The sequence below is a fragment of the Mycobacterium sp. 1164966.3 genome, from assembly GCF_001665395.1.
Lineage (GTDB): Bacteria > Actinomycetota > Actinomycetes > Mycobacteriales > Mycobacteriaceae > Mycobacterium.
In genome coordinates this window covers 1-57,671 of the sequence record NZ_LZSG01000047.1, presented here as the reverse complement: position 1 = coordinate 57,671, position 57,671 = coordinate 1, and the positions used below count along the sequence as shown (strand labels likewise).

General features: G+C 65.4%; 44 protein-coding genes, 1 tRNA gene and 2 pseudogenes (1 of these 47 running past the window's edge). 20 read left to right on the top strand and 27 right to left on the bottom strand.

Annotated features, from left to right (window positions below; all coding sequences use genetic code 11):
• Positions 1 to 41: transfer RNA gene (locus A9W99_RS18460), tRNA-Asn, on the bottom strand; it reaches 32 nt to the left of the window's first position.
• A 160-nt stretch (positions 42 to 201) separates the two neighbouring features.
• Between A9W99_RS18460 and A9W99_RS18455 the strand changes: the two genes are divergently transcribed.
• A complete protein-coding gene (locus A9W99_RS18455; protein ID WP_067381247.1) occupies positions 202 to 480 on the top strand; it encodes a hypothetical protein in 279 nt (92 codons plus the stop codon).
• Here the strand turns inward: A9W99_RS18455 and dnaG are convergent.
• The 3 genes from dnaG to A9W99_RS18440 are packed head-to-tail and all read right to left on the bottom strand — an operon-like array spanning position 470 to position 4,309.
• Positions 470 to 2,401: a DNA primase gene (dnaG, locus tag A9W99_RS18450; protein WP_067381244.1), complete on the bottom strand. Its 1,932-nt coding sequence runs from the start codon at positions 2,399 to 2,401 to the stop codon at positions 470 to 472. The two genes, A9W99_RS18455 and dnaG, sit on opposite strands and share 11 nt — an antisense overlap.
• A gap of 27 nt (positions 2,402 to 2,428) precedes the next feature.
• Positions 2,429 to 3,001 (bottom strand): superoxide dismutase family protein, encoded by a 573-nt coding sequence (locus A9W99_RS18445; protein ID WP_082930085.1) that lies wholly within the window; start codon positions 2,999 to 3,001, stop codon positions 2,429 to 2,431.
• A 39-nt stretch (positions 3,002 to 3,040) separates the two neighbouring features.
• The gene (locus A9W99_RS18440) at positions 3,041 to 4,309 is read right to left on the bottom strand and encodes a deoxyguanosinetriphosphate triphosphohydrolase (RefSeq protein WP_067381348.1); all 1,269 of its coding nucleotides are present in this window, start codon (positions 4,307 to 4,309) and stop codon (positions 3,041 to 3,043) included.
• Between the two features lie 84 nt (positions 4,310 to 4,393).
• On the opposite strand from A9W99_RS18440, the gene A9W99_RS18435 reads away from it, so the two are divergent.
• Positions 4,394 to 6,373, top strand: coding sequence for a TPM domain-containing protein (locus A9W99_RS18435; RefSeq protein ID WP_067381242.1), 1,980 nt, complete (start codon positions 4,394 to 4,396; stop codon positions 6,371 to 6,373).
• Between the two features lie 70 nt (positions 6,374 to 6,443).
• Here A9W99_RS18435 and A9W99_RS18430 read toward each other — a convergent pair whose 3' ends face one another.
• From A9W99_RS18430 to A9W99_RS18420, 3 genes are all read right to left on the bottom strand, one after another.
• The gene (locus A9W99_RS18430) at positions 6,444 to 6,755 is read right to left on the bottom strand and encodes a hypothetical protein (protein WP_371514971.1); all 312 of its coding nucleotides are present in this window, start codon (positions 6,753 to 6,755) and stop codon (positions 6,444 to 6,446) included.
• A 21-nt stretch (positions 6,756 to 6,776) separates the two neighbouring features.
• On the bottom strand, positions 6,777 to 8,018 hold the full coding sequence (locus A9W99_RS18425) for a PPE family protein (protein WP_067381237.1): 1,242 nt from the start codon (positions 8,016 to 8,018) through the stop codon (positions 6,777 to 6,779).
• Positions 8,019 to 8,123: 105 nt separating this feature from the next.
• Entirely contained in the window at positions 8,124 to 9,509 is a 1,386-nt protein-coding gene (locus A9W99_RS18420) for a glycine--tRNA ligase (protein WP_067381234.1), read from the bottom strand.
• Positions 9,510 to 9,703: 194 nt separating this feature from the next.
• On the opposite strand from A9W99_RS18420, the gene A9W99_RS18415 reads away from it, so the two are divergent.
• Positions 9,704 to 10,093 carry a metalloregulator ArsR/SmtB family transcription factor gene (locus tag A9W99_RS18415; protein ID WP_067381230.1) on the top strand — a complete coding sequence of 130 codons (390 nt, stop codon included), beginning with the start codon at positions 9,704 to 9,706 and terminating at the stop codon, positions 10,091 to 10,093.
• Between the two features lie 100 nt (positions 10,094 to 10,193).
• Positions 10,194 to 10,583, top strand: a complete 390-nt coding sequence (locus tag A9W99_RS18410) for a Fur family transcriptional regulator (protein WP_067381227.1) — start codon at positions 10,194 to 10,196, stop codon at positions 10,581 to 10,583.
• An 11-nt stretch (positions 10,584 to 10,594) separates the two neighbouring features.
• Here the strand turns inward: A9W99_RS18410 and A9W99_RS18405 are convergent, their stop codons facing one another.
• From A9W99_RS18405 to recO, 5 genes are all read right to left on the bottom strand, one after another.
• Positions 10,595 to 10,975, bottom strand: a complete 381-nt coding sequence (locus A9W99_RS18405; RefSeq protein ID WP_067381224.1) for a type II toxin-antitoxin system VapC family toxin — start codon at positions 10,973 to 10,975, stop codon at positions 10,595 to 10,597.
• Positions 10,972 to 11,220 (bottom strand): type II toxin-antitoxin system Phd/YefM family antitoxin, encoded by a 249-nt coding sequence (locus A9W99_RS18400; RefSeq protein ID WP_067381346.1) that lies wholly within the window; start codon positions 11,218 to 11,220, stop codon positions 10,972 to 10,974. Before A9W99_RS18400 ends, A9W99_RS18405 begins: the two co-directional genes overlap by 4 nt.
• 148 nt (positions 11,221 to 11,368) lie before the next feature.
• Positions 11,369 to 11,794: a hypothetical protein gene (locus A9W99_RS18395; RefSeq protein WP_067381221.1), complete on the bottom strand. Its 426-nt coding sequence runs from the start codon at positions 11,792 to 11,794 to the stop codon at positions 11,369 to 11,371.
• Positions 11,794 to 12,684 (bottom strand): decaprenyl diphosphate synthase, encoded by an 891-nt coding sequence (locus tag A9W99_RS18390; RefSeq protein WP_067381218.1) that lies wholly within the window; start codon positions 12,682 to 12,684, stop codon positions 11,794 to 11,796. Before A9W99_RS18390 ends, A9W99_RS18395 begins: the two co-directional genes overlap by 1 nt.
• A complete protein-coding gene (gene recO / locus A9W99_RS18385; RefSeq protein ID WP_067381214.1) occupies positions 12,677 to 13,474 on the bottom strand; it encodes a DNA repair protein RecO in 798 nt (265 codons plus the stop codon). The genes A9W99_RS18390 and recO overlap by 8 nt, the downstream gene beginning before the upstream one ends.
• A gap of 61 nt (positions 13,475 to 13,535) precedes the next feature.
• On the opposite strand from recO, the gene A9W99_RS18380 reads away from it, so the two are divergent.
• Complete coding sequence (locus A9W99_RS18380; RefSeq protein WP_067381211.1) at positions 13,536 to 15,035, top strand: amidase; 1,500 nt, start codon at positions 13,536 to 13,538, stop codon at positions 15,033 to 15,035.
• Positions 15,036 to 15,183: 148 nt separating this feature from the next.
• Positions 15,184 to 16,080 carry a manganese catalase family protein gene (locus A9W99_RS18375; protein ID WP_067381208.1) on the top strand — a complete coding sequence of 299 codons (897 nt, stop codon included), beginning with the start codon at positions 15,184 to 15,186 and terminating at the stop codon, positions 16,078 to 16,080.
• A 55-nt stretch (positions 16,081 to 16,135) separates the two neighbouring features.
• On the opposite strand, the gene A9W99_RS18370 is transcribed toward A9W99_RS18375, so the two are convergent.
• The 10 genes and pseudogenes from A9W99_RS18370 to hrcA form a co-directional block, all read right to left on the bottom strand.
• Entirely contained in the window at positions 16,136 to 16,720 is a 585-nt protein-coding gene (locus tag A9W99_RS18370) for a hemerythrin domain-containing protein (protein ID WP_067381204.1), read from the bottom strand.
• Positions 16,721 to 16,842: 122 nt separating this feature from the next.
• Positions 16,843 to 17,754, bottom strand: coding sequence for a GTPase Era (gene era / locus A9W99_RS18365; protein WP_067381342.1), 912 nt, complete (start codon positions 17,752 to 17,754; stop codon positions 16,843 to 16,845).
• An 11-nt stretch (positions 17,755 to 17,765) separates the two neighbouring features.
• Positions 17,766 to 18,086, bottom strand: coding sequence for a cytidine deaminase (locus tag A9W99_RS18360; protein WP_067381201.1), 321 nt, complete (start codon positions 18,084 to 18,086; stop codon positions 17,766 to 17,768).
• A complete protein-coding gene (locus A9W99_RS18355; RefSeq protein WP_067381198.1) occupies positions 18,079 to 19,371 on the bottom strand; it encodes a hemolysin family protein in 1,293 nt (430 codons plus the stop codon). The genes A9W99_RS18360 and A9W99_RS18355 overlap by 8 nt, the downstream gene beginning before the upstream one ends.
• Positions 19,368 to 19,901, bottom strand: coding sequence for an rRNA maturation RNase YbeY (gene ybeY / locus A9W99_RS18350; protein ID WP_067381195.1), 534 nt, complete (start codon positions 19,899 to 19,901; stop codon positions 19,368 to 19,370). The genes A9W99_RS18355 and ybeY overlap by 4 nt, the downstream gene beginning before the upstream one ends.
• A 10-nt stretch (positions 19,902 to 19,911) precedes the next feature.
• Positions 19,912 to 20,250: pseudogene (locus tag A9W99_RS27375) on the bottom strand (PhoH family protein); the annotation flags it as partial.
• Between the two features lie 1,077 nt (positions 20,251 to 21,327).
• Positions 21,328 to 22,047, bottom strand: a pseudogene (locus tag A9W99_RS27370) (PhoH family protein); the annotation flags it as partial.
• Positions 22,048 to 22,156: 109 nt separating this feature from the next.
• Positions 22,157 to 22,954, bottom strand: a complete 798-nt coding sequence (locus A9W99_RS18340; RefSeq protein WP_067381189.1) for a 16S rRNA (uracil(1498)-N(3))-methyltransferase — start codon at positions 22,952 to 22,954, stop codon at positions 22,157 to 22,159.
• Positions 22,955 to 22,976: 22 nt separating this feature from the next.
• Positions 22,977 to 24,125 carry a molecular chaperone DnaJ gene (dnaJ, locus tag A9W99_RS18335; RefSeq protein WP_067381186.1) on the bottom strand — a complete coding sequence of 383 codons (1,149 nt, stop codon included), beginning with the start codon at positions 24,123 to 24,125 and terminating at the stop codon, positions 22,977 to 22,979.
• A gap of 73 nt (positions 24,126 to 24,198) precedes the next feature.
• Positions 24,199 to 25,230, bottom strand: a complete 1,032-nt coding sequence (gene hrcA / locus A9W99_RS18330) for a heat-inducible transcriptional repressor HrcA (protein WP_067381183.1) — start codon at positions 25,228 to 25,230, stop codon at positions 24,199 to 24,201.
• 182 nt (positions 25,231 to 25,412) lie between these two features.
• Between hrcA and A9W99_RS18325 the strand changes: the two genes are divergently transcribed.
• From A9W99_RS18325 to A9W99_RS18315, 3 genes are all read left to right on the top strand, one after another.
• Complete coding sequence (locus A9W99_RS18325) at positions 25,413 to 25,727, top strand: type II toxin-antitoxin system VapB family antitoxin (protein ID WP_067240651.1); 315 nt, start codon at positions 25,413 to 25,415, stop codon at positions 25,725 to 25,727.
• A gap of 78 nt (positions 25,728 to 25,805) precedes the next feature.
• Complete coding sequence (locus A9W99_RS18320) at positions 25,806 to 26,411, top strand: carboxymuconolactone decarboxylase family protein (RefSeq protein ID WP_067381180.1); 606 nt, start codon at positions 25,806 to 25,808, stop codon at positions 26,409 to 26,411.
• The gene (locus A9W99_RS18315; RefSeq protein ID WP_067381339.1) at positions 26,408 to 27,310 is read left to right on the top strand and encodes a sigma-70 family RNA polymerase sigma factor; all 903 of its coding nucleotides are present in this window, start codon (positions 26,408 to 26,410) and stop codon (positions 27,308 to 27,310) included. Before A9W99_RS18320 ends, A9W99_RS18315 begins: the two co-directional genes overlap by 4 nt.
• Here A9W99_RS18315 and A9W99_RS18310 read toward each other — a convergent pair.
• Positions 27,307 to 27,816 (bottom strand): hypothetical protein, encoded by a 510-nt coding sequence (locus A9W99_RS18310; protein WP_067381177.1) that lies wholly within the window; start codon positions 27,814 to 27,816, stop codon positions 27,307 to 27,309. The two genes, A9W99_RS18315 and A9W99_RS18310, sit on opposite strands and share 4 nt — an antisense overlap.
• A gap of 217 nt (positions 27,817 to 28,033) precedes the next feature.
• Here A9W99_RS18310 and A9W99_RS18305 point away from each other — a divergent pair, with 217 nt between their 5' ends.
• Positions 28,034 to 29,401, top strand: coding sequence for a SagB family peptide dehydrogenase (locus A9W99_RS18305; protein WP_067381336.1), 1,368 nt, complete (start codon positions 28,034 to 28,036; stop codon positions 29,399 to 29,401).
• On the opposite strand, the gene A9W99_RS18300 is transcribed toward A9W99_RS18305, so the two are convergent.
• Genes A9W99_RS18300 through A9W99_RS18290 form a run of 3 tightly spaced genes read right to left on the bottom strand, consistent with a single transcriptional unit; the run spans position 29,402 to position 42,602 of the window.
• Entirely contained in the window at positions 29,402 to 32,929 is a 3,528-nt protein-coding gene (locus A9W99_RS18300) for a non-ribosomal peptide synthetase (RefSeq protein ID WP_067381174.1), read from the bottom strand.
• Entirely contained in the window at positions 32,917 to 37,503 is a 4,587-nt protein-coding gene (locus A9W99_RS18295; protein WP_067381171.1) for a non-ribosomal peptide synthetase, read from the bottom strand. Before A9W99_RS18295 ends, A9W99_RS18300 begins: the two co-directional genes overlap by 13 nt.
• Positions 37,500 to 42,602 (bottom strand): non-ribosomal peptide synthetase, encoded by a 5,103-nt coding sequence (locus tag A9W99_RS18290; RefSeq protein ID WP_067381168.1) that lies wholly within the window; start codon positions 42,600 to 42,602, stop codon positions 37,500 to 37,502. Before A9W99_RS18290 ends, A9W99_RS18295 begins: the two co-directional genes overlap by 4 nt.
• A gap of 168 nt (positions 42,603 to 42,770) precedes the next feature.
• Between A9W99_RS18290 and A9W99_RS18285 the strand changes: the two genes are divergently transcribed.
• From A9W99_RS18285 to nbtC, 4 genes are read left to right on the top strand one after another with little or no spacing between them, the layout of a single operon-like run.
• A complete protein-coding gene (locus tag A9W99_RS18285; protein WP_067381165.1) occupies positions 42,771 to 43,337 on the top strand; it encodes a GNAT family N-acetyltransferase in 567 nt (188 codons plus the stop codon).
• A 30-nt stretch (positions 43,338 to 43,367) separates the two neighbouring features.
• A complete protein-coding gene (locus A9W99_RS18280; RefSeq protein WP_067381162.1) occupies positions 43,368 to 44,126 on the top strand; it encodes a thioesterase II family protein in 759 nt (252 codons plus the stop codon).
• A complete protein-coding gene (locus tag A9W99_RS18275) occupies positions 44,123 to 45,448 on the top strand; it encodes a polyketide synthase (RefSeq protein ID WP_082930083.1) in 1,326 nt (441 codons plus the stop codon). The genes A9W99_RS18280 and A9W99_RS18275 overlap by 4 nt, the downstream gene beginning before the upstream one ends.
• Positions 45,449 to 45,452: 4 nt before the next feature.
• A complete protein-coding gene (nbtC, locus tag A9W99_RS18270) occupies positions 45,453 to 48,482 on the top strand; it encodes a nocobactin polyketide synthase NbtC (protein WP_253870033.1) in 3,030 nt (1,009 codons plus the stop codon).
• 128 nt (positions 48,483 to 48,610) lie between these two features.
• On the opposite strand, the gene mbtG is transcribed toward nbtC, so the two are convergent.
• Positions 48,611 to 49,897 carry an NADPH-dependent L-lysine N(6)-monooxygenase MbtG gene (mbtG, locus tag A9W99_RS18265; protein ID WP_067381159.1) on the bottom strand — a complete coding sequence of 429 codons (1,287 nt, stop codon included), beginning with the start codon at positions 49,895 to 49,897 and terminating at the stop codon, positions 48,611 to 48,613.
• A 202-nt stretch (positions 49,898 to 50,099) separates the two neighbouring features.
• Between mbtG and A9W99_RS18260 the strand changes: the two genes are divergently transcribed.
• From A9W99_RS18260 to A9W99_RS18235, 6 genes are all read left to right on the top strand, one after another.
• Positions 50,100 to 51,698 (top strand): (2,3-dihydroxybenzoyl)adenylate synthase, encoded by a 1,599-nt coding sequence (locus A9W99_RS18260; RefSeq protein ID WP_253870045.1) that lies wholly within the window; start codon positions 50,100 to 50,102, stop codon positions 51,696 to 51,698.
• A gap of 65 nt (positions 51,699 to 51,763) precedes the next feature.
• The gene (locus A9W99_RS18255; RefSeq protein ID WP_067381157.1) at positions 51,764 to 52,189 is read left to right on the top strand and encodes a hypothetical protein; all 426 of its coding nucleotides are present in this window, start codon (positions 51,764 to 51,766) and stop codon (positions 52,187 to 52,189) included.
• Between the two features lie 195 nt (positions 52,190 to 52,384).
• On the top strand, positions 52,385 to 52,828 hold the full coding sequence (locus A9W99_RS18250; RefSeq protein ID WP_082930080.1) for an MmpS family transport accessory protein: 444 nt from the start codon (positions 52,385 to 52,387) through the stop codon (positions 52,826 to 52,828).
• A gap of 35 nt (positions 52,829 to 52,863) precedes the next feature.
• Positions 52,864 to 55,644: an RND family transporter gene (locus A9W99_RS18245; protein ID WP_067381151.1), complete on the top strand. Its 2,781-nt coding sequence runs from the start codon at positions 52,864 to 52,866 to the stop codon at positions 55,642 to 55,644.
• A gap of 11 nt (positions 55,645 to 55,655) precedes the next feature.
• On the top strand, positions 55,656 to 56,510 hold the full coding sequence (locus A9W99_RS18240) for a lipase family protein (RefSeq protein WP_156623175.1): 855 nt from the start codon (positions 55,656 to 55,658) through the stop codon (positions 56,508 to 56,510).
• Between the two features lie 242 nt (positions 56,511 to 56,752).
• A partial coding sequence (locus tag A9W99_RS18235) for an alpha/beta hydrolase (protein WP_082930079.1) occupies positions 56,753 to 57,671 on the top strand: 919 nt, incomplete at its 3' end.

Below are 57,671 nucleotides of genomic sequence, written 5' to 3'. Positions count from 1 at the left end.
CGGTTAACAGCCGAACGCTCTGCCAATTGAGCTACGGAGGACCGCCCGATCCACCCGAATGCTGGCGTGGATCGCGGGACGACTCTAGCGTACTGGCCTGGCTTGACCAACTAGCAAGTCCAACATCGGGCACGGCAAGCGCGCACCCCGGTGCGTAAGGCAGTATGGAGCAATCCGCGCATTTGTCCGGGAGGGACCGTTTTGATCGGGTATGTCGTCGTGCTTGGGGTCGGTTACGTGCTGGGCAGCAAGGCCGGTCGTCGCCGATATGAGCAGATCGTCGGCACTTATCGGGCGGTCACCGGCAGTCCCGTGGCCAAGTCGGTGATCGAGGGGGGCCGTCGCAAAATCGCCAATCGGATCTCACCCGACGCGGGGTTCGTCACGCTGGCCGAGATCGACAACCAGACGTCTGTGGTCGAGCGGGTCGACGGGCAGACCAACGGTGCCGATTATCGCGACCAGCACGTCACGCGGTGAGATCGTCGCCACTGGCCTGCTCCAACAGGCTGCGCCGGTAGGCCTCCATCGCAACCAGGTCGCCGAACAGGGCGTGATATTCGTCGCCTTGCTCGATCGGTGACATACGTTGCAGCTTTGACTTGACTTCGGCGATCTGGCGGCCCATCCACACCTCCTGCAGACGGGCCAGCACTCCGCCGATGTAGCGCGGCAGTTTATCGTCGTCGACCTGGATGGCCTCGACTCCCAGCTCGCTGATCAGGCCCGCGGTCAGTGCCGTCGTGGTATGCCGACGCACCGCATCGATCCACTGCGCGCCGGTGATGCCGGCTGATGTGCCGCCCGCCGCTTCGATTGCCGCCCGCACTGCCGCGTAACCGGGGTGGGTGAAGCTTTCCACGGTCAGCGTGTCGAACACCGGGCCGGCCAGCGCCGGGTACTGCAGCGCCGATTTGAGCGCTTCGCGCTGTGGCCACAGGGTCGGCTCACGTGGGTCCGGACGAGCAGCCGCCGTTTCGGTGGGTGCTGCGGGCGGCACCTCGGACTGCTCCCGGGTGACCCGGCGGGGTGATTTCGATCCGGCGCCGGCCCGCCCGGGCCGCATGGATTTCTTGGCCTCATCGCGCACCCGGCCGATGACCTGGGCGACGTCGGCCCATCCGACCCAGCCGGCGAGTTGCCGGGCGTACTCGTCGCGCAACGTGGGGTCCTTGATCTGGCCGACGATGGGTACGCAGCGGCGCAGCGCGGCCACCCTGCCTTCGGCGCTGTCAAGGTCTATCTCGGCCAGCGCGGTGCGAATGGCGAACTCGAACAACGGCGTCCGGCGCGCCACCAGGTCGCGCAGCGCACCGTCGCCGGACTTCAACCGCAAATCGCAAGGGTCCATGCCGTCGGGGGCTACCGCCACGAAAGACTGGCCAGCCAGGTTCTGTTCACCGTCGAGCGCCTTGAGTGCGGCGGCACGGCCGGCCTCGTCGCCGTCGAAGACGTAGATCAGCTCCCCCCGGAAGAAGCTGTCGTCCATCATCAGCCTGCGCAACATCGCCAGGTGATCGTCGCCGAACGCCGTGCCGCACGACGCGACCGCGGTGGTGACACCGGCCAGGTGCATCGCCATCACATCGGTGTAGCCCTCGACCACAACCGCCTGATGCCCTTTAGCTATGTCGCGTTTGGCCAAGTCGATACCGAACATCACCGAGGACTTCTTGTAGAGCAGCGTCTCGGGAGTGTTGACGTACTTGGCCTCCATCGGGTCGTCGTCGAACAGCCTGCGTGCGCCGAACCCGATCACTTCGCCGGCCGCGGTACGGATGGGCCACAGCAAGCGGCGGTGAAAACGGTCGATCGGGCCGCGGCGACCTTGTCGGGACAGACCGGCTGCTTCCAGCTCTTTGAACTCAAAACCCTTGCGCTGCAGCTGCTTTGTCAGCGAATCCCAGCCGGAAGGCGCGAATCCGCACCCGAAACGGCGTGCGGCGTCGGCATCGAAGTTCCGCTCCTTCAGGTACTGACGGGCCGGGGCGGCTTCGTCGGACTCCAGCGCCGCCGCATAGAACTCCGCCGCCGCCGCGTTGGCCGCGACCAGGCGGCTGCGGCTGCCGCGGTCGCGCTGCACGCTGGTGGCCGCGCCGGTGTAGCTGATGGTGTGGCCGACGCGGTCGGCGAGCAGTTCGACTGCCTCGACGAAGCTGACGTGCTCGATCTTCTGGACGAACGCATACACGTCGCCGCCTTCACCGCAGCCAAAGCAATGGAAATGGCCGTGATTTGGGCGGACATGGAACGACGGCGACTTTTCGTTGTGGAATGGGCACAGTCCCTTCAGGGAGTCGGCCCCGGCCCTTCGGAGTTGCACATAGTCACCGACGACGTCCTCGATGCGGATCCGCTCGCGGATGGCGGCGATATCGCGATCGGAGATCCGGCCAGCCATCGGCCTAGTGTAGAGCGCCGGTCACGGTCAGCTGGTACCGATTACACCGCATGCGACACGTTCCATCGCCATGTCACCGACGCCGTGGATCATCAACGCAGTCCCCTTTCCAGCCAGTAGCTGGTCCTTGGTGAACGCATCGGTAGTGGTCTGCAGGGAACCGGAGCCGTCCGGGCGCACCTCCAGGGGCGGCAGGTCGCCACTTGCCAGCTGTCCGGTATGCCCCGGCGCCTGGTAATGCCCACCCGCGGACAGGAAGTTGCCGGGCGGGCCGCCCTCCGGGGCAACGGAGTTGGGCTCGCATTTTCCTATCTCGTGGATATGCACCGCATGACTACCGGGCGCGAGAATGCCGGTGGCGACCGTCTGTATACGCACGCTGGCAAGCCCGTTGCTGAAGTCGAACGTCGCATCGGCAACGGGTGTGCCTTCAGCCGTTTTCAGGTGCGCCGAAAGCGTGCCAGCCGGCTTCGTCGAACTGCTCTGGACTGCAGGCGCGCTGCTTGCCGGGCTGCTCGGCTTTTGAGCAGAACTGCAGGCCGTCATGGCCACGACGGGAAGCGACAGCAGAAGGGCGGCGACCGCCTGGTTCCTGATCATGCTTGGCAGCCTAACGCCTGCGCTTTCATCCGGTCTTCGCTACAGGTCTGCGCGGCGCGCGTCGACACGCTCCAGCCGGCCCTCGGTGTAGGACGCGATCTGGTCGACGATCACCCGCCACCGAGCGCCGTCGTCCGGTGCGACGTTGAACGCCGCGGCAAAGATCGGGTCGAGCGTCTGGGGGGCCCCGGCGTACAGCCAGTCAGCTACCCGATGGATGCGTTCACGCTGACGCGACTGAGCCTCCAGGTGCCGCGGGTCCGACATAATGAATTGCAGCGCAAGGGTTTTCAGTACAGCGACCTCGGCACGCACCAAATCGGGGACGTGCAGGTCGGCCTGGTAGCGCACCAGCGGCCCCGCGCCGGCGGCCGCGCGGGTACTGGCGATCGAGGCGGAGACGAACCGGCCGACCAACTCACTGGTCAACCGCTTGAGTGCGACCGATGCCGCCAGCGTGGCGTCGTACTTGCCGACGGCAGCCACCACCGGAAGCTCCGAGAGCCGACGAGCGGCGGCCGTCAATTCGTCGGAACCCATCCACGAGTACTCCCGCTCCCCCAGCTTGGCCAACACGACCGCCTCGTCGTCGTCGGCGAGCACCCGCAGATCGATACGTTCCGAGACGACGCCGTCCTCGACGTCGTGCACCGAATAGGCGACATCGTCCGCCCAGTCCATCACCTGCGCCTCCAGGCAGGTGCGATCCGGCGGAGCCTGCTGTCGCATCCACACCGCCGCATCGCGGTCGTCGTCGTAGAACCCGAACTTGCGGTGCCCCTGGCCGCGTAGCCAGGGGTATTTGGTGACCGCATCCAGCGCTGCACGAGTCAGGTTCAGTCCCGCGCTATTACCCTGTGCATCAAACACTTTCGGCTCAAGGCTGGTGAGGATGCGGAAGTTCTGCGCATTGCCCTCGAAGCCGCCGCACTGGGCAGCGACCTCGTCGAGCGCCGCCTCGCCGTTATGCCCGTACGGGGGATGGCCGATGTCGTGGGCCAGCCCGGCCAGTTCGACGAGGTCGAGGTCGCAGCCCAGTGCGACCGCCATACCCCGTCCGATCTGGGCCACCTCCAGCGAATGGGTCAGCCTGGTGCGCGGAGTATCACCCTCACGGGGCCCGACCACCTGGGTCTTGTCGGCCAACCGGCGCAGGGCCGCGCTGTGCAGCACCCGGGCGCGGTCACGGGCGAAGTCGGTGCGGTGCTGCTGGCCTTGGGTACCCGGCAGACCCGCGGTCTTCGGCGCTTCGGCTACCCGCCGCTGTCGGTCGAAGTCGTCGTAGGGGTCGTGCTCATTTGTGGTCACCGACTCACAGTCTGCCAGGGCGGTCGGCGAGCGGAACACCCTTCAGCCGCTGAGGGCCTGAACGTTGCCGAGCTACATTGACCTATGCGCATTGCTCGCCTGCTCGGCGTGATCCTGACGACGCTGACCGTGAGTCTCACTGCGACTTTGCTGCTGGCATCACCCGCCGGCGCGCAACCACCATTCCGGTTGCCGGGCTACATCACCGACAATGCGGGCGCGCTGCGGGAATCCGGCCGCGCCGAGGTGAAATCCGCCGTCGACAAGCTCTACACCAATCACCACATCCGGCTCTGGGTGGTCTACGTCGACAATTTCTCCGAGCTGACGGGCGAGGACTGGGCCGCGCGCACGTATCGCACCAGCGACTTAGCCGGTTACGACGCACTTCTTGCCGTCGCCACCACCGACCGGGCGTATGCATTTCTGGTGCCCAGGGCGGTACACAACGTCACTACAGATCAGGTAAACGAGCTGCGGCACACTCAGATCGAACCCGCACTGCGAGAAGGCAATTGGAGTGGCGCGGCGGTCGCGGCAGCCAACGGGCTCAACCAATCACCGAGTTCGTCGGGCCGGGTGCTGGCCCTGATTGCGCTGGGCGTCATCGCCGTCGCAGTGGTGGTGTTGCTGATCGTGATGCGTTATCGCAAGCGGCGCCGGCGCGCTGCGGCGCTGGCCGCGGCCCGACGGGTAGACCCCACCGACGCAGACGCGCTGGCCGCCGTGCCGCTCGAAGCCTTGGACGACTTGTCCCGGTTGATGGTGGTGGACGTCGACAACGCGGTGCGCACCAGCTCCAACGAGCTCGCACTGGCGATCGACGAATTCGGCGAGCAGCGCACCGTACCTTTCACCGACGCGGTCGGCAATGCCAAAGCCGCACTGGCCCAAGCGTTCACGGTGCGCCAACAACTCGACGACGACACGCCGGAGACGCCGGCGCAGCGCCGCGAGTTGCTCACCCGGGTGGTCGTGTCTGCAGCTCGCGCCGACCGAGAACTGGAGTCGCAGACCGAAGCGTTCGAGCAGCTGCGGGATTTGGTGATCAATGCCCCCTCACGACTCGATGGGCTGACCCAGCAGTACGTCGAGCTGACAGCCCGCATCACTCCGACCCAACAGCGGCTTGCCGAGCTGCACAACGAATTCGACGCCGCCGCACTGACTTCGGTCGACGGCAATGTCTCCACCGCCAAGGAACGACTTGCGTTCGCCGACAAGAACATCGGCGCGGCACGCGATCTGACCGCGCATGTGCAGAGCGGACGACAGAGTGACTTGGTCGATGCCGTTCGCGCGGCCGAATCGGCACTCGGACAAGCCCGTTCGCTGTTCGATGCCGTGGACAGCGCGGCCACCGACATTCGCCACGCCGTAGCTTCGCTGCCGTCGCTGATGACCGAAATCCGGACGGCGGTGGCTCACGCCAACGAGCAACTGCGGGAAAACCCGCAGTTGGCGTCTGCGCACACCGCGGAATTGATCGCCGCACGTGATGCGGCGACCAGGGCTGTCGACTCCGCCCGCGGCACCGGCTCCGCGGATCCGTTGGGTACCTTCGTCCGGCTGACCAAGGCTGACGCGGAGCTCAACCGAATACTGGCGACGCTGGCCGAGGAGAAGGCCGCCGCCGATCGCCTGAACCGCTCCTTCGAGCAGGCGTTGTTCACCGCGGAGTCGCGGGTGCGCGGGGTGTCGGAGTACATCGACACCCGCCGCGGCAGCATCGGGCCCGAGGCACGCACCCGACTAGCCGAAGCGAAACGGCACCTGCAAGCCGCGCACGACATGCGAACGACCAATGTGACCGAGGCGATCGCCCACGCCAACGCGGCGTCCACTCTGGCCGCTCATGTGCAGGCGCTGGCGAATGCCGACGTGCAGTCGGCCGAACGCGCCTATAACCGCCGCGGCGGCGATGACACCGGCGCGCTGATCGGCGGGATCATCATCAGCGACCTGCTCAACGCAGGCGGCTTCGGCTGGAGCCCGACATCGTTCGGCGGCTCGTCACGGAATTCTTCCGGAGGTGGCTTCATGGGCGGCGGCGGCCGGTTCTAGGTGGCGCGAGCAGACGCAAAATCGCCTAATTCCTATGCGAATTGGGCGATTTTGTGTCTGCTCGGCACTCTCAGCCGCCCGGTGGAGAATGCGGTATCACACTGGTGGTGCGTGGCAATTCGAAGCGAGGTTCGGCACTTTCTTGCCATTCGCTCCACTGTGCCCACTCATCCCACTCGTCACCGGCCGCGGGGCGTGACGTCGAGTCGGCACCAACGCCATTGGCAGCGGTCTCGGGTTCCTTAGCCCAATGGTCGTAGTCGTCGGGCGGCACGGCGACACCCCAGCTGAGCGGGACCGACAGCCCGCCAAGCATGCCCGACTCACCCCGGACTGCCGCGACGGCATCATCCGGTAAAGGCGACCCAAGTGATAGCAGCACGCTGCCCCCTTCCTCGCAGCTTTATCCGACGCCGGTTCGCGGCACCACGGTCGGCCGATTCTGCACCACATGCGGACTCGCGCCACCACGCCCGAGCGGTCCGTTGGGCATTCCGCCACCAGGACCGCCCATCGGCATCGGCATCATCGGCATGCCGGCGGCGGCATTGGCTCCGGCGGCGGCTGCCGCTTCCGCGGCGCTGGGCATACCGCCCAATCCCGACATCGCCGAGGTCACCATCCGAGCGGGCATCGACCCCTGCCATGTCGGTGGTACCGACATGGCTCCCACCAAGCGCGCTCTGCCCAACTCCGCGGCCATCCCCGGTCCGCCCACCGGTTTCACGTCAGGAGCGCTCACCAACGTAGGCATATTGGCCAGCCCAGTCGTCGCCGTGGCATCGGTCAAGCCCGCCGTGCCGACATTCGCACCCTGCGCCACGCCCATCATCGGCGACATCAACATGCTCGCCGGATACATCCCGACCTGCATCAACTGCGCACCGCCCGACGTCAACGGCGACGCGGGCAGTTGAGCCGCCATCGACTGCGCCGCCGATAGCATCCCCGGGGCGGCCGATGCGATCGCCTGTGCCTGGGTCGCCACCTGCACGCCTATCGCCTGCGCTTGTGTGGCCATCGTCGCGCCCGCCGTGGCAACCGACGAGGAAAGCTGGCCACCGGCCTGGGACAGGAACGTGCCAGCCTGCGAAACCAGGGTCGACAGGCCCGCCAAGTCCAGCGGCGGTGCGCTGAACGGCGTCAACGTAGAAGCAACCGCTGTCGCTCCCGCGTGATATCCGAACATCGCGGCCACATCCTGAGCCCACATCTCCATGTAGTGGAACTCGGTTTCGAAGATCGCCGGAGTGTTCTGGCCCAAAATGTTTGTGGCCACCAGCGCCAACAACGTCGTCCGATTCGACGTCACCGCCGCCGGGTGCACGGTCGCCGACTGCGCCGTCTCGAACGCCGTCGCTGCCGCCTTTGCCTGCGCACCCGCCGAGGCCGCCTGGGCTGCGGCCGCGGTCAACCACGCCACATAGGGCGCCGCCGCAGCCGCCATCGACAACGACGAGGGCCCGGTCCACAGGCCGTCCGCCAGGGCGCTGATCACGGAGTCAAACGAGGCTGCCGAGGCCTGCAAATCCGCGGCCAGGCCATCCCAAGCCGTGGCCGCCGAAAACAGCGGCCCGGAACCGGCGCCGGCAAAGATTCGCGCCGAATTGATCTCGGGCGGCAACCAGGAAAAATCCAGAAGCACTACAACCTCAGCTCAACTAGGCGCTATGTGCGCCTATCACCACCGGCGGATCATAAGGCAAACGACCACCTGAGATCCGGCCTTTAGCCAAAGAGGTGCGAGGTCTCAGCTGCCCTTGAGGCGCACCGCGAGGTAGTCGGCGACGTTGCTCATCGGGATGCGCTCCTGCGTCATTCCGTCGCGCTCGCGCACCGTGACGGAATCGTCCTCGAGCGAGTCGAAATCCACTGTCACGCAGAACGGGGTACCGATCTCGTCCTGACGGCGGTAGCGCCGGCCGATCGCGCCCGCGTCGTCGAAATCGATGTTCCAGCATTTCCGCAATTCAGCACCCAGGTCGCGGGCCTTGGGACTCAGGTCGGCGTGCCGCGACAGAGGCAGGACGGCGGCCTTGACCGGCGCAAGTCGCGGATCCAGCCGGAGCACCGAACGCTTGTCCATTCCCCCCTTGGCGTTCGGGGCCTCGTCCTCGGTGTAGGCGTCGATCAAGAACGCCATGAACGACCGGGTCAGACCGGCTGCGGGTTCGATGACGTACGGCGTGTATCGAGCGTCGGCGACCTGGTCGTAGAACGACAGGTCGACGCCGGAATGCTTGCTGTGCGTTGACAAATCGAAATCCGTCCGATTCGCGACGCCTTCCAGCTCGCCCCATGGGTTGCCGGCGAAGCCGAACTTGTACTCGATGTCCACGGTGCGGTCGGAGTAGTGCGACAGCTTGTCCTCGGGGTGTTCGAACAGCCGCAAGTTCTCCGGGTCGATACCGAGATCGACATACCACTGCAATCGGGTGTCGATCCAATACTGATGCCATTCCGGGGCGGTCGCCGGCTCCACGAAGAATTCCATTTCCATTTGCTCGAACTCGCGGGTCCGGAAAATGAAGTTGCCCGGGGTGATTTCGTTGCGGAAGCTCTTGCCGATCTGCCCGATGCCGAACGGTGGTTTTTTGCGGGCGGTCGTGACCACGTTGGCGAAGTTCACGAAGATGCCCTGGGCGGTCTCGGGGCGCAGGTAGTGCAGCCCCTCCTCGCTTTCGATGGGCCCGAGGTAGGTCTTGAGCATCATGTTGAATTCGCGTGGCTCGGTCCACTGGCCCTTGGTGCCGCAATCAGGGCAGACGATCTCGGTCATTGCCACCGAATCGGGATCCGCGATCCCTTTCTTCGCCGCGTAGGCCTCCTGCATGTGGTCCTGGCGATGCCGGTGGTGACAATTCAGGCACTCGACGAGGGGGTCGTGGAACACCTCGACGTGGCCGGAGGCCACCCAGACCTGACGCGGCAGGATGATCGACGAATCGATTCCCACGACGTCGTCGCGGCCGGTGACCACCGAGCGCCACCATTGCCGCTTGATGTTCTCCTTGAGTTCCACGCCCAGCGGGCCGTAGTCCCACGCCGACTTCGTGCCGCCGTAGATTTCGCCCGCGGGAAAGACGAAACCGCGCCGTTTGGCCAGGTTGACTACGGTGTCGATGACGGACGCCACGGGGTAGTCACTCCTCTCTGGTCCCTGTTGGGATTCGGGAAGGCGGGTGCCGCAGCGAACCGCCGCCGCGCGAAGCCTGAGCAATGGTAGCGATCCGCGGCCGGGTCTTTGACATGCGTTGTCATGCATGTGACAGTGGATGTCAGCCGCAGGCTAATGCAAATCCTGGCACTTCCCGAGGTGATGAATCCGATATGGTGACGTCTTCCTCAACGCCGACCGCGGAAGAGGCGGCTGATCTGGTGGGTGCCCACGAGCACGTCGGCGGCAAATTCACGGCATATCCCGCGCCGCCGCCGCGAGACATTCTCGACGCGGCCGGCGAGCTGCTGCGCGCATTGGCCGCACCCGTGCGGATCGCCATCGTGCTGCAGCTGCGCGAATCTCAACGCTGCGTGCACGAGCTGGTCGACGCGCTGGGCGTGCCGCAGCCGCTGGTCAGCCAGCATCTCAAGATCCTCAAAGCGGCTGGCGTGGTCGCCGGTGAGCGGTCCGGACGCGAAGTCCTCTACCGGCTGGCCGACCACCACCTTGCGCACATCGTCGTCGACGCGGTCGCCCACGCCGGCGAAGACGCGACATGACCGCGCCGGCGACGATGCAGAACGAAGTGATGAGGAGGAGCGGCGCACTCGGCCCCGCCGGCGACGATGCAGAACGAAGTGATGAGGAGGAGCGGCGCAAATGACGGCTAGCGCCCGCTCCACCCGTCAGCGAGCGGCGGTGTCGACACTTCTGGAGACCCTCGAAGACTTCCGCTCGGCTCAGGAAATACACGACGAGCTACGCCGTCGCGGTGAGAACATCGGCCTGACCACCGTCTACCGGACGCTGCAGTCGATGGCGACAGCGGGAATGGTCGATACCTTGCGCACCGACACCGGCGAATCCGTCTATCGCAGGTGCTCCGAACACCATCATCACCACCTGGTCTGTCGCCACTGCGGTTCGACGATCGAGGTGGGCGACCACGAGGTCGAGGCGTGGGCGGCCGAGGTGGCCAGCAAACACGGATTCTCCGACGTCAGCCACACCATCGAGATCTTCGGTACCTGCTCGGAATGCATGGCCTGACGCGCTTACGGTTAGACTGCCACGACGTCGACTAAGCCCTCGAGGCCGTCGAAATCGACGGCGTTGCGGGTATACAGCGAGGCTGAGTGGGCGTGTGCGGTGGCTGCTATCAACAGGTCCATTGCGCGGGCTCGCGGCTGTCGTCCGGCGTCGACGACCGCCGCCGCCACCTGGCCGTAGCTCATCGCCACCGCGTCGTCCAGGGGCAGCGCGTCGAACTTGCGCTGGACAATCAGCAGACGTCGCAGCCGCTCGGAACGAATGTTCTGCTGCTTGGCGACGAGGACTCCAAAGTGGAGTTCCGCCAAGGTAATTGCGCTGATGGCCAGCTCACCTTCAAGGTGTCCGAGGTCCGTCGCGATGACCACACTGGTGTCAAGGATCGCTCTCATTCCTTCGTCCAGGGGTCGCGGATATCGTCGGCGAGTGCTTGACGGTCGGCCTCCCATGCAAGATCCTCCGGCCCGGCGAACAGTTCGACCACCTCCTCCCATCGCCTCCAGGTCCGCGGGGCTGCTGGAACCAGGCGGGCCCCTGGGCGGCCGGCCACGGTAATGGTGATCTCCTCGCCTTCCTCGGCGCGTCGCACGAGGTCGGACGCATTCTGCCGAAGTTCGCGCAATCCAACTGTCTGCATGATCGTCATGATAGCACAAGTGCTACTTGTGCTACAGGCGCGCCACCGATGACTGCGTCGAGCGTGCGATGAGGGTTGAAAAGCTACCGGAAAGCCGCCCTGTGAGCACGTTCGGCGAAGGATCGGCTGGGACTGCAGCACCGGTGTCTTAGGTCAGAGATCGGCGCACCTGAGCACCGGTGTCCAGTACCAGCAGAATGAGCGTGCGCAGGGCTTCGTCGGTCAAGCCGGCGCCGGGAAAGTTGTATCGCAGCATGACGTCGGCGACCTTGGCGGCACTCTTACCCGAATTGCGTTGCACGGCTTTCTCGTTGACCTTCTCGATCAGGGTCACGGTGCCAAGGTTGGTGTCGCGCGCCTGCCTGGCCACTTGCTCGCTGAGCTTCTTCGTCAGCGGCAGGCCCCACGCCAATACCTGCGTCAACGACACCAGATCAAGGTCCTCGGCGATGTTGACCACTCGCAACGACGCAAAGGTGGCGTCATGACGGACCGTCAATCCGCCGTCAGGCTCTTCCTCGACGGCCAAGACGTCGCGGAGGATCGATGCCAGGCGTTCCTGCAATGACGGCACTAGGCACTCCCGAACCGTCGGCTGCGAGATGCGTACTCCTCGCAGGCCGCCCACAGATCGCGGCGGTCGTAGTCGGGCCACAGCTTGTCCTGAAATATGTATTCAGCGTAGGCCGCCTGCCACAGCATGAAATTGCTGGACCGCTGCTCGCCCGAGGTTCGCAGCAGTAGATCCACATCGGGGATGTCGGGCCACTGCAGGTGACGAGCGATCGTCGATTCGGTGATCCGCTCTGCGTTCAGCTTGCCCGCCTCGGCTAGACGGGCGATGTCCTTGGCCGCCTCCGCGATTTCGGTGCGACCGCCGTAGTTCACGCAGTAGTTGACGGTGATGACGTCGTTGTTTCTCGTCATGTCCTGCGCGATCGCCAATTCGTTGATCACACTGCGCCACAGGCGTGGCCGCGACCCCACCCACCGAATCCGGACCCCGAGCGTGTTGAGGTTCACCCGGCGCAGCCGCACGACGTCGCGGTTGAAGCCCATCAAAAAGCGGACTTCCTCGGGCGAGCGTTTCCAGTTCTCGGTGGAGAAGGCGTACAGGCTGAGCCATCTGACCCCGAGTTCGATTGCGCCGCAGACAACGTCGATGACTACCGCCTCGCCCGCCTTATGGCCTTCGGTGCGCGCCATGCCGCGCTGGGTGGCCCACCGCCCGTTGCCGTCCATCACGATGGCGACATGGGCCGGTAGCCGCTCGCGCGGAATCCGGGGGGCGGCGGCTTTCGACGGATGTTGCGGCGGCCGGCTTGGACGACCGTCCGGAGACGGTGGTAAGACAGGGAACACCACTGGCCAGGTCGACTTGTCGGGAAAGGTCGGATAGTCGTCGGGGGCCGGGGGCAGCTGCGGGAATTCGCCGGAGGTCAGCTTGCGCTCGGTCCTAGCCACAGGCGATATCCTGCCCGTCCCGGGCCGCGCGCCGATCGGCGATGGTGCGATCCACCTGATACGTCCGTTCCACCAGCGGCAGTGTTTTGAGCTGCCGTTCCAGATGCCATTGCAGGTGCGCGGCCACCAACCCGCTGACCTGGCCGCGGTGGGATTGCGGTATCTCTCGGGCGGCCTCCCAATCGCCGTCGTACAACGCGGACATCAGCTCCAGCACGCCCGGCGGCGGTGTCGTCGAACCGGCCGGGCGGCAGTGTGCGCAGACGCTGCCCCCGGCCGCGATGTGAAACGCCCGATGCGGACCCGGTGTGGCACAGCGGGCGCACTCGGTCAGCGCCGGCGCCCATCCGGCGATGCCCATGGCCCGCAGCAGGTAGGCGTCCAGCAACAGCTCGCGGGGCCGGCTTCCGTCGGCCACCGCCCGCAGTGCGCTCACCGTGAGCCGGTGCAGGGCCGGGGCAGGCGCCCGCTCCTCACCGGCCAGGCGTTCGGCAGTTTCCAGCATCGCGCACCCGCAGGTGTACCGGGCATAGTCGCTGACGATGTCGGTGGCGAACGCGTCAATCGAGACGACCTGGGTGACGATGTCGAGGTTGCGGCCGGGATGCAGTTGCGCGTCGATATGCGCAAACGGTTCCAGCCGCGCGCCGAATTTGCTGCGGGTGCGACGAACCCCTTTGGCAACCGCCCGAACCAGCCCGTGATCGCGGGTCAACAAGGTGACGATCCGGTCGGCTTCGCCAAGCTTGTGCTGGCGCAGCACAACAGCCCGGTCTCGATACAGCCGCATCCCGACATTTTCGCACCACCCCGCGACATCACGGGTATCCGCGCCGATAGTCTCGTACCCCGTGATTGGCGCTTCCGGCTCCGTTTCTGGGTCCGCTTCCGGATCCGGCTACCAGCGCCTGCCCACCTTGACCGACCTCCTCTACCAGCTGGCCAGTCGTTCCGTGACCTCCCAAGAGCTGGTGCGCCGGTCGCTGCATGCCATCAACATGAGCCAGCACACGTTGAACGCCTTTCGCGTCGTTCTGACCGAATCGGCGCTGGCCGACGCGGCCGAGGCGGACCGGCGACGGGCCGCCGGTGACACCGCGCCACTACTGGGCATCCCGATCGCGGTCAAAGACGACGTGGACGTTGCTGGCGTGCCGACCGCATTCGGTACCGAAGGCTACGTCCGGCCCGCTACCGAGGACTCCGAGGTGGTTCGCCGGCTGAAGGTCGCCGGCGCCGTAATCGTCGGCAAGACGAACACCTGCGAACTAGGCCAGTGGCCGTTCACCAGCGGACCCGGATTCGGACATACCCGCAATCCGTGGTCGCGTCGGCACACCCCGGGCGGATCGTCGGGCGGTAGCGCCGCGGCGGTGGCCGCGGGCTTGGTAACTGCAGCCATCGGCTCCGACGGTGCGGGCAGCGTGCGCATTCCCGCCGCCTGGACCCACCTGGTTGGCATCAAGCCGCAGCGTGGCCGAATCTCGACCTGGCCGTTGCCCGAGGCGTTCAACGGCATCACCGTCAACGGCGTGCTGGCCCGCACGGTGGCCGATGCGGCGCTGGTGCTGGACGCGGCCTCGGGCAACGTCGAAGGCGATCGGCACAAGCCGCCTCCGCTGACCGCGTCGGACTACGTCGGCAATGCGCCCGGCCCGCTGAACATCGCGTTGTCAACCCGATTCCCCTACACCGCGTTTCGGGCCAAGTTGCATCCGGACATCCTGGCGGCGACCCGACGGGTGGCCAAACAGCTCGAGTTGCTCGGCCACTCGGTGGTGTCCGGCAACCCGGACTATGGCCTGCGGTTGTCGTGGGACTTTCTTGCCCGGTCCACCGCCGGCCTCGTCGAATGGGAGGAGCGGCTGGGCGACCAAGTCAACTGGGATCCCCGCACCCTGGCGAATCTGCGTACCGGTCGCGTGCTGGGACAAGCGATCCTGCGCAGCGCACGGCGGAACGAAGCCGCCGAACAGCGCCGGGTGGGTTCGATCTTCGACATCGTCGACGTGGTGCTGGCACCAACCACCGCGCAACCGCCGCCGCTGGCCCGCTCCTTCGACCGGCTGACTGGCTTCGGCACCGATCGCGCCATGATCGCCGCGTGCCCGCTGACGTGGCCATGGAACGTGTTGGGCTGGCCATCCATCAACGTGCCGGCCGGCTTCACCGGCGACGGACTGCCGATCGGCGTCCAGCTAATGGGTCCGGCCAACAGCGAGGGCCTATTGATATCGCTGGCCGCCGAGCTGGAGGCGGTGTGCGGCTGGGCGAACAAGCAGCCAAAAGCCTGGTGGGACACGCGCATCGACACACCGCCGATCAACGGCGCACCGCCGGTCAGACCTTAGCGACTCCGTTCACCGACACAGCGCCGCCGAACCGGTTGTCGCCGAACGCTTCTCTTGTTCAGTTGGCTGCGCAGGCCGACGTTTAGCGCCGAAAGTGCCGGGTACACGACGGCGATCTCGATCAAGCCAACAGCCCTAGGAGCAGCCAATGTTCATTCACAACAAGGACCTTCAGTTCGAAGTGCGAGTCCAAAAACCGGATCCTCGGTTCGCCACCCTGCTGCAGGAGCAGTTCGGTGGCGCCAACGGCGAGCTCAAGGCCGCGATGCAGTACTTCACCCAGGCGTTCATCCTGCGCGGCAAGAACCCCAAGATGTACGACCTCTTCATGGACATCGCGACCGAGGAACTCAGCCACCTGGAGATGGTGGGCTCGTTGATCACGATGCTGCTGGACGGACTGAACGACGACCTCAAGAACGCCAATGAGATCTGCAACTGGATGCCGCTAGTCGCTGGAAACACTGGGCGTGACGACCTCATCCACCAGGTGGCGCAGGTGAACCCGCTTTACCTCGCCCTCACCGGCGGCGGCCCCGATGTCAGCAATGCGCAGGGCGTGCCGTGGTCGGGCGCCTACGTCAACTCCAACGGTGACCCGTCGGTTGACCTGCGGAGCAACCTGGCTGCCGAGTCGCGGGCCAAGATCGTCTACGAGTATCTCAAGCAGTTCACCGACGACCCCGGTGTCCAGGACACCCTGACGTTCTTGATGACCCGCGAGGTCGCGCACTATCAGCAGTTCACCGCGGCGCTCAACGACCTGCCGGTCAACTTCCCGCCCGGGGTGCTCTCCGGCGACGAGCGGTTCCAGAACGTCGCTTTCAACATGTCCGACGGCGCCGAGTCAGTGCGCGGGCCGTGGAACGAGGGACAAGGACCGTGGCCCGAGGGCACGGAATGGCGCTATGTCGAAACGCCTACCACGCAGTGGCTCGGCAGCGACATACGGCAGAACAAGGGAGCGCAGAGCGATGCCGTCGGCACACCCGCGGTGCCCGAAGCCAAGCCGTTCACCCACGAACACCACGTTCCCGCCACCTGATCGGAGCGCAATCGAAATGGGCCGGCACGCACGCCGGCCCATTTCTTGCCTCGGGTCAGTGGATCTGCGGGTCGGGAGGATTTTTTCCGGACCGGCCGGTGACCGCGTCGCGAACATGGTCGACGAAAGCCGCACCGGCGCCCATCGTCTTTTGTACCGTCGCGCTGGGCGGGGTGTTGGGATGTGGCCGAGTGGGCGCCGTCTTTTTGGCGCTCTCCAGCTTCTCGCCGAGCTTTCGCCGTTCGGCGAGGCTCACCGCCGCAGCGAACCTGGGCCACACCACCTCCTGCTCGTAGCGGATGTGCTCGCGACCGGCCTTGACGAACTCCTGCAGCGCTTCGTGGTACTCGCCCTCGCCGGGTTGGCCGTCTGCGAGCCGCTGCAGCAACTGCTTTCCTTCCTGCTCCTGCTCGACGGCTCGGTCGGCCAATTCGTCGCCGTCATCGAGCGCCTGCCGTACCGCCGGCCAGAACAACTGCTCCTCGATCGCCTCGTGCTGCGACTCGGCGATAACCAGGTTCTCCACCATCGTCCGCAGGCCACTCATCACCGCACCCGTTCCCTTCGGCGCACCATCGAGAACCTGCAACATCCCCAACACGCTCTGGTGGTCCTGACGCAGAAAATCCAACGCTTCCATACTTTCTCCCTTCGGCAACGCTTCTTGTGCCGGTACCCGGCCACCACGCAGTGAAACGCCGCAATTCAACGTCATCCGTTCGAACCACAACGGATCTGCCGACGGGAGCTACTCAGAACGGATCAAAAGCCAAGCCGTCCAAGCTGTTTGGGATCCTGTTGCCAATTCTTGGCGACCTTGACCCGCAGGTCGAGATAGATCTTGGTGCCCAGCAGCTTCTCGATTTGTTGACGGGCGGCGGTACCCACTTCACGCAGCCGCGCTCCCCCCTTGCCGATGACGATCCCCTTCTGGCTGGGCCGTTCGACGTAGAGCACCGCGTACACGTCGGTCAGGTCGTCACGCCCCTCGCGTGGGCTGACCTCGTCGATCACCACTGCCAGCGAGTGCGGCAGCTCGTCACGCACGCCTTCGAGCGCGGCCTCGCGGATGAGCTCGGCCATCAGAATCTCCTCCGGTTCGTCGGTCAGCTCACCGTCGGGGTAATACGCCGGCCCGGGGGGCAGCGCCGCCGCCAGCACGTCGATCAGCACGTCGATCTGTTCACCGGTCACTGCCGACACCGGGACGACTTCGGCGGGGTGGGCGGAGCTACGTACCAGCTCGCTGGCCGCGACCAACTGCGCGGCCACCCGGTCCTTGGACACTTTGTCGATCTTGGTGACGATGACGACAAGCTTTGTGTTCGGTGCTATCGAGCGGATCTGCTCGACGATCCACCGGTCTCCGGGACCGATCGCCTCGTCGGCCGGGATGCACAACCCGATGACGTCAACCTCGGCGTAGGTGTCGCGGACCAAGTCGTTGAGGCGTTTGCCGAGCAGGGTCCGCGGCCGGTGCAGGCCCGGAGTATCGACCAGGATGATCTGGAAATCCCCGCTCCTGTGCACGATTCCGCGGATGGTGTGCCGAGTGGTCTGTGGCTTGGTCGAGGTGATCGCGACCTTGACGCCCACCAGTGCGTTCGTCAGCGTCGACTTGCCGGTGTTCGGCCTGCCGACCAAACACACGAAGCCGGAACGGAATTCAGTCATGTCGGGGAGGGTCACAACGGGTTACCGGCTTGATCGGTGATGATCACCGATGCCGTCGGCGACAGCTCGCGTACCGCGGCGATGCCGGGGTCGTCGGCGGATCCGGCAACCAGCACCACCGCCTCGAGCGCTTTCGTCCCGCTTGATGCGGCCGCGGCCACCGCCGCCTGCAGGCCGGTCAGCTGCAGCGTCGACAAGTTCACCGCCGCGGCTGCATAGGTGCGCCCGTCGGTATCGCGCACGGCGGCAGCACTTTCGGATTCGGCGCGAGCCATCGCGGACCGCGCGAGCGTGACCAGCTTGGCATCCTCGGCATCCAGCGACTCAACCATCGTGGGCGTTCTCCTCCGGCTCGGCTGGGCTCAGCAAGACGGTGCCGACACGTACCCGTCCTCGAGGGTCGGGGCCGCCCTCGGCATGCAGCCGCAGGCCGTGGGAGATCACCTCGGCGCCTGGCAGTGGCACCCTGCCCAACTCCAGTGCCAGCAGACCGCCCACCGTGTCGACGTCGAGATCCTCGTCGAACTCCACGCCATACAGCTCGCCCACGTCTTCGATCGGCAGCCGTGCCGAAACCCGGAAACGTTTGTCCCCCAGGTCTTCCACCGGAGCTGTCTCGGCATCGTCGTACTCGTCGGCGATCTCGCCGACAATTTCCTCCAGCACGTCTTCGATGCTCACCAACCCCGCTATCGCACCGTATTCGTCGACCAGCAACGCCATGTGGTTGCGGTCGCGCTGCATCTCGCGCAGCAACGCATCGATCGGCTTGGAGTCCGGTACGAAGACCGCCGGCCGCATCACTTGTGCAACCGTGGTGTCCCGGCCACCGTCGTGAGCCAGAAAAGTCTGCGCGACAAGGTCTTTCAGGTAGACAACACCGACGATGTCGTCGACGTTCTCACCGATCACCGGGATCCGGGAGTGCCCACTGCGTACCGCCAACGCGGTGGCGTGGCCGGCCGACTCGTCACTTTCGATCCAGACCATCTCCGTGCGCGGCACCATCACTTCGCGGGCCGGAGTGTCGCCGAGTTCGAAGACCGACTCGATCATCCGGCGTTCGTCGGCGGCGACCACGCCGCGTTGCTGGGCCAGGTCGACGACTTCTCGCAACTCGATCTCCGACGCGAACGGCCCGTTTCTCAGACCCGGGCCGGGTGTCAGCGCATTGCCCACCACCACCAGTAACCGGCTGATCGGCATCAACAGCCACGAGATCGCTTGCAGCGGAAGAGCAGTCGCCAACGAGATGGAATAGGCATGCTGGCGGCCGAGGGTGCGCGGGCCTACCCCGATCACGACGAAGTTCACCAGCACCATGGTGACGGCGGCGCCGAACAAGCCCCAATGCAAGCCGACGTTGTCGTAGAGGAACACCACCAGCAGCACCGTGGCATTGATTTCACACGTAATGCGCAGCAGCACGACCAGATTGATGTAGCGGGGCCGTTCGGCCATCACCTTGGACAGGGCAACCGCGCCGGGGCGCTTGTCGCGCAACAATTCCTGCACCCGGGCCAGCGAGACGGTGCTCACGGCGGCGTCGATCGCTGCGAAAAGCCCACTGAGACAAATGAGCGCGAGAGCGCCTAGCAGCTGGAGCCAACCGGTCAACTGTCGAAATACCTTGACTTGTCCAGCAACCGGCGGTCTCGTTCCTCTTGACGGTCCTGCCGGTAAGCCTCGACCTGGTCGGCGACCCATTCCTCGAGCAGCCTATCCTGCAGCGCGAACATCTCCTTTTCCTCGTCCGGATCGCCGTGGTCGTAGCCCAATAGATGGAGGACACCGTGAATTGTCAACAGCGCCAATTCATGTCCGAGGCTATGTCCGGCGGCCAGCGCCTGCTCGGCGGCGAATTCGGGGCACAGCACGATATCGCCCAACATGGCCGGGCCCGGCTCGGGAGCGTCGGGGCGGCCACCCGGCTCGAGCTCGTCCATCGGGAAGCTCATCACGTCTGTCGGCCCGGGTAGGTCCATCCAGCGCATGTGCAGGTCGGCCATGGCCGCGGTGTCCAGCAGCATCATCGACAGCTCGGCGGCCGGGTTGACGTCCATCTTGGCGATGACAAAGCGTGCGACGCTGACCAGTTCCGTCTCCGAGACGTCGATACCCGACTCGTTGGATACTTCGATGCTCATAAGATGCTCATCATCGGCGACTGCGGATGCCGGACGCGCGCCGAGCCGCCCGATTCATGCCCGAGCCGGGCTCCTCGTATTTCGCGTAGGCATCGACGATCTCCGAGACCAGCCGATGGCGCACCACATCGACGCTGGTCAGCTCGGAGATGTGGATGTCGTCGACGCTGTCCAGGATGTCGATCGCCGAACGCAGGCCGGATCTGGCGCCGCCGGGTAGATCGACCTGGGTGACGTCGCCGGTGACGACGACCTTCGATCCGAAGCCCAGCCTGGTGAGGAACATCTTCATCTGCTCGGCGGTGGTGTTCTGCGCCTCGTCGAGGACGATGAACGCGTCGTTCAAAGTGTTGTGCGTGAGCAGGAAGTCTTCGGTGACGTACAAAGAGTCGGCGGCCGCAACCTGGATGCACACGGCCTCCTCGGTGCCCGCAGGCTCGATTCGATCGACGAAGCGCATTACCCGCCCGCCGCCAGTTGCGTCGTACTTCGCGGCCTTGCGCGCGAGCCGGAACGGGACGACTCCGGCCGGCAGACGGATATCAAGCAGGTGTGCGTCCGATCGGTGGTGTACCGCTCGGCCACGCGCTAGTCCTGGCTCGCGCCCCAATGTCGCCTTGGTGCGGTGGTATACGACCCCACCGAGCGATTGCACCAGGAACACCATGTCATCACGCAGCCGGTCGGAGACCGTCGTGAATTGAATGCGGCACGTGCGCCCACATTGAGTGACTGAACCACCGTCAGAATCGAGCAGACCCTGCAGAACCGCGAGCCGTACATCGGGCGAATTGAAGAGGTAATTCTCAGGCACGAACTTGGTGGACGACCGCGTACCCGCGAGGCCTAGCTGGCGAAGTGCACTCGTGACCGGATTCGCGATCGTGATTACCTCGCCGGGACGAGTTATGCGGTTCAGGATGTAGTCGACGTCGGATTTCCGGCGCACTTGGATTCCAGGGATCAGCCGGCCCAGCGACTCAGCCAGCTCGGCGTCGGCCGTCGCGGAGCTGGGTGTAGTCGAACAGGTGAGACATCCATCGCCCAAGAGCAATCCAAGGGCGTATGGGTCGAGAGGCACCGGTCGTGGCCCGAACTGCACCGGCCCACTCAACATTGGAAGTTCGTAGCGGTGGTAGTGGGCGGCGCGGAGGTTGCCGATCATCTCCTTGGTTTGCAACACCCGGGGTGGCATCCCTCGTCGGCGATCACTTCGCGTATACACCGACCAAAGGTGGTCACCGGACGCAAGCGTCGATGAGCCGTCCTGTGCTGAGACGCGATAGATCTCCTTGAAGCCCTGCGGATAGACGCCCAAAACTCCCGTCGGACGCCCGTCCGAGCCGATCACGAAATCACCGACCACCAGGTCACCGATCGGTCGAAAACCGTTGGGAGTCAAGACCTTCGTCGATACCGGCTGCGCCCTCCCCCGCATATATGCCAACGGTGCCACCTCGATTACCCCGGCGGACATCAGCTTTGGGATCAGCTCGGGATCCATCATGTCGTACAGCGCGTCATACAACGGCCGCAGGTACGGGTCGATCTTCTCGCTAAGCGTTCCTGGCAGAAAGCCAAGGCGCTCACCGGCTTCCACCGCCGGACGGGTCAGGATGATCCGGGTCACCTGCTTGGTCTGCAGCGCGTTGACCGCCTTGGCCATCGCGAGATACGTCTTTCCGGTGCCGGCCGGGCCGACGCCGAAGACGATGGTGTTGGCGTCGATGGCGTCGACATAGCGTTTCTGGTTGAGCGTCTTGGGCCGGATCGTCTTGCCGCGGCGCGACAGGATGTCCAGCGTCAGCACTTCGGCCGGTGACTCGTTTCCGGTGCCGACCAGCATGGCGACACTGTGCCGCACCACCTCCGGTGTCAACGGCTGCCCCGCGGCCACGATGGCCACCAACTCGGTTATCGCTCGCTCGGCCAGCGCGACATCGGCCGCCTCTCCGGACAGGGTGACGGCGTTGCCTCGCACATGCAGATCGGCATTCAAGGTGCGTTCGAGGGCGCGCAGATTCTCATCTGACGAGCCCAGCAAGCCGACGACGAGATCGGGCGGAACATCGATGCTGCTGCGAACTTGAGCGTCGGCCTGCCGGGCTCCAGCTGCGTCAGCAGCGCTGGTCTCGCGGGGCGTCACGTGGTTTCCGATGCCTGCTTTCTCCGAGATCCTGACCCGGACTGTGAACCGTCAGTCTACCGCCGGTGGCGACGGCGTCCTACCCGTCGACTGTGAATATGACGACGCGTCATCGGCGTGTCGCGTCGTGCCGTTCACACCCGGCACCGGGCTCCCATCGCCCCGTAAGCACGCCCAGCGCGCCCAACGCCACCGCGGCCGCGGTCGACGTGCGCAGCACGGTCGGACCGAGCCGGACCGCGACGGCACCCGCCCCGGCCAGCGCCGCGATCTCGTCCGGCGCGATGCCGCCCTCGGGGCCGACCACGAGCATCAGCGAATCCGCTTGTGCCACAGCATCATCAGCGAATACGTCAGCGAGCCGATCCGTTCCCGCCTCGTGCAGTACGAGCACGGCGGCGCCGGCGGTCACCTCGTCGTGGACCCGCTCGACCAGCGCCGCGGTGGACAGTACGCCGTCGACGTGCGGGATGTGCGCGCGACGGGATTGCCGGGCCGCCGAACGCGCCACCGCACGCCATCGGCGCAGACCCTTGTCGACCCGGGTGCCGTCCCAGTTGGCCACGCAGCGGGCCGCGTGCCAGGCGACGAAAGCGTCGGCGCCGGCCTCGGTGGCCAATTCGATCGCCAACTCCGAGCGCTCGGACTTGGGCAACGCCTGCACCACCGTCACCGGCGGATGCGCCGGCGCGGCGCTCCAACGCTCCTGCACCCTGGCAGCCAGCCCATCACGTCCGGCGCGCTCCACCTGGCAGCGCGCCAGCCCACCCATCCCATCGCCGAGCATCAGCTGCTCGCCGGGACGGATCCGGCGCACCGTGGCGGCGTGGAACCCTTCGTCGCCGGCTACGACGGCCAGCGCGCCGACTTCGGGCAGTGCGTCGATGTAGAACAGCGTCGCCACCATGAGCGCGGCTCCGAAGCCGTAACTAGCGCCCGGTGAAGGTCTCGCGTAGCCGGCTGAACAGTCCGCCGCTGCCGTTGTGGGTGGAGCGAACCTCGGCCACGTCGCGGCTGCGCCGGCTCTTCAGCACGCGCAGCAGTTCGGCGTCATGGTGGTCCAGCCGGGTGGGAACCACCACCTCGACGTGGACGTGCAAGTCGCCCCGCGCGGTGGAACGCAGCAACGGCATGCCGTGGCCCCGCAGCGTGATGACCGAACCCGGTTGGGTGCCAGGCGGAATCGTGATCTCGCTCATACCGTCCAGGATGGCGTCCACAGTTATCGTGACGCCCAGCGCGGCGTCGACCATCGGGACCGACACCGTGCAATGCAGGTCGTTGCCGTCGCGCACGAAGATGTCGTGGGGTTGCTCGTGGACCTCGACATACAGGTCACCCGCCGGTCCGCCGCCGGGCCCGACTTCGCCCTGCGCGGCGAGCCGCACCCGCATCCCGTCGCCGACACCGGCGGGGATCTTGACGCTGATCTCCCGGCGGGCCCGCACCCGGCCGTCGCCGACGCATTGGTGGCATGGGTCGGGGATCACCACGCCGACACCGCGGCAGGTGGGGCAGGGGCGCGACGTCATCACCTGGCCGAGCAGCGACCGCTGCACGGTCTGCACCTCTCCGCGACCCCCACAGGTGTCGCAGGGTATCGGTGCGGAGTCGCCGTTGGTGCCCTTGCCCTGGCACCGGTCGCACAACACCGCGGTGTCCACGGTGACCTGCTTGGTGACACCGGTCGCGCATTCCTCGAGATCGAGCCGCATCCGCAGCAGCGAGTCCGAACCGGGCCGAACCCGGCCGATTGGACCCCGGGATGCCGAACCCCCGCCGAAACCGCCTCCGAAGAAGGCCTCGAAAACGTCGCCCAGGCCACCGAACCCGCCGAACCCTCCGGCCGTCGCGCCGGCGCTTTCCAGCGGATCACCGCCCAGGTCGACGATCCGGCGTTTCTCCGGGTCACTCAGCACCTCGTAGGCGGCGCTGATTTCCTTGAATTTCGCCTGCGCAGCCTCGTCGGGGTTGATGTCGGGATGCAGTTCACGCGCCAGCTTGCGATAGGCGCGCTTGATCTCGGCGTCGGTAGCGTTCCTGCTCACGCCGAGCAGCCCGTAGTAGTCGCGTGCCACGCCTGATTCTCCTATGCGGGGTTCTGATGCCGCGCGTTACGCGGCCGTCCACAAATCTGCACCGGATGCACAATCATCGGGCACCCAGGACTTCGCCAATATAAAGAGCAACCGCAGCAACGCTGGCAATAGTTCCCGGATAATCCATCCGGGTGGGACCCAGCACACCCATGCCGCCGTACACGGTGTCGGACGTTCCGTACGCGGTGGTCACCATCGAGGTGCCCGCCATCTGCTCGACCGCCGTCTCATGACCGATGCGGACGGTGACCTTGCCGGCCTCTTGCTGGGCCGCCAGCAGCCGCAGCACCACCACCTGTTCCTCGAGCGCTTCCAGGATCGACCGCAAGGAGCCACCGAAGTCGGCGGCGTTGCGGGTCAGGTTGGCGGTGCCGCCCATCACGAGGCGTTCTTCGGTGTGCTCTACCAGCGACTCCAGCAAAACTGTGGCCGCACGCCCGACGGCGTCGCCCAACCCGCCGGCCCCGTGCAGCTGCGCCGCAAGATCGGCGACGGCGACCGATGCCGCCGAGAGCTTCTTGCCGTCCAGGGCCTGGCAGAGCATTTCCCGCAGCTGCGAGAGCTGGTGGTCGTCGATGACGTCACCCAGTTCCACGATGCGCTGGTCCACCCGGCCGGAATCGGTGATGACCACCATCAGCAGCCGGGCCGGCGTCAGCGCGATCACTTCCAGGTGGCGGACGGTGGACGTGGACAACGTCGGGTACTGGACAACGGCCACCTGACGGGTCAATTGGGCGAGCAGCCGGACTGCGCGGCGCAGCACGTCGTCGAGGTCGACACCGGATTCGAGAAAGCCCTGTATCGCACGTCGCTCAGCCGACGACAGCGGCTTGACGTCTTCGAGCCGATCGACGAATTCGCGATAGCCCTTCTCGGTAGGCACCCGCCCCGAGCTGGTGTGCGGCTGAGTGATGTATCCCTCGGCCTCCAGCACGGCCATGTCGTTGCGGATGGTGGCGCTGGACACGCCGAGGTTGTGGCGCTCAACCAGCGTTTTCGAGCCGATCGGTTCCTTGGTGGCGACGAAGTCGGCGACGATCGCGCGCAGCACCTCAAAGCGACGGTCGTCCGCGCTACCCATCGGCTCCTCCCCTTCGTCGACCAGTTGGAGACATCTGTTAGATCCGCTCCATTTTACGGTCCGGAAAGGATACGACCTCACCACAGGCAGCGCGAACAGACGCAAATGCACCCGAAGCATAGGCGCGTCGGGTGCTCTTGTGTCTGTTCGCCGGAGCGCCGGTTTACGGCTACGATCCGCGAATGATCTTCAAGGGCGTGCGGGAGGGCAAGCCGTACCCCGAGCATGGGCTGTCCTACCGAGACTGGGCGCAGATTCCGCCACAGCAGATCCGACTCGACGAATTGGTGACCACCACGACGGTGCTTGCCCTGGATCGGCTGCTTTCCGAAGACTCCACCTTCTACGGCGACCTGTTCCCGCACGCGGTGCGCTGGCGGGGCATCACGTACCTCGAGGACGGCCTGCACCGGGCCGTGCGGGCGGCGCTGCGCAATCGCACCGTGCTACATGCCCGGGTGTTCGACATGGACCTTCCGTTGGGTCAGCAGACCTGAACCTGCGCCGGTCACATTTGGGCGCCGCCGGGTGTCGACTTAATAGCACCCAAAAAGCCCGACTTCCCGGAGGACCTCATGCCCCGACTCGACGGAGTCTCGGACCGCGACGCCGGCCTGAGCGCCAAGATCGCCTTCTGCTTCACCAAGCGGAAACTGGCGAAGATGGCTGGACTCAAAGACCTGGATAACCGCGAAATGCTCGAACCACTGCGGATGTACGCCCACATTCCCCGCCTGCTCAACGCCTACGGCAGGCTGGAACAGGCGGAGTCGAAGCTGAATGTGCTCAGTCCGCGCCACCGCGCGCTGGCCGAGCTGAAGTCGGCCATGGTGGTGCGCTGCGAATACTGCATCGACCTCGGTTCGCAAATCGCCCGCTCCTGGGGAATCACCGACGACGAGCTGCTGGCGATGACTGATTACCGCAACGCCGCCTGTTTCTCTGACATCGACAAGCTGATTCTGGAATACGCCACCGCGGTCAGCCGCACCCCGGTAGAGGTGACCGACGAGCTTTTCGACGCGCTGCGGAAGCACTTCGACACCCCTGCGCTGGTGGGACTGACCCACGTGATCACGCTGGGCAACCTTCGCGGCCGCTTCAACGTGGCGCTCGGCATCGGGTCGTCCGGCTTTTCCGAGGGCAGGGTGTGCGCACTGCCCGACACCGGCCGGGCATGACCATCGGCAAGACCTCGCCCGCAGCGCTGACGGCGCGATTCCAGGCCGCCCGGCCGCAGCTGGGGGCCATCGCCTACCGGATGCTGGGCTCGATCGACGACGCCGAGGACGCGGTGCAGGAAGCGTGGCTGCGGCTGAGTCGTACTTCCGAGGACGAGGGGGTCGACAAGATCGACAACCTCGACGCCTGGCTGACCACCGTGGTCGCCCGCATCTGCCTGAATACATTGCGCGAGCGCCGCAACCGCGGTCCGGAGCAATTGGCCGCCCATCTGCCGGACCCGATTGTGGACGCCGAAGGCGAATTCGACCCCGAACACCGCGCGATGCTGGCCGACGCGGTGGGCATGGCGCTTTTCGTGGTGTTGGAAACGTTGTCGCCGAGCGAACGGCTGGCATTCGTGTTGCACGACGTGTTCACGGTCCCGTTCGACCAGATCGCGCCCATCATCGACCGGTCACCGGAGGCCACCCGCAAGCTGGCCAGCCGCGCGCGGCGGCGCATCGAGCAGACGGATCCGATGCCCGACGGCGACATCGCCACCCAGCGCGAGGTCGTCGACGCGTTCTTCGCGGCCGGCCGGGCGGGCGACTTCGACCGGCTGGTGGCGGTGCTGGATCCCGGCGTGGTGTTGCGTGGCGACTTCGGGCCGCCTGCCGAGGTCTTCCATGCCGACGGTGCGGCCACGGTCGCCAAACTGGCGCGCAGTTACGGCGGGCCTGACCGCGAGGTGCGCGCCGCCACGATCAACGGCACCGCCGGCGCGGTCATCTTGGTGGCCGGTCAGGCGACCGCGATCATGGGATTCGTGGTGCGCGACGGCCGGATCACGGCAATCGACGTGCTGGCCGATCCGCAGCGCTTGGCGCGGATCGACTTGAGCGCAGTAACCGGTTAGCTGGTCGCTGCCTGCAGCAGAGCCAGCGCGGAGTCGTGCTGCAGGATCCAGTTGCCACCCTGATCGATGAACACGAGGTGCTTGGAGACTGGCCCGGCGAACTTCGGACCGGAGATGGCCACATCGGCCTGGGCCTCGTTGGGACCAGCCGGCGCAATGTTCGTCACGTTGAAGGTCTCCGGGAACTTTCCATCCCGGTATGCCTTCCTCAGGTCGTGGTCGGCCGTGTGGCCCTCGCCTGGGCTGATGCCGTTTTCGACCAGGTTCTGTTTGGTCGTGTAGGACACACCGGGATCGGTGACCTGGGTGCACAGCGCAGCCAGTTGGTCAGGCGTCGGCAGTTGTCCCGGCGGCGGCGGGTCCTGCGGGAGTGGCGCGCCGAACGCGGCCAAGTGCACCTGAGCCGGGCTGGCCGGAACGAATCCGACGGCAGTCACGCCGATGGCGGCGGCTCCGACAGCCCCTATGGCCGCCATTCCGGTGGCGATCGATTTCATCGTGTTCACGGTCGGGTTCCCCCTTCGATTAGGTCAGAACGTCCCTGTGTTCCGAGGTGCAATTGTGCACTGTGTAACCGTTGTTTCCTAGTACCGACGGGTTGCGCTATTGCAACGTCACTCCCGGCGCGGCTGTGACCCATTCCTCGGGCAGATTAAAATTCCTCGCATCGGCTTACCGGATTTGCGTTGTTGCCGGGCGCATGGCACATGGAGAGGGTTGCGGTTGCCCGCCAGCAGATATCCCGTCGAGACGAAATTTGTCTTCCGTTCCGGCGTCACCTGTCTCACCACCCCCGCCGGCGCCGTACTGCTGAACCCTCCGCGCAACGAGAAGCTGACCCGGTTGGCGGCGGCCCAGCTGCGGGCGCTCAAGGCGCTGAACGTGGGGCCGGCAACGGTCACCGACCTGGCTGGGAGCGGCCAACCGGCAGCCGGCGATGTCGCCGGACTCATCGATCAACTCGTCGGCGGCGGATGGCTGACTCTCACCGTCCGCGAGGACGCGAAGGATCGGTACACGATCCTGCCCTTCGGCCGTCCCCCGCCCCGCCCGGACCGGATGTCGGACGCCCTCGCGATATCGAAATTCGCTGTGCTACATCGTGATTCCGAGGGTTTTGTGATCGAACATCCACTGGCCTGGTGCGACGTGCGGATCCATGACCCACAACTGCTCGTGCTGCTCGACGCTCCGACCGCCGGATGTCCCGACGCCGTCACTGCACAGTTCATCGAGGATCTGCGGTGGAGCGGAATCCTGGTCCGGCCCGCCGACGAAGACAGCTTCGAGGCCCTCAGCTGGAGCGCACCAGATCTGTGGTTTCACCGTCGCAGCACGCTCGGTGAACGCACCGTCACATGGGAACATTTCGGACCGACGAAGTGGGCCAAGGGCCGTTTTCCGCAGCCACCCGCGCGCCGGCCGGACTACCCAGGTACACCGATCGCACTGCCTGTCCCCGATATGGCGGCCAAACGAAGCCAAGACCCGACGTTGACCGCGGTTCTCGAAGATCGGGTTTCGACAAGAACATTTGACGACGCGCACCCGATCAGCATCGACCAGCTCGCCGAGTTGCTGTATCGCACAGCGCGGACCCGCACGACCCAGTCGGCCGGTCCGGGCGAGCAACTTCTGTCTCGCCCCTACCCTTCCGGCGGCGGCATCTATGAACTCGAGCTCTATCCGGTGGTGCGCAATGTGGCTGGGCTCAAACCTGGTATGTACCACTACGATTCGTTCGATCACGTGCTGCGCCCGGTGGCCGCCGCGGATTCGCGCGCCGTGTCCCAGTTGATCAAGCCGGCCGCGGCGACGTTGACCGGAGGTGCCGAACCGCAGGTGCTGGTGGTCATGGCCGCACGCAGCGGACGCATCCTGTGGACGTACGAACAGATCGGCTACGCCACCATTCTCAAGGATGTCGGCGTGCTGATGCAGACCATCTACCTGGCCGCCACCGCGATGGGTCTGGGCGCCTGCGCGCAGGGATTCGGCGACACCGCGGCATTCGTTGCGGCCACCGGCGTCGACGAACGACAGGAATGCAGCGTCGGCAGCATCATCCTCGGCTCCCCCGCCGCCGGCTGACTAGCCTTCGGCGAGAACCTCTTCGTCGGTCAACGCGGCGACATCAAGGTAGTGGCGCGCGATGACGGCGAGCCGTTCCGGCGTGCCCCGCTGGGCTTCCCGGTTTTGCAGACGTTCGGCGAATGCCGCAACGGTCCGCGTTGCGAACAGGTCAGCGACCACCGCGTGGTCGATTTCCAGCCAGTCGCGTACCCGTGCGATGACCGAGGTGGCCAGCACCGAATCACCGCCCAGCGCGAAGAAATCATCGTGTACACCAAGCGGATTCGGCCGCCCCAGCACCTCGGTGACGACTTCCGCCAGGGCGGCTTCCACATCGTTGCGTGGGGCACCGCCGTGTTCGTCCAAGGCTTTGCCGCCGGGCTCCAGCAGCGCGGCCACGGCGCGACGGTCCAGTTTGCCGTTCGGGGTCAACGGAATCTGTGGGAAGAACACGGTTCGGGTGGGAACCATGTAGCCGGGCAGCAGATCTGCGACTGCCGCGCTGACATCGCCGACCTCCTGCGGATCGCCTGCGATGGCGGCAACCAGTTTTGGTGCACCGCCGCCGACGACGGCAGCGACGGCATGGCGCACCCCGCGTACCGTGCGCAGCGCGCTTTCCACTTCGCCCAGTTCGACCCGGTATCCGCGGATCTGTACCTGATTGTCTGCGCGGCCGAGGAATTCGATGGTGCCGTCCGGCCAGTACCTGGCCACGTCACCAGTTTTGTACCATCGGATGCCGTCGCGCTCGACGAATCGTTGCGCGGTACGTTGCGGATCGTTGCGATAACCGGCGGCGACGTTTGCCCCACCGACCCAGAATTCACCGGGCACCCAGTCGAGGCAGTCACGGCCCGACGGCGAAACCACCCGGCAGCGGACATTGCGCAACGGAACACCGAACGGCACGGTCGCCCAGTGCGCCGGCGGTTCGCCGACTTCGCAGATGGTGTTGTGAATGGCCGTCTCCGTCGCACCGCCGAGACCTGCGAACCGGCATCCCGGCGCCTGCCTGGCCAGCCTGCGGGCCAAGTCGGCGCCCACCCAGTCGCCACCCAGAGTGACGGCACGTAACGAGTTACCCAGCCGATCGCCGCCGAGCTCCAAGATCATGTCCAGCATGCTCGGCACACAGTTGAGGATCGAAACTCGGTGGCGGCGTAGCAATTCCACCCATGTGGTGGGATCGGCCTTCTGCTGGGCATCCACGGCCACCAGAGCGCCACCGGCGGAGAACATGCCGAAGATGTCGTACACCGAGGCATCGAACTCCAGGGCGGACAGTGCGAGCACTCGATCTGTGTTGCCGACCGCGAACCACTCGTTCACGGCATCGATCGTGTTCATCGCGGCGCTGTGCGGCACGTCGACGCCCTTGGGCACCCCGGTCGAACCGGACGTGAAGATCACGTAGGCGATTTCACCGGTATCGGGAAAGATTGGCTCTGGCAACGGCTCTGGGTAATCGCGGGCCGCATCGATGGATATACACGATCCACCGAACTCGCAAGTCTTAGCCTCGATCGTCAGCGCTGCGACGATCTCAGCGGTCTGAAGGATCTTCGCGCGCCGCCCCTCCGGCTGGTCGAATCCGATCGGCACATACGTGGCCCCGGCGGCAAGCACACCGAGTACCGCCACGACTTGGTCGCGCCCTTTGGGTAGCTGAACCGCGACTGCGTCGCCGGTGCGAACACCGTTGGCATGCAACGCTCCTGCTACCGCCAGCGCGCGTTGCGCGAGTTCCCGGTAGCTCCAGACCTCGACATCGCCGGTGTCCGAAACCACCGCGGGCGCGTCCGGGTCGGCGGTCGCGTGCTCGAAGAAGCCCTGGTGCAGGCACCGTCCGCTGACCGGACCGTCGGTCGCGTTGACCGCCGCGCGCACCGCCGCCTGGGCGACCGGCAATCGCACCACCGCCTCTGCCTCCCAGCCGGCATCGCCCTGGGCGAGGCGATCCACCGCCTCGGTGAAGCTGGCGAACATGGCATCTATCACGCCTGGCGGGAACGCCGATTCGCGCACGTCCCAGTTGACCAGCAGGCCTCCGCGCAACTCGGTCAGCTGCGCATCGAGCAGCACCTGAGGGCCCTGCGAGATGATCCACACCGGCTCACCGAAGGTCTGGATCACGTTGTCGGCGAAGAGCTCACCGAGATCAAGCGCACTGGTGAAGACCACCGGCGCCAGGACTGGCTCAGCCCGGTGCCGGCCCAGATCGCGCAGCACTTCGAGCCCGGAATAGGCGGCGTGCGAGCCACTTTCGTACATGCTGCGCTGAATTGCCCGGGCCCGGTCGACAACCGAGACGTTTTCGGTGACGTCGACCTCGAGCATGATCGACGAGGTGAAGTCCCCGACCACGCGGTCGATGTCGGGGTGTACCGAATCACGGTGGAACAATGGCACATTGATCAAAAACCGGCTTTGCGTCGACCAGCCACCGATGGTGTCCGCGAACACCGCGGCCAGGGCCATGGCGGGCGTCACCCCGCGCCGGTGTGCCCCGGCCACCAGACTTTGCCTGGCCTCTGGTGTCAGCCAGTGGTCGTAGCGGACCGTGCGATGCGGCGCCCGTCGCTCGCCGACCGAGACTGTGGGAAGCTCCGGCGCGCCCGGCATCTCGGCCAACCTTCGCCGCCACCAGTCCCGGTCCCGCTGTCGTGCCGCGACGTCTTCGGCGTGCTCAGTTCGATAACGCCGATAGCTGTAGCCGGGCGTGGGCAGCGTCGCACCCCGGTAGAGGTCCGCCAGATCCGAAACCAGGACACGGTAACTCATGGCATCGCCGGCCAGCATGTCGATGTCCAGATGCAGCCGGGACCGGATAGCACCTGAGCCGTCGTCATAACGGCTCAGCGTGATATCGATGACCTGAGCGTCTTCGATCGCCAAGCACTGGTGGGTTTTACGGTCGCGCAACTCCGCCAGCGCGGATTCCACCGTCGCGGAATTCTGTCCGCGCAGGTCCGCGACGGCGAACACTGGCCTGCCTGGTTGCGGCATTGTTTGTTGCGTTCCGTCGGGCAGGAATCGGGTGCGCAGCATGGGATGCGCCGCGACCAGATCAGCAATTGCGCGGTTCATCCGATCGGGATCGAGGTCGCCGCCATCGAATTCGACGTAGAGGTGGGCCGCGACGCCGCCAAGTTCCTGTTCGTCGGAGCGACCTATCCAGTACGCATGCTGCATGGTGGCCAGCGGAAACGGGTCTTCTTCGGCTACCGCTTCGCGATCGGACTGCACCGCTTCGACCGGGTCTGTCGCGCTTAGCAGTTCGTGCGCCTCGCCGGTGCACAGGAGGCCGTGCCAGGACTCGACCGTCGGGCTAGCTGCCAGTTCCGCGAAAGTGATCGTGGCCCCGTGTTTGCGCCACTCTCCAGCCAGCGCCATCATGCGGATGGAGTTCAGACCCAGCTGGATCAGGTCGTCGTGGTCAGCGACTTGTGCAGCCGAGCAACCGAGTTGGGCCGCAACCGTCGCCCTGACCTCGTCCCGGCTGATCTGTCGACGCGATTGAGGCTGCTGCTTCAGCGGCTCCATGCGGATCCTTCCTGGCCCCCGGCTGTCTTGCCGATGAGCACGGCGATTCCGCGTTGCCAGTACTGCGCCAGCCGGTCAATGTCGCCGGGTTCGAACAGCGCATCACTCCATCGCCAGTTGGTGATCAGTTGCGTGCCTTCGGACGTCGCTCCGACAAGCACGCTGATGTTGAGCGCAAAGCGCAGTGGCAGATCCGGTTCCGGATCGACCGGTAGCGCGTCAAGTGCAGGTCCGGTAAGCAGCGACCAGGAGTCGGGCTGGTTCAAGGCACCGGTGAGGTCAAGACGACCCAGGTAGCCGAAATGGATCTGCGGCTCGGCGCCGCAGCGCAATTCGGGTACCCGCTCGACATAACGAAGCAGTCCATAGTCCAAGCCGTCGTTCGGGATCGCGTCGAGTTGGGTCGCCACCGAGTCCAGCAGCGCCCGGGCTGCCAGCGGATCGGCTTCGGCCTGTTCGATGTCGAGCGCGGCCGCCCCCGTGCCGAGCCGAACGGGGAAGGCGGTGGTGAACCACCCGACGGTGTTAGTGGTGTCGGTGTCCAGCACCGCGTCGGCGCGGCCGTGGCCCTCCAGGGCGACAAGCGTGCCCGCTGCCGGGCCCTGACCACGTTCGCGGCGCCAGCTGGCAACGGCGATGGTCGTCGCGGCCAGCAGGAGTTCGCGCATTCCGCCGTCCCTGCCCAGGGTGGTCAGGACTCTTTCGGTGTCTGCGGCCGGAGTGGTCACCGACGTGACTTGCAGCGTGGACCACGAATCGCTCGTCGGATCCGGATGGCGCACACCCAATGCCGGGTCGGGATCGCGGACCTGCGCGATCCAATGCTCGCGCTGAGCCCGCACCTCCGCCGTGGCGGCCCGCTGCCACATCAGCTCCGACCAACGGCGATAAGAAGTGAACTCGGGCAACGTCGTTGGCGGACGACCGGCTTGCAGCGAACGCCACGCTGCCATCATGTCGCCGAGCATGATGTGCCACGAGACGACGTCGACCGCCAGGTGGTGAGCGGTGATAAGCAGCGCCGGCCGTCGCGTGCCGGAGAACCACACCGCCCGAACCATCGCGCCCGCGTACGGATCGATATCTTCGGTAACCTTGCGTGCGGAATACCCGACAGCCGCTGCTAATTCGGTGTTGCTGGAGTCAGCGAGCTCCACCTCGGTCAGCAGCTCGGCGGCGTTGACAACACCCGGTTCGCGGGTCATCAACCGCGGTCCCTGGGCGGTGTCGGTGAGGATCGATCGCAGGGTGTCGTGCCCGTCGAGCACTAACTGCAGCATCAACTCGATTGCGGAACGGTCGATTTGGGCGGGCAGCCGCAGCAGGACGGTATGGGTGAAGCGGCGGAAATTTCCGTACTCGTACAGCCAAGACACCATCGGAAGCGGCAGCACCTCACCGTAATCCGCTGCCTGGCCCGTCTCGTCTGAGCGGTCTGCCGCATCGACCAGGGCCGCGAGCTGGCGGATCGTCGGCGCAGTGAAAATCATCCGCGGACTCAACGACAGACCGCGTCGACGCGCCTTGTGTACCAACGAGATCGCCACGATGCTGTCCAGGCCGAGGGCGAAGAAGTCGTCGTCGACGTGCGGTGTCACGCCGTTGAACTGCTCGGCGAATATCTCAGCCAACGATCGCTCGGTATCGGTAGACGCCGACGCCGCCGCGTCACCGGCAATCTGCGCCAGCGCCTGATCGGCCAGCAGATCCAGGGCGTGGCCATCCAGTTTGCCGTTGGCGTTCACCGGAAGCGCAGGCAGCGCCACGATCCGCGCCGGGACCATGTACAACGGCAGACGCTCGCTCAGCGCGGCACGCAGCCCCAGCAGGTCACCGGCCTGATCCTGTTGCCACACAACGAAGCCCACCAGGATGGCGCCGTTCTCCCGACGCAGGACGGCAACCGCTGCGTCGTGCACCTGGGGCTGGCCGCGTAGAGCGGCTTCGATTTCGCCGATCTCGACGCGGTAGCCGCGAATCTTGACCTGTGTGTCGCTTCGTCCCAGGTACGCGTAACCACCGTGGGGCAGGCGACGCACCAGGTCGCCGGTGCGGTACATGCGCTGGCCCGGGCGCGTCGGGTCGGCCACAAAGCGGGCCGCGGTCATCGCGGGCTTAGCGGCGTAGCCACGGGCAAGTTGCGCACCGGACAGATAGAGTTCGCCCACCACTCCGTCGGGCACCACCCGCAGCGCGGAATCCAGGACATAGCCGAACGTTCCGGCGTTGGTGGTGCCGATCGTCGGTGCCGGGTACTCGTTGACCGGTGCCACCACCGCCTCGACCGTCATCTCGGTGGGCCCGTAGCAGTTGTAGATCTCGGTGCCGGACAGCCCGCGCAACCGACCCCACAGCGCGGTGTCGATCGCCTCGCCCCCAAGGGCCAGCACCGTCAAGTCCTGTTCCAAGAGTCCAGCGGCTGCGAGTTGCACCAACATCGACGGGGTGGTGTCGATCATGTCGATCCGGTATGCGGCAATGCCTTTCACCAGCCGGTCCGCGTCGCGCATCTCTTCGGCGTCGAACAGGTGCAGCCCATGACCGTCGAGCAGTCCGACCATGGGCTGCCACGAGGCGTCGAAGCTCAACGACCAGGCGTGCGCGATACGCAACAGGCGGCCCAGCCGTGCTGCGGCGGGGCGGTAGACACGCTCGCGGTGGTCCGCGAAATAGCTGAGCAGCGCGGAATTGGTGCCGATGACGCCCTTGGGCTCGCCGGTGGAACCGGAGGTGAAGATGACATACGCGCTGTGCTCGGGATGACGTCGCACTGTTGGCGCGACGGCAGTGTAGCGCGAAATGCGCTCGGCCACAGCGGGTTCGTCGAGCACCAACGTGCGGCTACCGGCTACAGCCACATGTGCGTGGTCGGCCACGGTGATGGCAAGCGCCGGATTCGCTTGGTGGAGAATGGATTCGATGCGCGCATCTGGCAGCGTGATATCGACCGGCAGATAGGCGCCGCCGGTAGCGAGCACGGCCAGGATCGCGACAATGGACCGGGCTGAACGTGGCAGCAACAGCGCGACGACATCTTCTGGCCCTATCCCGCGCTCCGCCAATGCGCACGCGAGCCGCGCTGCCTCCCGGTGTAATTCGACGTAGCTGTAGCGCTCGCCACCGGAGGTGCTGAGCGCTTCGGCGTCCGGAGTGGCGTACACCTGCCGCTCGAACGCCTCCCACACGGTGCCGCTCTGCACAGCCGGCAGCGGTAGTGCGGCGAGATGGCGGAATTCGGCGCGCTCAGCCGCGGTGAGAACATCCAGCACATCGGGCGTCTGGTCGCCGACATCGGGCAGCTGCCGCAGCACGGCCAGCAGCCGCTCACCTATCGCTGCCGGCGAAAGGTGCGGCAGCGCTTCGCGAATCGCCTCGACAAGCACCACCAGCGCGTCGTCGCTGAGGTGTGAGACGACCGTCAATGGGTAGTGCGTCAGGCTTTCCATCTCGACCGGATGAAAACGCGTGCCGTCAGGTATGCTGACGGGGCGTATTGCGTCTTCGATCGGGGCGTTTTCGAATACGAAGAGCGAGTCGAACAGAGCTCCGCGGCCATGTTCGCGCTGTACCTCCGACAGGCTGAGGTACCCGATGTCACGCATGGCCGACAACTCGCGCTGCAACCGCGCGCCCTGCTCGACCACCGAGGTTGTGCCGCTCAGCCGGTGCACGACCGGCACGGTGTTGATGAACAACCCGACCATGGTTTCCACCCCGGGCAGGCTCTCCGGACGGCCGGAGACGATGGTGCCGAACACGACGTCGCGACGACCGGTCAGCCGGCCCAGCACGACGGCCCAGCCAAAAAGCACCGCAGTGTTGAGCGTGAAGCCGTTGCGGCCCGCCCATTCCCGCAACCGTGCCGTGTCGGTCGCGGGCAACAGCAGTTGCGTCTTGTCCGGCACCGCGTCACCGGGAGCTCCTTTGACTGCGCCGGTGTCGGCGACCATGAGCGGTCCGGAAACGCCCTGCAGATATTGCGTCCACCTCGCGATCGCGGCGCTTCGGTCTTGCCCGGCGAGCCAGACGATGTAGTCGCGGTAGGGATGTGGCGGCGGTAGCCCGTCGGCCGATCCGCCCGCCCGATACACGGCCAGCATCTCGGTGAAGAACACCGCAAGTGCCCAACCGTCGACCAGAATGTGGTGCGCGGTGAAGATCAGTCGGCGCCGCGTCTCACCCGGCACGGTGAGCAGCACGACCCGCAAAGCGGGGCCGCGGCTCAAGTCAAACGGGCGGCGCCGCTCCGAGCGGGCGATGGCGTCGAATTCGCTTGGCGTTGCGATCCGTTCGGACCACGGCAGCTCGGCTTGTGCCGGCACCACCTGCACCGGCCTGGGAACGTCACGATCCCAGAACGCGGCGCGCAGATTCGGGTGCCGGACCAGCATCGCCTGCGCACTGCGGCGCAGCAGATCGGTGTCGAGCGGCCCGTCGACATCGACCACGAACTGCATGCTGTACAGGTCGATGCTGTCCTCGGCCAGCCGGTAGAGCGCGAACAAGCCTTCCTGTAGCGGGCTGAGGGCAAGAACGTCCTCGATCGGTGCCGGCGCCCGCCTCACATCAGTCACGACTGCTGGTGCCATGATGCGGTGAGATCGGCCAGCGCATCGGGGCTCAGGCCCGAGGCACTCATCGGCGTGTAGTCCTGCACCGGTGCCGAACCCTCAACGGCCACAGGTTGATCCGCGGCGGCATCGACTGCGGCGGCCAACTCGGCGATCGTCAGGTGCTCGAACACCATGGGCGGCGTCAACGGCAGCCCTTGCGCATTGGCCTGAGCGGACCATTTAATCGAGATGATGCTGTCGCCGCCGAGGGCGAAGAAGTTGTCCTCGGCATCCACACCGGCGATGTCCAGCAACTCCTCCAGCAACCCGATGAGTGTCCGCAGGGTTTCCGAATTTTCCGCCGAACCACCGACGACGGGTTGCGGACGCGGCGGAACCGGCCTCGGTGAAGCCAGCAGCTTCGCCATGTCCCCCGCGCGCAGCAACTCCAGCGTGGACACCCGAACGTCTGGCGTCGTCGCGAAGGCGTCGAGCGTGCTGTCGAGGGCATCGGCGATGAGCGCAACGGTGTCGGCTTGGTAGAGATCGGCATTGGCCACCACCCGCACGTCGAGCTCGCCGTCCGGCGTCACGGCCATGCCGAGGTCGAGGTCCAGCAGCGACACCTCGAAGTCCATCCGAAGCGGTACGACGGTTGTTTCGCCGATGAGGTCACGCGGAACCAGCGCCCAGTCCTCGCCGCGGAAGTGAAGCATGTGTTGGAACAACGGGTTTCGGGATCGCGAACGTGGCGGGTTGAGGGCCTCGACCAAGCGCTCGATCGGCAATTCCTGATGTGCGAACGCGTCCAGCACCGCATCCCGGCTGCGCGCGATCATGATGCGCGGACTTGGATCGCCGGATAGGTCGTTGCGCAGCACGACCATGTTGGCGAACAGACCGATCAGATGATGGGTCGCCGAATCGATCCGCGATGCGACCGGGCTGCCGACCGGGATGTCCGCGCCGCCACCGAGCTTGTGCAGCAATACCGCAAGCACAGCCTGGTAAACCATGAACTCGGTGGCGCCGTTCTGCTCGGCAAGCTGGGTGAGTGCTCCGCGGCGCGCCGCAGACACGGTGAAGGTGACCACGGTGCCTTGTTTGCCGAGCACCGGCGGGCGGGTGCGGTCTGAAGCAACCGAGATCTCGTCGGGCAGCCCTGCCAACGCCTCCCGCCAATAAGCCAGCTCCGCCTGACCCCATTCGGTGTCGAACGCACTTCGTTGCCACAGAGCGTAATCCGCGAACTGGATGGGCAGAGCCGGCCAGTGCGGCGCCGTGCCCCGCACCCGCGCACGGTAGGCGGTGATGAGGTCGTCGAAGACGATGCCGAGTGAGGCGTGGTCACTCACGATGTGGTGGACCAGCAGCATCAGCACATGGTTTTCCGCGCCGAGTTCCAACAGCGTGCCCGTCAGCAGCGGGCCGGCCTCAGGAGTGAACACGTGCCGGCGCAGTGCGGTCACCGTCTCGTCGAATTGTTCCGCGGCCACGTCGAGCACCGGAAGCTCGACCCGCAGCTCCGGGTGCACAAACTGGTATGGAACGCCTTCGTACTCGGCGAAATTGGTGCGTAACGCCTCATGACGGGCCACCACGTCGTTGAGCGCCTCGGTCAGCGCGGCAGTGTCCAGCGGACCGCTGAAACGCAACGCGAAGGGCAGGTTGAAACCGTCGCGTGCGCCTTCCATCCGGTACTGGAACCACATCGCGAGCTGCGAGTAGGACAACGGGAGCCGCTCTGAACGGACGGTCCCGGCAAGCTGCGGACGGCCCGGCTGCGAGGTGTAGGAGGCGTCGAGCGGCCCGTCGTCAGTGAATTCGGCTCCGTCGTAGAGCTCGTCGATCTCGTCGATCTCGTCCAGGTCGATGTCGAATTCCGAGCGGAACTGTTCGACCAGCCGAGCGGCCAAACCGGCCGGAGTCGGGGTGTCGAACACGGCGCGCACGGTCAGCTCCACCCCGAACTCCGCGCGGATCTGTGCCACCAGCCGCGCCGCCAGCAGTGAATGCCCGCCCAGTCCGAAGAACGAGTCTTCGGCGCCGATTCGGTCCCATCCGAACATGCGGGCGAAGATCGAGCACATGCGGCGCTCGGTGGGCGTAGCGGGCTCGCGGTAACGACGAACCGCGACCGGTGTCGGCGCCGGCAGCGCCCGCTTGTCCAGCTTGCCGCTGACGGTGAGCGGGATCTCGGGGATCACCGCGAACGCGGTGGGCACCATGTATTCGGGTAGTACCGACGCGGCGTGTGCGCGGATTGCATCCAGGTCGAGATCTGCCGGACTTGCGAAGCCGGATTGTTGGTCAGTCACCGGCACCAGGTAAGCGGCGAGCATGGGTCCGGCTTCGTTCTCTTCGGTGACGACGAGGCAGTGCCGCACCGCAGGATGTGCGGCGATCACCGACTCCACCTCACCCAGCTCGATGCGGAAGCCGCGAACCTTGACCTGTTCGTCGGCGCGGCCCACGAATTCCAGGTCGCCAGAAATGTTGCGGCGCACCAGATCTCCCGATCGATATAGACGCATGCCCGGGTTGAACGGGTCGGCGACGAATCGTTGCGCTGTCAGTCCCGGACGGCCCAGATACCCGCGCGCCAACTGCACACCCCCGAGGTAGAGCTCACCGATCACCTCGGCAGGCACTGGTTGCAACTCCTCGTCCAGCACGTAGGCGTAGACGTTGCGGTTCGGCGCGCCGATCGGCACCACACGCGCGCCGTGTGATCCCTTGACGTCTGATCCCTTGACGTCCATGTGCGTAGCGCAGACTACGGCCTCGGTCGGGCCGTAGTGATTGCGCAACTGCGCGTCGAAGTAGCCGATGAATTTCTCGGCCACCTCACCCGCCAGCGCTTCGCCGCCCACTGGCACATGACGCAGCTGGCGCCAGGCATCAACGCCGAGGACCTGAGGCATCAGCAGGACGGTGCTCAGCATGGAGGGCACCATGTGCAGCACGGTCACACCGTGTCGGCTGATCAGGCCGGCGACATAGGCGATGTCGCCGAACGCATCCGGTTTGGGCACGACGAGCGTTGCGCCCAGCGTCAACGGGATGAGGATGTCGGAGAGCGACGCGTCGAAGCTGACCGACGAGGACTGCAGCAACCGGTCTTCGGCGGTCATGCTCCACTCGGCGACGAAGCACTCGATGTGTTCGGCAATCGCGCGATGCGAGACGGCCACGCCTTTGGGTTTACCGGTGGAGCCGGACGTGTAGATGACGTAGGCCAGATTTTCGGGACGTAATGGACGAACACGGTCGTCGTCTGTGACCGGTGCGTCCGACAACTGCGCGGCGGCCGTGTGCGCGGTGCTGAACTCCTGCGGTCCGATCACTGTCGTTGGGCGGGCATCCGTCATGAGGTAGTCGATGCGGTCGGCCGGGTAGGCCGGATCGATCGGCAGATACGCCGCGCCGGATTTCAGCACCGCGAGCATCGCGACGATGAAGTCGAACGAGGTGGTCATGCGCAGGCCGACAATGTCCTCGGTACCGAAGCCCTGGCCGATCAGCCAGCGCGCCAAGCGATTCGAGCGGCGATGCAACTCGGCGTACGTTAGCTCGGCCTCGCCGGAAACCAGCGCCGTCGCGTCGGGGGCCGCGATCGCCGCATCTTCGAGGAGCGCGACGATCGTGGTGGCGGGAATGTCGACGAGTTCGCCATGTGACTGCGCAAGCACCGTTTCGCGTTCGCCGCTGCCCAGCATGTCCAGACTGGTGAGACGGCGCTGCGGCTGAGCCAGCGCGTTGTCCAGCAGCTGCACGTAGTGAGTAAGCATCTGCTCGACGAGCGCGGAGTTCAGCACGTCGGTTTGATACTCGAACTCGATGAGCACTTGCGTGTCGAGCACGACGGAAAGGGCAAGCGGTACATGGGCGGTCACCGCGCCCAGTTCGAGTTGGCGCACAGTAACGCCGTCGAGGGTAAATCCGGTGGCGCCTTTGCGCATGGAAAAGCCAAGTCGGACAAGCTGGTCCATGCCGTCATGGCCCATCCGTTCCGGATTGGCCTCCCGCACAACCCGATCGATGCCGACCGCCTGATGGGCGAAGCCACCAAGGCACGTTTCACGCACCGCGCCGACCAGAAAAGTGAAGGTGTCGGTGGAGCGCGTCGCCATCCGCAACAGCAGCGTGTTGCCGAAATACCCGATGGCGCCCTCGGCCGCGGCCCTGCGATCGGTCACCGGTACCGAGATGAGGAAATCCGGTGCTCCCGTGTACCGACGCACCAGCACCGCGTACGCCGCCAGCAGCACCATGAACGGCGACGCGGAATGCGCGCGGGCGAAGTCTTCGACCCGGCCGAACAACTCGGCGGGCAACGCCGTGCTGCGACGGTGCGCCTGCCTCGACGGATGCGCGGGAGCCACACCGGGAAGCTGCAGCGGTTCGGGTAGCGGACGCAAGATGTCGGCCCAGTAGCCGACATCGGCGATCGTGGGTTCGGCAGGCGCATCGAGCACCTCCGCCGCGACGTACTGCGGTACTTGGTCGTCCGGGCGCCCGGGTTGCCGGCCGTTGTAGGCGGCGCTCAGGTCCTGGGCGAGAACGGCCCACGAGTCGTCGTCCCAACTTATGTGGTGCACGACCAGCAGCAGCACGAATTCCTCTGCATCCGCGCGGATTAGGGTGAGTCGCAACGGGGAGTCGTCGATCAGATCGAAGGGTCGGCCGAACTCGTCCCGCGCCAGGGCCTCGATCCGCTGATCACGGTCAGGGTCGGGCAGATCAGTCAGATCCCTTGCTTGCCAAGTGATCTCGACGTCGTCGGAGAACACCTGGTACGGCTCGCCTTCGGAGTCCACCCCGTAGCTGGTGCGCAATATGGCATGACGCCCGGCGACTGTTTGGAAAGCCGCGTGCAGACGGGCCTCGTCGAGAGCACCCTTCAGTTGGTAGGCGACACAGATGTTCAAGGTGGAGTCGGTCGGGTCCATCGTCTGCAGGAACCACATCCGGCGCTGACCGGCCGACAGCGGGTAACGCTCACCGGCGCACACGCGCGGTTGGGCGATCCGCCCCCCGGCGGCCAAACCGCTTTCGGCGACGCGTCTGCGCAACAGCTCGCGGCGACGTTCCTGCAACGTCTTGGCGTCGTCTGCCATCACCGCGAAACCCTTCAACTCTGCACCCCGGCCAGGGCCTGGCCCGTGTTTCGGTCCGCTGTCGCCGCGACCGATTACAAGTTCAGCAGCTTATGTTAGCCTTCGCTAAGTTGCATAGGTCTTGCGGCCGTCGCGGCTAGGAGGTACCGGAGGCACGGGAGGTAATCGGTGAGCACGCCGGCCTCGCGGCGCTACGCCGCCGCACTGGACCATGAAGTTTTCGCAGCGAATTTCTCGCTACGCCGGGCCGACCCGGACCAGGACCTGCAACTCGTGCACTCGTGGATGAACGACCCGGAGGTGGCGCGGTTTTGGAAGATGCCGTGGCCTCTGCAGGAAATAGCGTCCTACCTGCACCGACAGGACACCAGTCTGCATTCCACGCCGTACCTGGGCTTTCTTGACGGCGTCCCGATGAGCTACTGGGAGGTCTACTGGGCCGATCTGGACCCGCTGGCCCAGCACTACGACGCGCGCGAGCACGACGTGGGCCTGCATATGTTGCTGGGACCCGCCGAATGCCGCGGACGGAGGCTGGCCGCCGATCTGATTCGTGCGGTCTCGACCCGGCTGCTGAGTCGACATCCGCGCACGCGGGTGGTCGCCGAGCCCGACGTCGAAAACACGCGGGTGATTCGAATCCTCGAGGGTCTCGGGTGGCGGCGCGCCGCGGATTTGGATCTGCCCAACAAGCGTGCCGCGCTCATGATCCTCGAGCGCGAGCAGACGCGATAGCCCGCGCCCGAACGTAGAGAGGTAGCAGCCATGCCGCGCACACTGGGCTGGATCAGGCAGTTCCACCCACCGGATTCGGCCGGCAGCCTGCCACTGCTGGTTTTCCCGCATGCTGGTGCGGGCGCATCGGCTTACCGGGAATTCTCCAAGCTGCTCAGCACGAAGTTCAACGTCATCGTTTTCCAGTACCCGGGTCGCCAGGACCGGGCAGCCGAAGCCTCGCTGCTCTCGCTTCCTGAGATCGCCGCCGGAGCGTTCGGCGACTTCTCGACGTCGAATCACAATCGCGGCCTGCCGATCGTCACATTCGGTCACAGCATGGGTGCGTTGGTCGCGTTCGAGTTCGTCCGGCTCGCCGAAGACACGGGCATCGATGTGCGACGGCTCAACGTCTCCGCGGCGGTGGCACCGAGCAACGTCGCCGGCAAACCGCCACATCCCACAGACGACGAGGACATCCTCAACCATCTCGCGGCGCTCGAGGGCACCGACTCGGATGTGATCGCGAACCGGGCCCTGATGAGGTTGGCGCTTCCCGTGATCAAAGCGGATTACCAGGCCTTCGACGCATATTCCTGCGCCGACGACGTCAAGGTCGCGGCCGCGATCCACGCGATGGGCGGTGACCAGGACCCCTATATCACGCTGGGCGATCTGTACGGATGGGGCAAACACACCGACACCGTCGAAGTCACGATGTTCGACGGCGGCCACTTCTACCTGCAGTCACACATCGACGCCGTCGCCAAGCTGTTGGTCGCGAACGCCCACTGCGAGCAGACGACTTGAGCAACCAGGGTGCTGCCGTCACGGCGGCCAGCGATTCGATCGTCATCTCCGGAATGGCGGTCGAGGCGCCGGGCGGGATAGACAGCCCGGGCGCGCTGTGGTCGGCCCTCGCCGAAGCGCGCGAGCTGCTCGGCCCGTTCCCCCGGGATCGGGGCTGGACGGTCGACGATCTGCTGTCGGCATCGCGGGTTGCGGAAGGGTGGCGGCAGGTCTGCGATTCCGGCGGATTTCTCGATGGCGCAGCGACATTCGATCCATCCTTCTTCGGCCTCACCGATCACGAGGCAATGGTCATGCACCCCCAACAACGGGTCGCGATGCGGGTGGCGTGGAAGGCGCTGGAGAACGCCGGAATCAATCCCGGCAGGCTCGACGGTTCCGACGGCGGCTGTTTCGTCGGAATGTCGATGACCGAATACGGCTCGCGCACCGCCGTGGCTGACGACTACACGGGATTTCGTACCGTCGGCATGGGACAGCTGGGAGGCGCAGGCCGGATCTCGCATTGCCTTGGTCTGGTCGGCCCGTCGATGACCGTAGATTCGGCGTGCGCATCGTCGTTGACGGCAGTGCAATTGGCAGCCAACGCGATTCAACTGGACGAGTGCGATTGGGCGGTTGCCGGAGCCGCATGCGTTCTGGGAGAACCGACAGCGTTCTACGAGTTCTCCCGACTCAATGCCGTATCCGCGGACGGGCATTGCCGCGCCTATTCCGACGACGCCAGCGGCACCGTCTGGGGTGAAGGCGCGGGAATGGTTGTCGTGGAACGTGAATCCCGAGCAAGACGATTGGGGCACCGGATCTACGGCCGCATTCTGGCCATCCGCACCAACCACAACGGCAAGGGCAAGCCGATCCTGGTGCCCCGGGGCCGCGCGCAGGAGCAGTTGGTGCGCAAGACCATCGATGCGTCGGGAATCGACGCGGCCGACGTCGGCATGGTCGAAGGACATGGCACCGCCACCCCGGCAGGCGACCCCCAGGAGTTGAAGGCCCTGCTTAACACCTACGGCTCGGCGGGATCCCAGGCACTGCTGGGTTCTATCAAGTCGAATGTCGGCCACGCGCAAGCCGCGTCCGGCATCCTCGGGCTGATCAAGCTGCTCCTTGCGGGGCAGCACGGACAGATTCCGCCAACCTTGTTCTCCGACAATCCAACCAAGACCGTCGACTGGGATGTGACGGGCCTGCGCCTCGCCACGAAACTGCACGCTTGGGAGCCGAAAGACGGCATCCGCTACGGCGCTGCGTCGTCGTTCGGCGCGGGGGGCTCCAATGCCCACGCGATCATTGCCATGCCCGCGAGCGGCGGAGGGTGAGCAGGTGAAGCACCTCACCTACCGGCTGCCGGACGGGAGCATTCCCGTTCTGCTGTCCGCGGATAGCACCGATCTGCTCCAAGCTGAGGTGGCGGACCTGCTCTCGTACGCAACAGACCATCCCGCGGTGGCACCGCAGGCGATCGCCGACATGCTGTTCCGGACGCGCATCGCCCGCCGGCATCGGGCGCTGGCCATGGTGACCGACCGCGACGAAATGCTCGGCGCCCTGCGCGCGGTGCTCGATGGCCGCGAACATCCCGCGGTGGTGCGCACAGACGGGGCCGCGGTGGGCCGCCGGCTTGCCTACGTCTTCCCCGGGCAGGGCGCCCAGCGTCCTGGGATGGGCCGGCTCTTCTACGATTCGATCCCGGCGTTCCGGACCGAAGTAGATCGCTGCGCCGAGGCCTTCGCGAACCGGTGCGACGAGTCCCCGCTGGAATACCTTCTCGACGAACATGTTTCGGCCCAAGACAACGCGCGTACCGTGCAGCCGGCGCTGTTCACCCAGATGGCCGGGCTGGCCGCGATGTGGCGATCATTCGGGGTCACGCCGGAGGCCACCATCGGGCACAGCCAGGGCGAGATCGCCGCAGCCTACGTGTCGGGCATGATCGCCCTGGACGACGCCGCCAGCATCGTCGGGATACGCGCGCGTGCCGCCGACGAGTTCGAATCGGGTGACTACGCAATGGCGGTCGTCGCCGCCAACCGCGACGCGTGCGAGGACCTGCTGGCGCGTTGCTCAGGCTGGGCACAGCTGTCGGTGATCAATTCACCCAACCTGGTGGGGATTTCGGGTGATCGGGAAGCGGTGCAGGACATCGTCGACACGCTAACCGACCGCGGCACCTTCGCGCGGGTCATCCGTGTCCACTATCCCGCGCATACCAGCTTGATCAACTCGCTCGCCCAGAAGGTCCGCGCGGCCACGCAGCGCGAACTGCAGAATCAGAAGTTCCTCGACTCCGATATCGAGTGCCTGGGCGCCACCCTCGGCGCTCCCATCACGCGCGACTTGTCGCTCGAGCAATACTGGTTTCTGAACCTGCGCAACACCGTTCGGTTCGACAAGGCGATCGCTGCCGCGACGTCCCTCGGCATCGACACCTATGTCGAACTGGCCGAGCATCCCACGCTGCTGCTGGCAGTTGAAGAAAATCTCGCCGTCCTGCATGACGAAGGCGAGCGCGCCACCCGGGTTGTCGGCACCTCACAGCGAACGGCCACCGATTTGCGCGAGTTCACCCGCAGTCTTGCGCAGCTTGCCGTGCACGACCTGAACTATCGGTGGGAGTGTCTGGGTACGGACCCGGGCGGCCCAATCCCGTTGCCGTTGACTGATTTTCCCAATACGCGCATGCGCGAGGTACGGCTGTGGCAGTTGTACCGCCCCATACCTGTCCAGGCTGGGACCGTCACTTCCGCGCCGAAGCCCGAACGCGTATCGGCACGACTTTTGGCCGAGAAGTGGGTGCGGCTATCGCAACGCTCACTGGTAGCGCCCCAGGCCATCGGCATCGTCGATCACACCAAATCCCACGCGGAACTGGCCCATGCGCTGCAACGCGCCGCCGAAGACATCGGCGCCACGGCCCGCATGATCGACGCCGACAGCGCCGATCTCAATGCCGTGGTCATACTCCTTCCCCAGTCGCCCAGGCTGGACGACTATGCGGCTGCGGCCGAGGTTACGACGTTCTTCGCCGATCGCACGTGGTGGCCGGGAGTCAACGAGGCGATCACCGACTACTGGCTGGTGACGATCGGCGGCGAGACAGTCGTATCCGAAGATGGACCACCGGATCCGGTCCACGCGGCGGCGAGCGCCGGCTTCCGTAGCATCGGCGCGGACCATCCGGGCAAGGGATTCAAACACCTCGATCTACCGGCGGAAGCTTCGAAAGCGGAGGCGGCCCAAGCGATCGTCGCTGCGCTGCACACCGGGAAGGAACCCGAGCTGGCGCTGCGCAACGGCGGTCTCTACGCGAAGCGGATCGTGGCAGGCGACGCGGTGCCCGACGGCGCCGCACCCGAACATGCGCTGATCATCGGCGGTACCGGCAACCTCGGGCTGGAATTCTGCGACCACTTCGCCCGCCGCGGCGCGCGCCGAATCACCTTGGTGAGCAGGTCGGGTGAGAGCGCAGCCGGCGTCGTTGATCGACTGCGCGAAATCCGTTCTGGCACGCGCACGGAAATCACCGTCGCTCGATGCGACGTGAGCGACCGAGCGGCGGTGGCGCAATTGGCAGCCGGATACCGCGGCGCCCCGGCGGATCTGATAATTCATGCCGCGGTGGACTATTCGGCCGTCGAGCTCAGCGAGATCACCGCCGAGAAGGTGGACCGGGCGTTGAGGGCCAAAGTCGTCGGCATCGCGCGGGTGCTCGAGACGTATCCCCGAACCGACGATTGTCGGGTCGTGCTCTGCTCCTCGGCGAGGGCGACGATCGGCGGTCGCGGCCAGGTCGTCTACGCCGCGGTCAATCGAATGCTCGATGCCATGGCACACCGCCTCCGCGCGGAGGGACTGGATTGCGTTTCTGTGCAGTGGGGTCAGTGGACAGTCCACTTCGATCTGGATGCGATAAGCACGGCGCAATTGGATGCAATCGGTGTCATTCCGATGAAGCCCGGTGACGCTCTCGCGTTGGGCACCAAACGGTTTCACGAGAATGCCATCATCCTCGCGTTCGACTTCGATCGCGCCCGCCCAGTGTTGGAGGCCTACGGATACGGGCCGTTGATATCCCAGCTGACGCAGCCGGAATCGCGATCCGGCGAAGCCAAAGCGCCCGTCCCCAGTTCTGATATCTCGGGCCGGCTGCTCGGACTGCTTGCGACGGCCATCGGCGAGGAACGTGCCGAAAACATCGACACCACAATGCCGATGGTCGCGATCGGGTTGGACTCACTGCAGGCTCTCGAACTGCGCCGGCGCGTCAAGGCCGAGTTCGGCCACGATCTCGAGGTGTCGGATCTCTTGAGCGGGGCGACGATTGCAGACGTCCTGGCCAAGCTCGGCGGTTAGTCCGACCAATTGTGGACGAGGAGACGCAAAATCCCCCAAAACGTCGCCGTTTCAGGGGATTTTGCGTTCCCCCGCAAGCGGGTGGGCCCACACCGAAGGTAGGGGAGTGCCCCCAGCTCGCCGGGCACTCAAACGGATTGATACTCACCGCTTTCCACCGGGGACGGGTCGGCCACCCCCATATGCGCTGCCAGCACCCGGTCGGACAGCAGCCCCAGGCAGCTTAAATTCGGAAATCCAGGGCCCTCATTGAGGCCGGAAAGGTTGGGCAGGATCAGTTTCGGAGTGATACCGGAAACGGCCAAGTCGTGGCCAATAGACTCCTCCAGCCGCTCGCCCGTCAGCGGGCCGCCTAGGCCGAGCTCCATCAAATCCACGGCATCGGGGCTCAGCAGCGGCATGAACCATAGTGCATCAGCTCCGGATCCGTCGATGACGAGGTCGAATCGGTGCAGTGTCTCCGACGGCTCTCCGGAGCGGTCGGTAGACAGCGTGATCCAAATGGTGCTGTCCCGATCCGTGACGCGAACGACGCGTCCGCGCAGATGCTTGATCCTCTCGTCGGCCAGCAAAGACTCCTGAACCCGAGCCGAGAAAACTCCCCGGTCGGTACGGGCAATGCAGTCACGCCGCTCGGCCTGGCTGAGGCTGCGCCAGCCAGTGGGATCGGAGAACAGCGAGTTCTCGAAGAAGCCCTCCCCGCGCGTGAACAGAGTTGCTTGCGGCGAGATAGCCGTGATCGACGAAACGCGGTGGTGGAAAAGCTCATTGAGCATCGACGCCGCGGTCTCGCCCCCACCGACGACTGCCACGTTTTCGGCGACGATCCGGTCGTGGCGCGAGGCACGCTCCCAGAACTGTGCGATGGACAACACTCGCGGATCGCCCGGGCGGATACACCGCTCCGCCTGCCCCGGCCCGGTGATCATCACCGTATCGGCGGACAAGCGCGCCTCGCGGGTCTGCAACTCCCACCGCGATCCGGCCACCGAAAGCTGAACCACTTCGCCGCGAACGACTTTCAGCCCGGCCACCTCGGCGGCCCAACGCAGGTATCCAGCCCACGTGTCATGAGTCGGCGACGGCCGACCGCGGTCGATCCAGCCGACGAACTGGTCGGTGGCAACCAGATACGACTGCCAGCTGAACCGCATCATCAGCTCATCGAGTTCGGCGTTGCGACCCGGCACCAGCGATGACCGGTACGGAAAACCGACATCCTTTTCGGGACTGGTGCCCAATCGCTGCCTGCCGTCGGTCCAACCGCCCCCGGCCCGCCAATTGGCGGCAACCCCGGCACGTTCGACGGCGACGACATCGGCCACCTCGACACCCATCTCGCGCAGCACCGCCGCCTTGGCCGCGACCGCCACCGCCTTCGCACCGGCCCCGACGATCGCGAGTGTGCCGCTCATGAAGCACCGGCCTGCGGCGCACGGTTCGTCGGCGCGCCGACGAATGATGCGCCACCCACAACCCCACCTCCGTCCGGCAGCTTAGCTCAGGCTGTCCTAACTTCGTGTACGCTACCCTATGTTCTCGAAGCAGGACACGCTTGCCCTGAGGGAGCCGTCGAGTTTGCCTGTTACTCCTTCCCAACCGGCCGAAACCGCAGCGCTGGACGGGTTCGTGCCTTTCCCGCCCGAACGTGCCTCCAGATATCGAGCGGCGGGTTACTGGACCGGTCGCACCGTCGACTCCGTGTTGCGGAAGGCCGCTGCGGCATGGCCCGATAGCCTCGCCATCGTCGACGACCGCGACAGCTACACCTACTCCGAGCTGGACAAACTCGCCGACCGAGCGGCGGCCGGGTTCGCGGCGCTCGGGATCGCACCCACCGACCGGGTGCTGCTGCAGCTATCCAATTCGTGCCGGTTCGCCGTCGCGCTGTTCGGTCTGCTGCGCGCAGGAGCAATCCCGGTGATGTGCCTGACCGGGCATCGCCTGGCGGAGCTGAGTCACTTCGCGCAGGTCAGTGCGGCCGTCGGCCTGGTCGTTGCGGACAACGCAGCCGGCTTCGCCTATCGATCGATGGCCGAGCAGCTGACCGCGGCCCATCCCCAGCTGCGGCACGTGATCGTCGACGGCGAGCCGGGGCCATTCGTGTCCTGGTCAGAGCTGCCCGACGGCGACGTCCCACAAATCGCGCCCGACCCGGGGCTTCCCGCCGTCCTGCTGGTATCGGGGGGCACCACCGGCGCGCCCAAACTGATCCCGCGGACGCACGATGACTACGTCTACAACGTCACCGCGAGTGCAGAGTTGTGTCGGCTGACCCATGACGACGTATATCTGGTGACGCTGCCGGCCGCACACAATTTTCCGTTGGCCTGTCCCGGCATCCTGGGCGCGATGACCGTCGGCGCCACGATCGTTTTCAGCACCGACCCCAGCCCCGAAGCCGCATTCGCCACGATTGCGCGGCACGGCGTCACGGTCACCGCGCTGGTGCCGGCACTGGCCAAACTGTGGGCGCAAGCCTGTGACTGGGAACCGGTGACACCAAAGACGTTGCGCCTCTTGCAAGTCGGCGGTGCCAAGCTGGACCCCGAGGATGCCCGCAGGATACGCGCCGCGTTGACACCGGGTTTGCAACAGGTATTCGGAATGGCGGAAGGACTGCTGAACTACACCAGGCTGGATGATCCGCCGGAAGCGGTCGAGCACACCCAGGGTCGACCCCTGTCCGCGGCCGACGAACTGCGCATCGTCGATGCCGCGGGCGAGCCCGTCGCGCCGGGACAGGAGGGCGAGTTGCTGGTACGCGGACCCTATACGTTCAACGGCTACTTTCGTGCCGGGCGCGACAGCGCACGCAGCTTCGATCCCGAGGGGTTCTACCGCAGCGGTGATCTGGTGCGGCTGCGGGACGACGGCTATCTGGTGGTCACCGGTCGGGTCAAAGACGTCATCTGCCGGTGCGGCGAAACGATTTCCGCACAAGACCTCGAAGAGCAGCTGCTCAGCCATTCGGCAATCTGGTCCGCGGCAGCGGTCCCGCTGCCCGATCCTTATCTGGGGGAAAAGATCTGCGCCGCGGTCGTTTTCGCCGGCCCAAAACTGACACTTGCGGAGTTGAACGCCTACTTGGACGAGCGCGGCTTGGCGGCACATGCCCGCCCCGACATGTTGGTAGCCATGCCGGCGCTGCCCACCACGGCAGTCGGCAAGATCGACAAGCGGGCGATCGTGCGGCAACTGGTGGCCGGCGGATAACGTCCGGCGAAGCGATACCCTGAGGCGCGCGATGCTAGGTTCGACGGCGGGCGAAGGAGCGAGCGGTGAGTTCGGATTTGTTCGGCTTTTTGACATTAATCTCCCTAACTCTGGCGCTGGTGTTCGCGGCCATTGCTGCTGTATTCGTCAAACGGCTCGAGGGCCGAGCGGCTCCGCCGATAAGCGACGAGATCGGCAGCGCCAAACTGGTGATCAGGAAATTACGCAAACGCGAGCCCATGTCGAACGAGGAGTTGTCGTACGCGAGGCAAATCGTTGCCGATCGGGGCTCCTGGATGGCGTTCTGCATTCCCGGCGCTCTATTCATGGTCGGATGTTTTTATGTGTTCGGCAGCCTTTACCATTTGCACGGAGCGGCACCCTCCGAGCGAACATTTCTCGGGGTCTTCCCCATGTTGGCTTCCCTGAACTTCACCGCGCAGCTGCTCAGAAGTAAAAGGTTGAAAGGCCGTCTGCCCAAAATGTCATAAGCATCGCGATGGGTGCGGTGCGTTCACCCGGAGTCGGGTGACCGGTGACCTTGCGGTCGCGTTCCGGCCGCCGTTCGGCTAGTCTTTCGACTCGATTGTGCATTAGACACATGACCGTCTACTATCTGCATGAGCCCGAGGCCGGGGAGCGCGGCGGGAACATATTGGGCGGACCGGATTCGAGAAGGTGATCGAATGAGCCCTCGTTCGGTCGGCAGGACTGTCCTGGCGCGGGTGTGGATGCCGTTAGTTGCCGTCGTTGCGCTCGCTGTGGGTGCGGTGTGCATGTGGAAGGTGCACCAGTTCTCCGCTCCCCCGCCCGTCATCACCGTCAATGGCCCGGCCGCGCCCGAGCAGTCCACTCCCAAACGGCTCAGGTATGAATTGTTCGGCTCGGTCGGGAACGGGGGGATGCTCGTCTACCTGGACGTCGACGGGCATCCGCATCGGGTCGACTTCACCACGTTGCCCTGGTCGCACACGGAGACGACCACGCTTACGGTGGTGTCCGGGAGCGTTTCGGCGCAGGTTCATGGTGGCCAACTCGGCTGCCGAATGCTGGTGAATGACGTTGTGCGCGATGAACAATCCGACAACCATGGGGACGCACACGTGATGTGCAGGGTGAAATCCGCATGAGCGAGCCTCGGGTGAAACGACCCGTCGTCCCCAGAATGGTTCGCGTCCTCGCAATACCGATCATCGCCTTCTGGGCCCTTCTCGCTATTTCGACGAACACCTTCATGCCGCAGGTGGAGAGGGTCGCCGAAGAACTCGCCGGGCCGATGGTCCCGCACTACGCGCCGTCGCAACGGGCGCTGTTGAGCATCGGCGCGAAGTTCCACGAGTCCAATTCGACCAATCTGACCATGCTCGTGTTGGAAGCCGACCGGCCGTTGGGCGACCGGGACCATCAGTACTACGACGATTTGGTGCGCCGGCTCAAGCACGACACCAAGCACGTGCAGTACGTCATGGATCTGTGGGGCAAGCCGATTACCGCGGCGGGGGCGCAAAGCGTGGACGGCAAGGCGGCGTACGTGCTGCTGCGTCTCGCTGGCGATATCGGCCAGATGCAGGCCAACGAGTCCGTCAACGCCGTTCGCCACATCGTCGCCGATAAGGACAAGCCGCCGCCGCAAGGACTCAGGGTCTACGTCAGTGGCGCGGCGCCGCTGGCCTCGGACACCGTGGCTATTGCGAATTCGAGCCTGAACAACATCACCATCGTGACGATCATCCTCATCGTCATAATGCTGCTGCTGGTGTACCGCTCGATCACCAACCTGGTGGTGCCCTTGCTCGGAGTGCTGATCGAGATGCTGGTCGCGAAGGGGGTCATCGCGACACTCGGCCACCTCGGGTACATCGAGCTCTCGTCGTTTGCGGTGAACATCGTCGTCGCGCTGACCCTGGGCGCGGGGACGGACTACGGCATCTTCTTGATGGGCCGCTATCACGAAGCGCGACAAGCCGGCGAAGGTAAGGAGGAGGCGTTTTACACCGCCTACAAGAGTGTCACGCCCGTCATCCTCGGGTCAGGGCTGACGATCGCGGGGGCGTGCTACTGCCTAACTTTCGCGCGACTCAACTACTTCCACACCATGGGACCGGCGGTTGGCATCGCCATGTTGTTCACGATCTCGGCAGCGCTGACACTTGGCCCCGCCCTGTTGACCGTGGGCAGCCTCCTCGGGCTTTTCGATCCGAGACGGGCGGCCAAGGCGCACCTATATCGGCGAATCGGGACGAGCGTGGTGCGGTGGCCGGTGCCGATCCTCGCGGCCAGCGCCGCTGCCGTCCTGCTCGGGGCGATCTTTGTGCCGACCTACCGGCAGAACTACGACGACCGTCAGTACCAGCCGCACAATGCCCCCGCCAATCAGGGTTTCGCGGCGGCTGATCGGCACTTCCCGAAAAGCAAACTGTTTTCCGAGATGTTGATGATCGAGACGGATCACGACATGCGAAACTCGGCCGATTTCATCTCATTGGACCGGGTTGCCAAGAGTCTCATCCGTCTTCCCGGCGTCGCGATGGTGCAAAGCATCACCAGACCCCTGGGTCGCCCATTGGAACACGCCACCCTGCCCTACTTGTTCACCACGCAGGGCAGCGGGAATGGTCAGCAGCTCCCGTTCAACAAGCTGCAGAACGCCAATACGGAGCAGCAGGCCCAGATCACCCAACACAGCGTCGAGGTCTTGCGCAAAGAGATCGTCTTCTTCCAGAACATGTCCGACGAGCTGCACAAGACGGTTATCACCGTCCAGGATCTGCAGCAGATCACCGATCAGATGAATTCGGAGATCTCGAACCTCGACGACTTCTTCCGGCCGGTCAAGAGCTATTTCTATTGGGAGCGCCACTGTTTCGACATTCCCATCTGCTGGGCATTCAGATCGCTGTTCGACGGGCTCGACAACATCGACCACCTGGCCGCGGACATCAAGGACGCCAGAACGTCGCTGGAGGCCCTCGACCGGATCTTGCCGCAAGTAATAACGCAGCTGAAACTCACGGCCGACGACTCGGAGGCGTTGGCCGCGCTTTTGGTCAGCACCTACGGTCAGTCCTCTTTGCAATCCACACAAACCGACCAGACATTCGACGACCTACTCAATGTCGGGCTGGACTTCGACCGGTCGCGCAGCGATGACTTCTTCTTCATCCCCAGAGAGGCTTTCGACAACGAAGACGTCAAGACCGGTATGCAGCTGCTGATGTCGCCGGACGGCAAGGCCGCTCGATTCATCGTCACCCACGAGGGGAACGCCATGGGGCCCGAAGGGGTGCAGCACGTCGAACAGTTCCCCGCAGCGATCACCACGATACTGAAAGAGACGTCTTTGGCGGGCGCTCGGGTTTACATCGGCGGTTCAGGATCGAACGACAAGGACATCAAGGAATACGCCGCATCCGACTTGCTCATCGTGGCGATCGCGGCCTTCGTGCTGATCTTCTTGATCATGTTGTTCCTCACGCGAAGTCTGATGGCCGCCTTGGTGATTCCGGGCACGGTGGCCTTCTCTTACGCGGGTGCGTTCGGGCTCTCCATCCTCGTCTGGCAACACCTGATCGGCCTGCCTCTGCACTGGCTGGTGTTACCGCTGACGTTCATCATCCTGGTGGCGGTGGGTTCGGACTACAACCTGTTGTTGATCGTCCGGGTGAAAGAGGAGCTGCATGCGGGATTGAACACCGGTCTCATCCGCGCGCTCGGAAGCACGGGTGGCGTAGTGACTTCCGCGGGTTTGGTGTTCGCGTTCACCATGCTGGCGATGCTGACCAGCGACCTGCGGACGATCGGACAGGTGGGTTCGACAGTATGCATCGGCCTGCTGCTCGACACATTGATAGTGCGATCGTTCGTCGTGCCTTGCATTTTGCGAATCCTCGGCCCGTGGTTCTGGTGGCCGACGCTGGTGCGTTCCCGTCCGCTACCGCAGCGATAAGAGGAGGGCCTTTGCCTGCGCAGCCAACGATGGATGTGACGACGGCAATACGTCTCGCCCAGCTGCTGAACACAACCTACGACACTGTGCCGACCGACTTGACGAACGCCGCCGGTGAGACGGTCAGTGCCGGCGGTACCGACTACACGGTGGTCACGACAATCTATGCGAACGATCTCGCGACCGACGTCAACCCGGGCCGAGGCAATGCCCAAGTTTCAATCGGCCTGGTCTGTCAGGCGGCGCAATCCGGCGACGTGGTGATCGCGATTCGCGGTACCGAAGGCATCCTGGAATGGCTTCACGATGTCGAATTCCTGCAAGTGCCATGCCCTTTCCTGGCCGGCGCCGGACACACCGAAGACGGCTTCACCGCCCTGTATGAATCGCTGAGGACCGGTGTTGCGCCGGATTCGCCGACGCTGGTCAACGCGTTGGCCAAGCTCTTCTACCCCCGCCCGGTCACCTCTGTGACGATCTGCGGGTACAGCCTCGGCGGAGCCTTGGCGACGCTGCTCGCCCTCGACGTGGCGGCCAACACGGTCTTTCGTGAACCTGTGGTCTACACCTACGCCAGCCCGCGCACGGGGGATTCGCTGTTTGCGCGCACCTACGACCAGGTGGTGAAAAACTCGTACCGGATCGCAAACCGCCTGGACATCGTCCCGGCATTGCCCCCTCCAGTGGGCTACGAACATGTGCTGAATCCGTACGAGCTGAACCCGATTCGATTCTTGCCCCTTCCGCCGAAGGTCTTGGTCAAGTTCAACCCCGGATGCGAACACTCGCTCGCGACATACTTGTACCTCTTGTCCCTGCAGGCGGGCGGACCCGTCATTCCGCTCCAATCAAGTTGTCAACCCTGACGGCCGGGGCGCCGTTGGCCGCGAAACACCCACCATGCCAACGGATTTAGGCACCGTCGGCCGTTTCGTCACACCTGCCACTCTGGTACCAGAAATGGCGGTCATCTTGCGGTCTGCACCTCGGTAGCACGGGTGATAGCACGTTAAGAAGCGGCGTCGCGGCGACCACACAGCCGTCCGTGTGGACGTCGTCGCAAACTCTGCCATTGACTAATGTCACCATTTGCGATTGACTTCGTCGCATGAACGACGTCGTTCCGGCCCGCGGGTCACTGCGCTCTCGAGGCGCGGCAGCGGTCAGCACGTACACCCTGCGGCCACTGAGCGGGCTGATCCCGCCGGAGCGGGCTCGGGGACTCTGGCTGTCGCGACAAATCATCGCCAGAATCATGGGCACACTTGGTCCTCCGCTGACCGGCACCCGCGTCGAACACGTCGACAGCACGCTGCCCGACGGACGTCGGGTCAAAGGCGAATGGGTCTACGGACCGCGCACCCCGACGAGCGAAATCCCACGCTCATCGACAAAAGCCGGAGCCATCTACTACGTGCACGGCAGCGGCTACGCTGTGTGTTCGCCGAAGACGCATCGCCGACTGACGTCGTGGCTGTCATCGTTGACCGGCCTGCCGGTATTCAGCATCGATTACCGGCTAGCCCCCCGCCACCGGTTCCCCACCGCCGCCGACGACGTACGGGCGGGCTGGGATTGGCTCGTCGACACGTGCGGGGTCTCACCCAAACAAATTGTGGTGGCAGGTGATTCGGCGGGGGGTCATTTGACGGTCGACCTGCTGCTGCAAGCCGAGGTCGGGGAGAAGGCACCCGCAGCACTGGTGTTGTTCTCGCCGCTGTACGACCTCACGTTCGGGCTTTGCCTCGCTCGCGAGCGCGTTCGTCCGGATCCCGCCATCCGTGCGGCCGACGCTGTCCGCCTGGTCGGCCTTTACCACGCGGGCACCGATCTCACCCATCACCGGTTGAAGCTCGACGTCGCCGGCGGCGCGGCGCTTCCCCCGACGCTGATCCAAGCGGGCGGCGCTGAAATGCTGCAAGAAGACGCGCGTCAGCTCGCAGCGGACATCCGCGCCGCCGGCGGCAAATGCGAGCTGCAAATCTGGCCGCACCAGGTACACGTTTTCCAAGCGCTGCCGCGAATGA

Coding starts and splice junctions, on each gene's coding strand:
- dnaG (WP_067381244.1), bottom strand. CDS start 2,401: ATGGCTGGCCGGATCTCCGATCGCGATATCGCCGCCATCCGCGAGCGG.
- A9W99_RS18445 (WP_082930085.1), bottom strand. CDS start 3,001: ATGATCAGGAACCAGGCGGTCGCCGCCCTTCTGCTGTCGCTTCCCGTC.
- A9W99_RS18435 (WP_067381242.1), top strand. CDS start 4,394: ATGCGCATTGCTCGCCTGCTCGGCGTGATCCTGACGACGCTGACCGTG.
- A9W99_RS18415 (WP_067381230.1), top strand. CDS start 9,704: ATGGTGACGTCTTCCTCAACGCCGACCGCGGAAGAGGCGGCTGATCTG.
- A9W99_RS18410 (WP_067381227.1), top strand. CDS start 10,194: ATGACGGCTAGCGCCCGCTCCACCCGTCAGCGAGCGGCGGTGTCGACA.
- A9W99_RS18405 (WP_067381224.1), bottom strand. CDS start 10,975: ATGAGAGCGATCCTTGACACCAGTGTGGTCATCGCGACGGACCTCGGA.
- A9W99_RS18400 (WP_067381346.1), bottom strand. CDS start 11,220: ATGCAGACAGTTGGATTGCGCGAACTTCGGCAGAATGCGTCCGACCTC.
- recO (WP_067381214.1), bottom strand. CDS start 13,474: ATGCGGCTGTATCGAGACCGGGCTGTTGTGCTGCGCCAGCACAAGCTT.
- A9W99_RS18375 (WP_067381208.1), top strand. CDS start 15,184: ATGTTCATTCACAACAAGGACCTTCAGTTCGAAGTGCGAGTCCAAAAA.
- A9W99_RS18370 (WP_067381204.1), bottom strand. CDS start 16,720: ATGGAAGCGTTGGATTTTCTGCGTCAGGACCACCAGAGCGTGTTGGGG.
- era (WP_067381342.1), bottom strand. CDS start 17,754: ATGACTGAATTCCGTTCCGGCTTCGTGTGTTTGGTCGGCAGGCCGAAC.
- A9W99_RS18360 (WP_067381201.1), bottom strand. CDS start 18,086: ATGGTTGAGTCGCTGGATGCCGAGGATGCCAAGCTGGTCACGCTCGCG.
- ybeY (WP_067381195.1), bottom strand. CDS start 19,901: ATGAGCATCGAAGTATCCAACGAGTCGGGTATCGACGTCTCGGAGACG.
- A9W99_RS18340 (WP_067381189.1), bottom strand. CDS start 22,954: ATGGTGGCGACGCTGTTCTACATCGACGCACTGCCCGAAGTCGGCGCG.
- hrcA (WP_067381183.1), bottom strand. CDS start 25,230: ATGGGTAGCGCGGACGACCGTCGCTTTGAGGTGCTGCGCGCGATCGTC.
- A9W99_RS18325 (WP_067240651.1), top strand. CDS start 25,413: ATGATCTTCAAGGGCGTGCGGGAGGGCAAGCCGTACCCCGAGCATGGG.
- A9W99_RS18320 (WP_067381180.1), top strand. CDS start 25,806: ATGCCCCGACTCGACGGAGTCTCGGACCGCGACGCCGGCCTGAGCGCC.
- A9W99_RS18315 (WP_067381339.1), top strand. CDS start 26,408: ATGACCATCGGCAAGACCTCGCCCGCAGCGCTGACGGCGCGATTCCAG.
- A9W99_RS18300 (WP_067381174.1), bottom strand. CDS start 32,929: ATGGAGCCGCTGAAGCAGCAGCCTCAATCGCGTCGACAGATCAGCCGG.
- A9W99_RS18290 (WP_067381168.1), bottom strand. CDS start 42,602: ATGGCAGACGACGCCAAGACGTTGCAGGAACGTCGCCGCGAGCTGTTG.
- A9W99_RS18280 (WP_067381162.1), top strand. CDS start 43,368: ATGCCGCGCACACTGGGCTGGATCAGGCAGTTCCACCCACCGGATTCG.
- mbtG (WP_067381159.1), bottom strand. CDS start 49,897: ATGAGCGGCACACTCGCGATCGTCGGGGCCGGTGCGAAGGCGGTGGCG.
- A9W99_RS18250 (WP_082930080.1), top strand. CDS start 52,385: ATGAGCCCTCGTTCGGTCGGCAGGACTGTCCTGGCGCGGGTGTGGATG.
- A9W99_RS18245 (WP_067381151.1), top strand. CDS start 52,864: ATGGTTCGCGTCCTCGCAATACCGATCATCGCCTTCTGGGCCCTTCTC.